Origin of the sequence: Austwickia sp. TVS 96-490-7B (genome assembly GCF_019331795.1) — a bacterium.
In the GTDB taxonomy this organism is placed as follows: Bacteria; Actinomycetota; Actinomycetes; order Actinomycetales; family Dermatophilaceae; genus Austwickia.
In genome coordinates this window covers 1-57,671 of the sequence record NZ_JAHPZL010000024.1, presented here as the reverse complement: position 1 = coordinate 57,671, position 57,671 = coordinate 1, and the positions used below count along the sequence as shown (strand labels likewise).

The following is a 57,671-nucleotide window of genomic DNA, read 5'->3' as shown; positions in this document are numbered from 1 at the left end:
GGCGGTACGCGCGGAGTTGCAGAACGTGGGGAACATCGCAAAGGACAGCCCCATCGCAGCGAAGTTGATGCGGTGATGGTAGATCGAGGGGTTTTGCCATTCGAAGTTCATCAGGCGTGGTTCGGCGCCGCTGCTGTGCAAGGTTTGCCAGACGGCCAAGGAGTCGATGACGTCCATGTTGATGACGAGGGTGTCGGCGGCGTCAACGAACTCCAACGGCATCATGGTGAATCCGTTGCCACGCCGAGTCTGTGAGCCGATCAGCACCGGGTCGGGAAACAAGCTCATCAGGCGGCGGACCAACGTGATTCCTGCCGACTGTCCGACGATGTCGCCCCGTTCGTCGATGACGGGTTCGTGGTCGAATGCGCCGTACTTGACTGCGACCTTCATCGTGCGCGCCTCCGAGGCGAGGGGAGGGGTCCCCGTGGATGTTGGTCCATAGGTACACCCGCTGAGCCATCGGAGGTGGGACTTTCGGCCCATGACATGAGCGCGGCGCGTGTGCTCCAGCAAAAGGGGGCCAGTCACTCCCCGTGTGACCACGGATTTAGTGGGTGCGCAACAACTTTCGCGTCCCCCAGAGAGCTGCCGCGACACCGGCGACCGCCACCGGCCACCACCCCGCCCGCAACTGCTCCCCCAACACCACCACGCCAAACGCACTCGGCATCACGGCCGCCATCGCGTAGTTGCCGCCCAACACGGTCACCGACGCCCCCCGCGCCAAGCCCCGCGTCAACGCCCACTGCCCCACCACAATCCCCATCGGCATCAACACTGCCACCGCCCACATCAACCATGACCATCCCCAGAACTGAGCCACCTCAGCCAGCGAAGCTCCCGACCCGACAAGCAGCCGTGCACCGACCGCCCCTGTCCCAAAGGCCGTCCCCGCCAACGCCCCTGCCACCCACGGATGGTGCACCCACGCGATCACTGCCGCGCAGCAGCACACCAACACCCACATCGCCACGACATCTCCAGTCGTGGCGGCTCGAGTTGGACCTGGCACCACCGCCACCGCGATCGCACCGATCCCCGCCACGACCACCGATACGGTGGCAGCTTCCCTGAGCGACAACCGGCGTACCCCGGTCGCATGCTCCAACAACGCCGTCACCGCCAATGCCGCCGCAATCGCCGACTGCACCAGCAGCAACGGCAGTTCAGTGCGAGCCAGCAGCGCCGTCACAAACCCCACTCCCTGCAGACCTGTCCCCACCCACCAGTCCGTCGAGGCCACTGCCCCTTTCTCGTCACGAGACCCCGATGCCAACCGCAGACCAGACCATCCATAGGCGGTCACGGCGGCAACGAGGCAGATCACGGCAAGAAACACGAGCCGACCGTACCCGACCTCAAGCGTGGCACCCCAGTGGCGTCCGTGACTCTCAGGACAAGACGTCCTTACGGCGGAACGACAGATGCGCGGCGACGATGCACACCAAGAAATACAGCACGGCCCACAACACCCCGCGATGGAGATCAGTCCACCCAATATCCACCGTGAAGGACTGATACCACGACCGTGAATACGCCATCGGCAAGGCATGCCGCCAATCGCCCAAGGCATCCACCGTCTGCAAGATCGAGGACACGATGGTGATCAACACCGCGCCACCAGCCGCCGCCAAGGGCGAATCGGTCCGGGTGCCGATCGCAAACGCCAACCCCACCACCTGAAGCAAAGCCACCGCAATCGCTGCGGTCGCCAACCCTAGTCGCGGCACGAAATCTGCCCACTCCAACGTGGCCCCGCCAACAGCGACATAGGGGCCCCAGCCATATGCGATCCCACCGACCAGCAACGACCACGCCACCAGCGCCACGACCGCGACGACAGTGCTGCCTACCGCTACCACCAACTTTGCCGTCAATAACCGCAGCCGTGGCACCGGTGCTGCCAACAGATACCGCAACGACGACCACGACGCCTCCGATGGCAAGGTGTCGCCAGCAAACAATGCCGCGACCACTACCAACAAGAAATCTGCTGCGGCGAACATCGTGAACACCGTGAAATCAGCGCTACCCTGCTGTGCCAGATCGACGAGGCGGGCGCCACTGGCGGCAGGACGGTCGCCGTCCCCGGAACCACCCACTGCGAACGCCGCCACCAACAGCAGCGGCAGGGCCAAGAGCAACCCAAAAGACCACACGGTACGCCGACGACGCACCTGACGGCGTAACTCCACACGCCACGGAAGGGGACGGGTCATCGCGGACGCACCTGCCGTGCTGCCTCGACGTCCTCAGCTGCGATGACCTGCAGGAAAACCTCCTCAAGATGACGACGACCAGTCACCGACGTGATCGCCGTACCGCTCGTCCGGATCACATCAATGACGTGATCACGCGACGCCGTGGACTGCACCGACAACGACCCTGCACCAGTGACCGTCACTGATGTCTGCGGATCCACCTCGGACAAGGCCGTGGTGAGCTGCTCTGCGAGAAGATGGCAGGCCGGTTCGTCAGCGTCGACCTCCACCAAGGTGGTGTCTGCGGACTCCACCAGCTGGTTGACCTCTCCAGACAGGACCACTTTGCCCTGGTTCATCACGACCACATGCGTGCAGGTCATTTCGACCTCAGCAAGCAGGTGACTGGAGACCACCACAGTGCGTCCGGTCGCGGCGTAGCGAGCTAAGACCGGACGCATCGCCGCGATCTGCGGCGGGTCCAAACCGTTGGTCGGCTCGTCCAGCAGCAATACTTCCGGCATCCCCAGCATCGCCTGGGCAATCCCCAACCGTTGCCGCATGCCTTGGCTGTAGGACTTCACAGGCCGATCCACTGCGCCACCTAGCGCGGCCACCTCAAGCGCCTCGTCAAAACAGGCCTCCGAGCGGGGTCGCCCGGTGGCGTCCCAATACGCCTCCAAATTGGCCCGACCCGTCAGATGCGGCAGGAAACCCGGCCCTTCGATCAACGCGCCAATCCCGGCCAACGATGCCGATCCCGCCCGAATCGGTCGGCCATGCACATGGACCTCACCAGAATCCGGACTGATCAACCCCACAATCATGCGGATCGTGGTGGTTTTGCCAGCGCCATTCGGACCCAACAAACCCACCACTTGACCCCGGCGGGCCTGCCAGGACACGTCATTCACGGCCCGGTGGCCGTCAGCATAGGTCTTGACCAGGTGGGAAACACTCAACGGAATGTCGGCCAGGTCGGTCCGGACCCCGTGTGACTCCTCCTGACGTCGCCGCCACCACAGCAGCGTTGCCCCGCCGAGCACCCCGAGAATCAGCACACCCACAGCGATCCACAACCCCTGGATCTCCCGATCAGGAGCTGCTGGCGGTGCGACCACCCCAGGCAGGGTCGGCACGCTCAACGCGTCATCGGCGAGTCGCACCACATACTGCCGTGCATCCGTCGGAGTCGCGAAGGACGCGTCCGTCGCCGACACCAGCATCCGCCACGTCGCGCCTGGCTCCAAGGCATATGTTCCCGCGGGCAGAGCCACCTCCACCGTGGTGGGCACCCCCGGCTGGGTGGCGACCCGCACCGGCGAAACCAGTCGCCGAGGCAACGACGCCGACCCCGATGTCACTTTCCACCAGGAGAAAAACAAGGTGGCGTCCGTGGTCGACGAGGTCACCGTCAACCGCACCCGCGGCGAGCCCACGACCGTGGCCGCCTGGGAAACCGGTGCCACATCAAAAGCGCCGCTCTGCCCCGGCAACGCCGCCAACCGATAGCCTGCACCAGCCAAGATGTCCGTGGTGGCGCCATCCCCGACAGCGGCGGCACCCGGCATCGTCGAGATCGCTGCCGGATCACCCCCCGGCGGCGACCACAAGGTCACCTGACGGTCTTTCTGCGCAAAAGGCAACGTCGTCATCGAGGTACCAGCGCTGGCGGCGACTCCATCACGAGCTGGGAGCCCCGGGTAGCGATCTGTGCTCAACACTGGCGGCTGCTCCCCTCGGCGTACTGCCGGGATCGCATACCCGAAACCAGGCAACGGTGCGGCCGCAGCCCGACGCTCTGACACACTGCCCGGGCCCCGCAGATAGGTGTCAAACCACGGCAGCCACGTCGAAGAGGCCGACGGCATCTCTCCGCCATCATGGCCCCCGTCAAACCACCGCACCGCCACTCGGGCCCCGGCGGCGGTCAATTGCCGAGCAGTCGCGTCTGCTTGATCCAGACCAAACAACGAATCATTCATGCCCTGGACCAGCAAAGTCGGGGCAGTGATCTTTTCTGCCACTGCTGCCGGACTGTGCCGATGCATCATCTGCAACTGCTCTGCTGACGGGCGTCCAGTCTGCGACATCTGCAGGAAGGTTTGACACACCTTCGGATCAAACCGGCCACACAACCGAGCTGTCTCTGACCTGACCGGCTTGGTTGCTCCGGCAGTGCCCCCACCGCGACCGGCTAACGCCATCGTGAACAACTGTGAGGCCCACCGGCGTCGTAGTACTCCTGCATCATCCGGCTCGTCGGGAGAGGTCGGGCGGGCCCAGGCCGCTGGGCTGCCCCCGGCCCCCACCAGCGATGAAGGGAACAGTGCGGTTGCTAAATCGTTCCAGGTGATGGCCGCCGCGACCGCGTCGACCCTGTTGTCCACGCCAGCGCCGATCAAAGCTGCGGCGCCGCCGTACGACGCCCCCATCAGCCCGACTCGAGGGTCATTCGGGCCGTCTGTGAGGACGTCCGGGCGAGTCGCCAACGCATCGATCAGCCGTCGTACGTCGGCGCCCTCCAGATCCGGGTCCATCAGGTGGATCCGACCACCGGAGCGTCCAAAACCTCTCGCCGAATAAGCCATGGCGACATAGCCGTGACCGGCGATTTCTCGGGCTTGGGCGTCGACATCTTCCCGGGAGCCACCGAACCCATGCGTGATCACCACCGCTGGACGACGTTCGCTCCCACCAGGGCTGTAGACGGCCACGTCCAAGGACGTCGCCGACCCATCCGGTTCTGCATCGACGGGCACCGACAGCACCTGCGGGTCACCGGTCATCGGCCCCTCAGCGGGCATCGATGCCGACACCAGCCGTGGAGCTGAACCTCCCGGACCAGAGGGGACAGGGAGCGCGTGAACTGGGCTTAGTGAGGTGACAGCCAGGAGGCTGACCAGCGCCGCCCCCGACAGGACGGACCGACGACGACGGTGCCTACGAGGCCGCGCGGACGGCACTCAGAGCGCCGCGAGCGCCACACACTGCCGCAGCGTGTGGGATTGTCCTGCTGCCACCGTGAGGGCATGTCGTTGCACATTGCCGCTCTCCACACAGATCATGTTGGTCCATTCGTCGTCGCCAAAGTCATTGAGGTGAACAGCTTTGGCGGTCCAGGGATTCCACACGATAGTCGAGGCGGATCCCTCCTTCGTGACGACGATGCGTCGCCCGAGGGTGGGGTCGACGACGGTGACGGTGCTGTCGTGGGCGTAGATGCGGTCGGTTTCTCGGGTGATGCGGATGTCACCGGATTGGGCGTTGACGGCCCGACCGCCGGGGGCTTTGTCGGCGTACCGGCATCCGTCGAGTCCTTCCAGGCTGATCTGGGTGGCGTCGCCGACGCGAAGGTAGGTGTGCAGGGCGTTTTCTAAGGCGAGGTCGGTCTCTCCGGCGGTGATGGTCAGGGCCATGTCGAGGTGGTCGCCGAAACGGACCTGGTAGCTGGCGGTCAGGTCGGCTGGTCCGAGATCGGCGGGGACGGCGTGACCGTCAAGGGTGAGGGTGAGGGTCACCGTGCCGTCGTCGTCGGTGGCGTCGGTGAGTTCCCAGGGGAGAATGCGGAAGAACCCGTGGGCGGGGGTGCGTGAACCGGTGGTGCCAGGGCCAAACCAGGGCGCACACAGGGGTACGCCGCCGCGGATGGCGCTGTCAGGTTGGTAGCGTGCGGCTGCGGAGGTGAAGAGGACGGGTTCGGCGCCGGTGGGGGTCCAAGCGGTCACCGTCGCGCCGTGCAAGTAGACCTCGGCGTGGCATCGGGGTGTGGCGACCTGGATGCAGGGGAGGCCGCCGTTGCCCTCGGTGAGGGTCACTGAGTCCGGGTGTGGCGTGGTCGAGGATGACATAGGCCGACGGTAGCGGGAGGGGCATGACGGTGGGGGTTGCCGCGCCCGCCGCGATCAGATTGTCATCTGAGGGTTTTCGTCGATACGGGGGTGTCAGCGGGTGCGGGGGCGGTGGTGGCACGTTTCGTCATGCCGGGTCGTTCACCTGCCGGGAGGCCTTCTTCCCCGGAGGACTTCACCGCGTAGACTGCTCGCGACGTACCGCCGGCCGCATCAGCGCGGATCGCCGCGCGGCCGCCACCGGCAGAGCCGCCGACCTGTGGAGAACAGATGATCTTGACCGTCACGCCGAACGCGGCGCTCGACATCACCTACGAGATCGATCGTCTGGTTCCAGGTGCTTCGCATCGGGTACGTCGGTTGCGTGCTCGGGCTGGTGGCAAGGGCGTCAACGTCACCTCCGTGTTGATGTCGATGGGCTATGAGACGTTGGCCACGGGCTTTGCCGGTGGCCCGCCAGGGCAGACGATTTTGGCTGATCTCACTGATCGTGGGGTGCCGCACCTGTTCACTGACGTGTTGGGTTCGTCGCGGCGCAACATCAAAGTGCATGACGGGTCTGGTGAAGTCACCCGCTTCAACGAGCCAGGTCCGCCGGTGCCGTGGTCGTCCTGGGAGCAGCTGAGAGCGTCGTTGGAGCCGTTGGTGGCTGGACCGGCGACAGCGTTGGTGTCTTCGGGGAAGCTGCCGGCAGCGTCACCGCCGGACGCGGTGGTGGGGATTTTGGAGTTAGCTCAGGCACATGGGGTGCCATCGGTGGTGGATGCGGCCGGACCTGTGCTGCTGGGAGCGCTCTCGGCGGCACCTGATCTGGTCAAACCGAATCGCGCTGAGCTCGCTGAGGTGTGTCCCGGTTTGGGTGTCGTCGCGGCAGCGCGGGAGTTGCAGCGCCGGGGCGCGAAGGACGTGGCAGTGTCGCTGGGCCGTGACGGTGTGGTGCTGGTGCCAATAGATGGTCCGGTGTTGCGGGCGTTCTTGCCGGTGCGCGTCGAGGGCGACCCGACCGGGTCAGGAGACGCATTGGTCGCAGCCCTGTCCACTGGAGTGGGACGTGACCCCTGGGAAGAGCTGTTACGCCGGGCGGTGTCCTGGTCGGGTGCCGCGGTCCGTCAACCAGTAGCTGGCCTAGTCAACCCCAACGATGTGGCCGAGCTTGAGCCCCTTGTCGTCGTAGAGCCGTTGCGGGGTGAGCTGGACGCGGCCTGACGCCTGGTCGGTTTAGCGGCCGACCAGGCGTAGCACCAGCCCGAGGCCATGCGCCGGTGTGACGGTGCGGGGAAGGAGCAGGGTGCGGATCCCCACCGCGGCGGCCCCGGAGTCGTCACGCCAAGAATCTCCGGCCATCAGCGCTCGCTCTGCTGAGACGTCGAGGAGGTCCAGGGTGTGTCGGAAGATCTGCGGTTCGGGTTTGGCCGAGCCCACCTGGTAGGACATCACGACTGCGTCGACGGCGTCAGCGATGCCGGTGCGTCGTAAAACGGGCGTGAGGTCGATCCCCACATTGGAGAGCACCGCGGTGCGGATTCCGGCGTCACGCAGCGACTGCAGGGTTGGGAGGGTGTCCTCGTAGGGCAGCCACTGGTCGAGCATGCTGGCGTAGAGGGCGTCGAACAGCTCTGGGTCGCCGTGGGGTTGGGCGGTCATGGTGGCGTTCCACACCGCCCGGTGAGTGGTGGTGTCGCGGTCGCGGTGGTTGTCCGGGTCGTGGGTGTGGCTGTGTTCCCACACCCGGTGCAGATAGGCGGTGAGTTCGCGGTGCGCGTGGGGGCCAAGCCCGCCCTGGTCGAGGGGGTCGCTCGGGTGGTTGGTGCGTCCCGTGCGGCGCCACGCGTCAGCAAGCCATTGGCTGGCGTCCCCTTGATCAACGAGGGTGGAGTGGAAATCGAAGAGCACGGCGTCGATGGGCTGACCGGCGTCGATGGTCGTCATGAGGGCCTTTCGCGGGGTGTCTGTGTCAGCGCAGGGTGCCGTCGAGGTGGGTGGCGATGGTGTCCCAGATGTGCGGGGACATGGCGACCAGGAGCCCGCTCGGGTGGTAGTGGCGGGTCAGGTAGCGGCTGCGGTCGGGGCGGCGGATGACACCGCCGAGTTCTTCGACAAACAGTGATCCGGGGCCGTGGTCCCACGGGTAGCTGTTGGTGTACATCACGGCGTGCGCGACGCCGGTGATCAGCCAGGGGTAGTCGACGCCACAGCACCAGGCGGTCGGGCCGACCGCGAGGTCGCCGTACGTCCCTTCGCTGGCGGGTCGGCTGGTCAGGACGCGCAGGTCCGTGAGGCCATAGTCCTGGTCAGCGGGGCAGGGCGGGTGGAGACGTTGACCGTCGCGGTAGGCACCTGCGCCACGTTCCACGACGTACGCCGATCCGAGTTCCGGTTGCCAGATCCAGCCGCGGACCACTTCGCCGTGGCGGAGTTCGCTGACCATGACGGCATGTTCGGCCCGGCCGTGGACGAAGTTTTTGGTGCCGTCGACGGGATCGACGGTGTAGGCGTGGTCGGCGTCGGCCAGCCGGTCCAACAGAGCGCGGTCGGCGCTGGTGGCTTCCTCCCCGACGACCAGCACGGTGGGGTCGTCAGCGGTCAGCGCCTGCGTGAGCAGCACCTCAGCTTCCCGATCAGCGACGGTGACGAGGTCGCCAGGGTTCTTCTCCATCACCTCGCCGCTGGTCAATGACCGGAAGCGGGGCGTGATCACCTGTGCGGCGACGTCTTTCATGAGGTCGAGTACGGCCTGCGTATCCACCTCCTCACCGTCTCACACGGTGGGGGTGAGGTGCATCACCGGCGTACTCGGTGATCACGCTGACTGCGGTGTCTCCTGGACGTCCAGTCCGCACGGCATGACGCAACGTCATTGTCTTTGTTGGTGATTCACCTTCATGTTGCTGCCTGGCGGGTCGATAGGGGCCAGTGGCGGACAGGCAACGACCCCTGGGAGATCGGATGTCAGTAGAGCGGATCGACCTGGACGACGCCTCGACAGGTCGGCATCGACGTACGTTGCGGGTCCGGGACCGGATCGCGTTGACCTTCCTCGCCATTGCGGTGATGGCGGCGTTGGTAGCCGGAGTGTCGATACAGCAGATGCGTGAGTTGTCCGCAGTCCGTGACAACGACGTCAACCGCAGCGTCCGCTACGTGGCGACCCTGCAAGACGCCGCCTTGACCGCGAAAGCTGTCGCCAACGACGAACGCGGTTTCCTGCTGACCGGCAAGAAATCCTTCCGGGATGAGGCTGACCAGCGGGCAGCGGTGATCGCCAAAGACCTCGCCGAGGCGGAGTCACACGCGAACCCTGAGCAGAAAGCACAGGTCGCCCAGATCAAGGCGAGCATCGCTGCCTGGTATGACGCCGTCAAAGCGGAGTTCGACCAGTACGCCGACGATCCCAAGGGCGCGACCGCGCTCGCGCTGGGCGCGAACCGTGACCTGCGCAAGAAATACGAAGCTGACTTAGTAAAAAGCATCGACGTGGGATGGGCGACCATCCACGAAGGACGAGACTTCCAGGACGCGCTGAACCGGGCGATCGGGATCGTCACAGCCCTGGTGGCCTTGGCCGTCATCGTCACCGTGGGGTTGATGTGGATGCTCACCCGCAAAGTGTTGCCGCCCATCCAGACCCAAGTTGAGGGGCTGCGGCTCGTGGCCGCCGGAGATCTGCGCTACGAGGCGCCCGTGACCAGCCAGGACGAATTCGGTCAGATGGCGATCGCCCTCAACGAGGCGACCCGTCACCTGCGGGACGCCTTCCGCGAGGTCTCCCAGCGTGCCGGCCGGGTCGCAGATGCCGCCGACGGGTTGCAGATCACTGCCCGAGACGGATCACAGTCCGCGCATCAATCCGCACAGGAAGCCGATGACGCCACCCAAGAGATCGACGTGGTGGCGCGGACCGTGCAGACCGTCGCAGCAGGCACCGAAGAGATGACCGCGTCGATCCGGGAGATCTCCAAGAACGCCTCAGATGCGGCGGGCGTCGCCGCGTCAGCAGTGTCCGTCGCGGAGGTCACCAATGCCACCGTGGCCAAACTGGGGGAGTCCAGCATCGAGATCGGCAATGTCATCAAGACCATCACCTCCATCGCGGAGCAGACCAACCTGTTGGCGCTGAACGCCACCATCGAAGCAGCTCGCGCCGGAGAAGCAGGCAAAGGCTTCGCGGTGGTCGCGAACGAGGTGAAGGAATTAGCCCAAGAAACCTCGAAAGCCACCGAAGACATCGCCCAGCGGGTCGAAGCGATCCAAGCCGACACTCAAGCAGCGGTCGCTGCCATCGCCCAAATCGCGGGGATCATCGCGCAAATCAATGACACCCAATCCACCATCGCCTCAGCAGTCGAAGAACAAACCGCCACCACCAATGAAATGAGCCGCAGCGTCGACGGAATCTCCAGCAGCACAGCCACCGTCGTGACCAGGCTCGGCACCATCACCGGAGTAGTGCGTGCCTCAGCGGAGTCCAGCAGCGCCACGACCGGCGCCGCCGGTCAGATGAAAGTCGAAGCCGAAGGGCTCCGGGACATCGTCACCAGATTCCAGGTCTAACCAGGAAAGGGGGGAGGCGCGGCGGGACGGGCTGGCCCGCCGCGCGCAACCACCCCCTCACACCTGGCCGAGATAGGCCCGGGCTAACTCCCGATAACGGGCAGCACCAGCTTCTCCGCGAGTCGCCTGCTCCTCGGTGAGTTGACGCACCACCTTGCCTGGGGTGCCCATCACCATCGACCGGGGCGGAATCATCGTGCCCTCAGTGACCAAGGCCCCCGCAGCGATGATGCTGCGCTCGCCGATGACGGCCCCATTGAGAATGCGAGCGCCAATCCCGACCAACACGCCGTCCTCAATGGTGCAGCCATGCAGGACAGCACTGTGACCGACGGTGACATCCCGGCCGATGCGCAGATGGAGCCCAGGGTCGGTGTGCAAGATGCTGCCATCCTGCACGTTGGATCCGGCGCCAACGGTGATGGTGTCCAGGTCACCGCGAGCGACGACGCCGTACCAAATGCTTGCGCGTTCCTGGACGACCACTGCACCGATCAACGTGGCCGTACCAGCGACGAACGCCGTCTCATGGACAGACGGCATACGGTCGAACATGGGCAACAACATGATGGTGACCTTAACCGGGAGATGGCCTAGCGACGCAGTTGTCATCGACGGATGGAAAGACGATGCGACCGGCAGTTTTAACACCCGCCACATATCGGGAAATGAAATACCCTGCACGACAGGATTCTTCCGTCTAGCGTCAAGGGCATGGACAGTAACCTTCGTCGGACCGATGCCCGCCACCGCAGCCATGCCCTGGCAGTGACCACCTACGACGTCGCCGTCGACCTGTCCACATGCCTTGACCCCACCCAACTCACCTACCCCACCAGCACCACCGTGGTGTTCGCCTCCGCCGACGCCGACACCTTCATGGACTTCCTCGGCGAAAACGTCCACCACGTCGACATCAACGGACAAGCCCACCCCGTCGACTACGACGGCGCCCGCATCCACCTGCACGGCCTCACCACCAGCACCGACCCACACGCCGCCGACGCCCCCACCAACACCGTCACCATCCGCGGCGCCGCCCGATACAGCCGCAGCGGCGAAGGCCTCCACCGGTACGTCGACCCCGCCGACGGCCACACCTACCTCTACACCCAATACGAACCCTCCGACGCACGAAGAGTCTTCGCGAACTTTGAACAGCCCGACCTCAAAGCGCAATTCACCTTCACCATCACCGCCCCCACCGACTGGGAAGTGCTGTCCAACCAACCAGAAACCCACCGCACCGACGCCGGCACCGCCCCCAGCGGACACCACCTCTCCCGCCGTACCTACGCCCCCACACCACCGCTGTCGACGTACCTCACCTGCATCGTCGCCGGACCCTACCGCCGTTGGACCAGCCACTGGGACGGACGCGTCGTCGACCACGGCACCGGCACCACCCACCACCTCGCCATCCCCCTCGGCGTCCTCTGCCGTCAAAGCCTCGCCGACAGCTTCGACCCCGACGAATTCCTCACCATCACCAAGCAAGGACTCGACTACTTCCACGAGCAATTCCGCTACCCCTACCCGTGGGGAAAATACGACCAAGTCCTCGTCCCCGAATACAACCTCGGCGCCATGGAAAACCCCGGCCTCGTCACCTACACCGACGCCGGATACGTCTTCCAATCCGGCGCCACCCGCAGCGACCACGAAGCCCGCGCCAACACCATCCTCCACGAAATGAGCCACATGTGGTTCGGTGACCTCGTCACCCCCCAATGGTGGGACGACCTCTGGCTCAAAGAAAGCTTCGCCGACTACATGGGCACCGCAGCCGCCGCCGAAGCCACCGAATTCACCGACGCCTGGACCTCGTTCTGCGCCCGCCGCAAAGCCTGGGCCTACCGAGCCGACCAACTCCCCACCACCCACCCCATCGTCGCGGACATCCCCGACGTCGAAGCCGCCAGCCAAAACTTCGACGGCATCACCTACGCCAAAGGCGCCTCCGTGGTCCGACAACTCGTCGCCTACGTCGGACGAGACGCCTTCACCGACGGCGTCCGCGCCTACTTCGCCCGCCACGCCTACCGCAACACCACCCTCGACGACCTCCTCATCGAACTCGAAAAAACCAGCGGACGGGACCTGCGCTCCTGGAGCCAGCACTGGTTGCACACCACCGGCATGTCCACCCTCACCGCCACTCTCACCGACCACCCCGCCACTCTCACCCTCACTCAAGACACCCCCGGCGACACCGGACCCCGCCCACACCGCGTCGCCATCGGCTGCTACCACTGGGACCACCACGACAGCACCGACACACCAGTACGGCGACTCCGCCGTACCGACCTGGTTGAAACCGACCTGACCGGCACCGAAAGCACCCTGCCACTCCCCGAAGGACCCCGCCCCGACCTCATCGTCGTCAACGACACCGACCTCACCTACGCCAAAGTCCGCCTCGACCCCACCTCCACCACCGTCGCCCTCGACCACCTGCCCGCCGTCGAAGACTCCCTGACCCGAGCCACCCTCGCCGCCGCCCTCTGGAACGCCTGCCGTGACGGCCACCTCCCCGCCGCCCGCTACCTCCAGCACGCACTCACCTGGGCCCGCCACGAACCTGACGTTGCCCTTGTCAGCTTCGCCCTCAACAACGCGCTCACCACCAGCGGCCGCTACGCCCCCGCCGACCTCCGCGCCGACCTACGCAGCCTCGTCGTCGACGCCGCCTGGGACGCCATCCACGACGGCACCTACGGCGACGGACACCGCCTCGCCTGGGCCAGATGCCTCGCCACCGCATCCCTGACCTGCGACAGCCACCTCACCCACCTCGCCACACTCCTCGACGGCAGCCACACCATCCCCGGCCTGCCCATCGCCCCCGAACTCCGCTGGCAACTTTTGCGAGCACTCACCGCGCACGGCCGCACCGACGTATCCACATTGCACGCCGAACGCGACCACGACCGCACCAGCCTCGCCCCAATCCGCCTAGCCAGAGCCCTTGCCAGCAGGCCAGACCCCACCGTCAAAGCCGACGCCATGACCGCTGTGCTGACCGACCTCACCCTGTCCAACCACATGGTGAGCGCGCTCGCTGACGGCTACGCCACCCCCGGTCAAGAACACCTCCGACGCGCCGACCCCGACCGTTACTATGCCGCCCTCGAAGAGATATGGGCCAGCCGCAGTATCGGGTTAGCCCAACGAGCCGTGGAAGGCCTCTTCCCCGACACCGGTGACCTCCACCCACAGACCCCCATCGACGCCCACGACACCCCCCACGCCGCTCAACAGTGGCTGGACGCCCACCCCGACGCACCGACAGCCCTCCGCCGAGCCATCCTCGAACTGCGCGACGACGCCGTACGAGCCTTGACCGTGCAAGCCTGCCGGTGACCCCCTCGCCCATGGGCGGGTTTGGTCTGGCCGGGTGTCGCCCGTGGGCGGGTTTTGTGGGGTAAACCTGCAGGTCGTGTTTCGTGAAGTGCGCCCGTGGGCGGGTTGTGGGGCTGAATGTCGCCCATGGGCGGGTTTGGTCTGGCCGGGTGTCGCCCATGGGCGGGTTTTGTGGGGTAAACCTGCAGGTCGTGTTTCGTGAATGTCGCCCGTGGGCGGGTTTTGTGGGGTAAACCTGCAGGTCGTGTTTCGTGAATGTCGCCCGTGGGCGGGTTTGGTCTGGCCGGATATCGCCCGTGGGCGGGTTGAGGGGCGGGAGTGAAGTGGGGCTGGAGCAAGCGCTGAGCGGCGCAGATCAGGCCCTCAGCGAGGCTCACCAGGCCGGGGCAGACCGCGACCCGTTGACGTCAGCACGGGGATCGTCACTGACGCTGACATTGCGGGCACCAGAAGAGGTTTCGTTGCGCCACCACGGCGGTGCGCACCGGCGTACCGCAGACATGACACGCTTGACCGGCCCGCCGATAGACATAGACTTCCCCGCCGTGCCGGTCGTGTCGCGGCTCCCGGCCGGTCGCCGCCGGGGTGTGTGCCTCCCGGACAGTGTCGATCCGACCATGTTGTACGGCGTACGTCATCAGTGTCACCAGATCAGCCCACAGCGCATCACATTCGTCCCTAGTCAGTGACGATCCCGGCCGCATCGGATCCATCGCGGCACGGTAAAGCACCTCGGCGCGGAAAATGTTGCCCACCCCGGCAAAGATCTTCTGGTCCATCAACAGCTCAGCGGTCGACCGGCGAGACCGTCGAAGGCGATCCCACGCCCGCTCCGGATCAGCGTCTGCCCGCAACGGGTCCGGTCCGAGACGGGCGAGCACCTTGTGGCGGGCCGTCTCGTCGATCAGTTCACAGATCGCCGGTCCCCGCAGGTCACACCACGACTGATCGTTTTCTAACCGCCATCGCACTGCACCCACGACCGGTCGATCACCATCGGTGACGTCGGCGTGCTGCAGAGTCGTCTTGCCCGCCATGCCCAAATGGACGTGCACGATATCCGCGCCGAAATGGCAAAACAGGTGTTTCCCGTACGCTTCCGCGACGTCCAATGGGCGGCCAGTGATCAGCGCAGCTGACGCCGCGAAACGGCCCTGCGGGCTGCTGCTGTACGTCGTCCGGTCAGCAAAAACCTCCGTGTACGACGTAGCCAACCGGTGAATCACATGTCCCTCAGGCATCAGCAGCTCCCACCCTTTCCCACATCACAAGCGAGCATGCAGCACCGTACGCCCCACCGGCGAATCCACACCTCCCACCCATCAATCCGCGCCCTCGCCCAGGAACGCAGATCACCCGAACGGATGATGTCGCCCGGTCGCCGCCCACACACCGCCGTCCCTACCGTCGACACCATGACGTCATCCACCCCTGGCAACCCGGCACCTCCTCACGGGCAGTTCCGCCTCCAGCGACTGTTCATCCGCCGTACGTCGTGGTGGATCCTGCTCGGATTCGCACTCATCCTGACCGTCGCCAGCGCGACCCTGCGCACCGCCACCATCCCCCCACGTGGCGAAGCAATCCCCGCCAACGCCGAATCAGCTCGGGTCGCAGCCGAACTGAAATCACGACCCGGCTCCGACATCGGCACAGCACTGCTGGTGACCACCCGCACCGACCAGGCACCCTTGACTCCCCAAGATCGGCACGACATCGCCCAGCTCACCGCTGACGTCACCCCCACTGACCTCCAAGGAAAAAACGCTCCCGCCGCGGGACCGCCCCGACCGGTGATCTCCGAAGACGGCCACGCCGCCATCACCACCGTCCCGCTGCGCATCGGAACCAGCAACGCTGAGACCGCCACCACCATCAGCGAACTCCGCGACCGCATCGACCACCACCGCCCCACCGCACTGCACATTGACGTCACCGGCGGACCCGCCTTCGGCGCCGACATCGCTGGGGCCTTCGCCGGAGCCGACTTCACCCTCCTCACCGTCACCATCGTCGTCGTCGCCGTCCTCCTCCTGCTCACATACCGCTCACCCACCCTGTGGCTCGTCCCCCTCACCGTCGTCGCGCTCGCTGACCAACTCGCCGCCACCGTCACCAAAGGCGCAGGCCAAGCCAGTGGGCTCACCTTCGACGCCGGGATCGTCAGTGTCCTCGTCTTCGGCGCCGGAACGAACTACGCGATGCTGCTCATCTCCCGCTACCGCGAAGAACTCCACATCCACCCCGACCACCGTGACGCCCTCGCCACCGCATGGCGCGCCGTCCTCCCTGCCATCCTCGCCAGCAACCTCACCGTGGTCCTGGCACTCAGCTCACTTCTCGCCGCGATCGTGCCCGGCACTCGCGGCCTCGGATTAGCTGGCGCTGTCGGCCTGCTCATCGCTGCCGCCGCTGCCCTCCTTCCCCTACCAGCAGCGCTCTTGCTCCTCGGACGCCGGGTTTTCTGGCCGTTTGTCCCGCACCCCACTGACCCCACCGACCCCGCCGCTCACACCCAGTACGACACCGCCTGGCACCGATTGGGCACCGCAGTCACTGCGCGACCCGTCGCTGTCGTCCTCATCGCCCTCACGACCCTGGGGATCCTCGCCACCGGGCTGATCGGCACCCGCATCGGTCTGACCCAAAGCGAACAATTCCGCGTCGCTTCTGACTCCCAGCGTGGCCTCGACACCGCTGCCGCGCACTTCCCCGCCGGCACCATCGCCCCCATCACCGTCCTCACCGATACCGACCATCTCGACACTGTCACCGCCGACCTGCGTGACATCCCCCACCTCACCTCGGTGCGGCCCGGCGCCACCGTCGACGGACGCACTGCACTCACCGTCACTGGCGACGCCATCCCCGGCAGCAACACCGCCCACGACCTAGTCACCACCATTCGGGACCGACTCGCCACCCACCCCGAAACTCACTCCCTGGTCGGAGGAGCACCCGCCGTCCAAGTCGATGCCCGCAGCGCCGCCCAACGCGACCTGACCGTCATCGCCCCCATCATCCTCACCCTCACCGCGCTCATCCTCATGGTGCTCCTGCGCGCCGTACTCATCCCCCTCGTCCTGCTCGCCGTCAACGCCCTCAGCTCCCTGGCCACCATCGGCGCCGGAGCCTGGATCGGCCGCACCTTCCTCGGATTCCCCGCCCTCGACGTGCAAGTCCCCCTGATCGCGTTCCTGTTCCTCGTCGCTCTCGGCGTCGACTACACCATCTTCCTGGTCCACCGCGCCCACCAAGAAATGCCACTCCACGGCACCCGCGCTGGCATGGCCCGCGCTGTCGGCGCCACCGGAGCCGTCATCACTAGCGCCGGAATCGTCCTCGCCGCCGTCTTCGCCGCCCTCGGCGTACTCCCCCTCGTCGTCCTCGGACAACTCGGCCTGATCGTCGGACTCGGCGTCATCATCGACACCTTCGTCGTACGAACCCTGCTGGTCCCCGGCCTCGTCACCGTGCTACGACGCGCACCCGCACCACCCACCCCACCAGGGGCGACCCGCGTAGCGTGACCATCATGAACCAGGCCGCCGGCCGCACCAGACAGGTCATCGCCGCCGTCGCAGCACTCGACCATATCGTCACCGCCACCTTGCTGACCGTCGCTGTCATCCAAAGCTGGCGCACCCACACCCCCGCCCTGCCCCTCCTTCTCGCTGCTGCCGCCTTCACCAGCTGGTACGTCGGCGGGCCTCGACGTGGCAGCACCACCTGGTTTGTCATCCTGGCCGGACTATGGGGCGCCCTGACCGTGGTCTCCCCAGCGTTCGTGTGGGTCGCTTTTGGCTTGTGGCTGCACGCCGCACGTCTCCTTCCCTTGGCCACCGCCGCGACCTACACCGCCACCACCTTGGCCGTAGTCCTCCTCATCCCCGCCATCGACAGCGGCAGCTGGACCGTCAGCAAAATCGTCGGACCCAGCGTCGGAGCCCTCGTCGCCGTCGCCCTGGCCCGCGGGCAAGTCCTCCTCGCCCGGGAATCACTCACTCGCGCACAACTCCTCGAGTCACTGCTACAAGCCCAGGAAGAAAGCGCCGTCCTGCACGACCAACTCGCCGCCGCACACCGGCACGCCGGAGCGCTCGCCGAACGTACCCGACTGTCCCGCGACATCCACGACACTCTCGCTCAAGGGTTCTCCTCCATCGTGTTGCTCGCCCGCAGCGCTGACTCCGCCCCCGACGATGCCGCCCGACGCGACCTGCTGGCCCGCATCGAAGCCACCGCCGTAGACAACCTCCACGAAGCACGACGTGTCGTCGGTGCGCTCACCCCCACCGCGTTGGAGCATCACAGCCTGACCGCAGCCCTGCAACGACTCCTCGACGACCTGCACCGCGACACCGGCATCACCACCGAACTCCGCGTGAGCGACGACCCACCTCAGCTACGCACCACCGACGAAGTGGTCCTGCTCCGCACCGTGCAAGGCGCCCTCGCCAACGTCCGCACCCACGCGCACGCCCACCAAGTGATCATCTCCGTGGACAGCACCGCCCACGAGGTCCTCCTCGACATCGTCGACGACGGCATCGGCTTCGACCCGTCCCGACATGACCGGCCACCTGACGTTGCGGGCATCGACGTCACCCGAGGCGGCTACGGCCTCACCTCCACCCGCGCCCGCTTGAAAGAACTCGGCGGGATGCTCACCATCGAATCCGCCCCCGGACACGGCACCGCCGTCTGCGCACACCTGCCGCTGCGCCCACCAGCTTCCGATGACCCCCCCGAGGAGCGCACATGACCACGACCGTGCTCATCGTCGACGACCACCCCGTCGTACGGGCCGGTCTGCGAATGCTCCTCGACGCCGACCCCACCATCACCGTCGTCGGCGAAGCAGCGGACGGCCAAACCGCCGTGGACGCTGCCCGCGCGCTCACCCCCGACGTGGTCTTGTGCGATCTGCGGCTCGGTGACGGCCTCGATGGGGTCGGCGTGGTGCGCTCGCTGGTGACTGATTCCCCTGGCGCGCCCGCCTGCCCCCCTGCCGTGGTCATCCTCACCACCTATGACCACGACCGTGACATTGTGCGTGCCGTCGAAGCTGGCGCTTCCGGCTATCTCCTCAAGGACGCCGACCCCCGAGACATCATCACTGCCGTACGACGAGCTGCGGCTGGCGAAACTGTCCTGTCTGCCGCTCAGGAAGCCAGAGTGGTCACCACGATGCGTGCCGGGCATCGCACCCTCAGCGCGAGGGAATTGGACGTGCTGCGCCTGCTCGCTGATGGGCTCGCCAATCGGCAGATCGCTGGTCGGCTCAGCGTCAGTGAAGCGACCGTCAAAACGCACCTGGCCCATATTTACGACAAGCTCGGCGCCACCAGCCGCACCGCCGCCGTCCACGCTGCACAGGCCCACGGTGTGCTTTGAGGTGCGGCTGCGGTTTTCCTCAGGCAGCGGCCAGTTCGCTGTGGAGCCGTGCCGGATGCTGTCGGGGGCTCCGGCGGTGAGTGCGGTTTCGAGGACCCGGTAGAGGTCCCTAGCTGTTCACCGATCCGCTTGGTCACCCCGACCCGCACCTCCGGGTCGCGACGGGTCTCGACCGATAGTCGCGTGGCTCGATGCTCCTTGGACTCCATGCGGGGCTTCTTCGGTGTCGACATGACGCTCGTCATTTTTCCAGGAAGCAGGACCTCTACCGAACCCGGGCAATAGGGCCAGGGTTTGTTGGCTCGGTCGCTGCATCCAAGTCGCCGGTACAGGGTGACATCGATGCATACGTGAAAGAGCATTCGGTTATTCCAGCAGCAAACGCTGGTACTGCTTCTATGAGCACTCAGACTACCGTGGCCGAATGCTCCAGTTCTCGGATTGCGAATACACCCCCTTCAACTACCGGGATAGCCTGGCCAGCTGGGGTTTTGGAAACCAGGCGTCGTCCTGGGTGAACATTAAGTACTTGGGCAGGGTCACGGTGGAAAGCTCGCCCGGAAACGTACTTTGGGTCATGGCGCCCAACAGTCTGAGCGCCTACGTCGGGAGTGGCCATAATGACAGGGCCAACAATTTTGCCTGTCAGCTCTGATGGCTTTTCTCGTCCTCGCCTGGTTTGAACCAACTCGCTTCGGTCATGAAGCGGGTTGGTTCAAGCTGCTCCAGTATCACGAGGCGGAACTCCCTCACCTTTGCTTGCGATACAGCGCCAAGATGTACCGCAAGCCCAGCGGCTCCTCGGCGCTTCAGTCAGCCGTGATCAATTGAAACTTGAGTTAATCGTGGTATCAACCGAAACATGTGTAGCTGACCACGGCGGGAGTGGTGACATTGAGTTTCCCGGCCGAACCGGTCAGCATGTCCTCGACAGCCAAAAGACTGCCGGATCCCGCATCGAATATAAGTGTCGTGCGAGTGGGGAGACCGCCATGCTGATGGTCGAGGCTGAACGCGTACCCCTTGCGGCCAAGTCGATCAACTGCTTGCCCCGCATAGTCTAAGTGCCCATGCCGACGCAAGACTGCCACGACTGCCGCCTTCTGGTCTCCGTCCAGAGGCCATTCGCGGTGCAAGTCGCGCACGCTTGATAGCAACTCTGGAGCGCCCTGCTCAGCAATGGGATGGGCATTTTTCAAGTACGACATCAACTCGTCAGCGTTGATTGGCGGGGAAGCTTGAAAAACCTGGTTCTGGCTGCTGATTAGCTCGTCGCTAATCAAATCCCCCGGATGGGCATCAACCACTGCGCTGTGAGCGGGATCGTCGACCCAAGGCTGCCCCCACCGCACAATTACATGCGCCGTACCGTCTGCATTGCGTGTCAATTCTGTGGCCTTGGGCGCTGTCGCCACGCTTGACTGACCGCCGCCGACTCGGGCCCAAAGGCTCCATTCTGTCACTTTATGCGGCCCACCCTCTGGTGATTTTGGCGCCGCGTGTGCAGCTCTCGCAAGTGAGTCAAAGGCCTGCGCTGTGTTCATGGTGGTCTTCTCTATTCTTAAGAGGGGTGGCGTTGCGGCAGAGGCTGGAGCGGGTGGGCGTAGCAGCATATGTGAGGAGACAAGCAAAAAAGTGGCAAGCACAGTAAAAGCCACACCCCGGCAGATTGTAAGCGGTATCCATTCCCTTTGGGGCTTTCTAGTGTTGGTCTGCGAGTAGCTAGCATGCGACGAAGTCTCGCTGCTGCGCCCTAGTTCAATAGAGAGAATCCGCTTCAGGTCTGCAGCGGCTCGTGCATCCAGCCCGGATTCTATGCTTGGTGGCCTGACTGGATTAAGAGATGCCAGTCGAGATTCTATGCGCATCGTTGAGCCCCTTCCTGCACTGCATGTCTTCCTGTGCGTGAGGTCCTTGGAGGCTGTTCCAGCAGCGCCTCAGTCTATTCTTTGCACGATGTAGGCGCACTCTTGCAGATCCTGTACTACATCCTAGAACTATGCCTATCTGGGTGGGTGACAAGTCCTCCCATGAGGCGAGTCTCAGTAATTCCTGGTCGTCATGTGAGAGTCGGCTTAAAGCCTCGTAAAGGCAACTCATGTCGGAATCATGTGTGGCGACGCATTGGACCTGCAGGTGGTCTTTCAGTCGAGTTTCTAGCTGGACTCGCTTTGCTGCAGCGCGGGATTCATTAGCCAGCAGATTTTTGGCGACCGAATACAGCCATGGCAGTTTCTCTTCGGGTGAATCGGCCCAGCGGCGCCAGAGCACGGTAAAAGTCTCCGCTGTCACATCTCGGGCAGTCTGCTCGTCTACACGACGCTGGCAGTAGCGTAGGACGAGGGGATAGTAGGCAACGTAGTCTGATGTAAAGGCCGAGGTTTGCTCGGACGGTCCAGCTCTGCTCACACCCTGTATGTGTCCGTCCACCCACTGAAAGTTACACCCAGCATTGTTGCGGGGACAGGAAATTGTTGACGCGGTGGAGCACTGATACGGGCAGGTTGCTTCCGGCGACATCTCGACGATCGTCGTGGCCTTACCAGATGGACAATCGTTCGGCGGTACCTGAGGAGCACGCTTTTCCTGATGCGGATGTCGCTGGCGACCCGTGGCACCGATATCGCTCTCGACGGTCAGGGCGCATCGATCGCGCGCTACAGCAGGTCAGTACCGATCCCGATCGTCTTGGGCCACAGCGCGTAAGAGAACAACCCGCGGTCGGCGATGAGCCGCATCCCCGGGACCAGTCGGCCCACAACACGATCGGCAAGCAAAATCCCTACGTATCATCAATGCTGATCGGTTGAGCAACCCGCTCGAACAGCACCACCAACAGCGCCACACCCCACCATGCCCGAGCCTAGAAGATCACAGACTTGCTCAGCGCGCGATACCTCTGGCTCCAACCCAAGACCCACGACAACCCGTCAATCAACTACACCAACACGTCCTCATAGGGCCCCGGGATATAAAGCCATCCCAATAGAGAAATAAGCCATCACACGAGCCGACAACGACTGACACCGCAGAAGTTATTTGCGAGCGGTTGAATGTATAGCGACTTATTCATCGAAAGTGCTCGTAAACTACAGGTAACCTGATTTTCAGCAAAGAGGAAAGTCTCGTATGGATAATGCTTTTAGGGAGACCGTCATTCCACATAATGCTGTTATCTATGTCACTCAAAGAATGGTGGAAAAATATTATGTTTAGAAAAAATGAGCAACTGAGAACTGTCCGCTTCTTTCATGATTATGGGGCGCCTTGGCCCTTATGGGAAAATGGTAGTGATAAGTACTCAATGAGCCCAATGGATTACAATCTTTCCGCCAACCTTACAGCTACCCTGCGAGAGTGCGGGGAGCTGTTTGAGAAAGAAAATAAACCAGTCGACGGCTGGTCCTCTCGGGACCATGAGCTGCGCTACCTCGATCTCATGCGTGAGGCTGCTAGTCAACTACGCTTAGAATTGTCCGGAGTTGCAAATATAAGTATTGAGGTCCCCGGTCTGCGTTAACCTTACGTGCCAGCATAAATGGTGCGCGAGGAGTTAAGATTCATTGTGGTTTTTTCGCCCGCGGCCGCCTTTGGTGGTGAGAAGTACGAGTGTGGCGGTGACGGTGGGTCCGATTCGTCAGGGGCATAGGGTGATGCGATGTAGGGGTTTAAAGGAGGATTTGATGAGGGCGTTGGCGCGTTCGGCGGGGGGACGTTAGGCGTGGAGGAGTTGGTTGCGGCAGGTGGGTCGGGGTCTGGTTTTGAGCCTTTGGCGGGGGCGTGGTTGCTGATGCTGGCGCTGGTGTATCCCTTGTCTGTCAGGAGTGGGTAGACTGGCGGGGTAGAGCTTGACCGTGCAACCCATTCTCCCAAGCCGGTCCAAAAGGAATGACCTCATGGCATTGACCCATCACATTCCTCCTGAGCTGAATAACTCGCCAGTGTTCTCACAAGGAGTCGAGTCAACTGGTGGACTGCTATTCGTCGGGGGTCAGAACGGTGTCACCGGCGACGGATTGATGGCTTCTGGTTTCGAGGGGCAGACGGTGCAGGCCTACCGCAATCTCCTCGCTGTCCTCGCGGATGCCGGTTGTCGGCAGGAGGATGTCCTGAAGCTGACGATCTACATCGTCGGTGATCAAGACGTCCGCGACGGACTGGTCGCAGCCCAGCGGGTCTGGGGGACTCATCCCACCGCTATCACGGTGCTCCGCGTCAGCGGCTTGGCACGGCCTGAGGCACTCATCGAAGTGGAGGCCGTCGCGCAGGTCCCGGCCGAGTGAAGCCAAGAACGAACCACTTAGACCAGCGCGGCTCCCACTTGCCAAGGACATTTCACTGGCCCACCGTGAACCACGAGGTCCACGTCGGCGTGAAGTAGATCTGCGCTCGGGGCGCAGGCTAGAAGCCTTGCCGTAGGTGTGAGGGCATCGACTGTTGTCGCCCCACAGGTTCTAGCTCCTTAGGAGCCACACCTGCTGACGGGCAGGCCGTCGCTACGCATCCGTCCGTGAGCGTGGTGAAGCAAGTTGTACCGGTGCTGCTTCCCCCTAGGCTTCAAGGTCGTCGAGAAACCCTCAGCGACGTGGTTGGTTGCGGGTATTCAGTCGTGGCTGTAGCGCCGCGGAACTGACCGTGTCGCCCTGGTCGCTTTCTTCCACTCTGACCGTTGCGCAGCCATCTTTCTAGGATCATGGCGGCGCTCCTGGTATGCCTGTTCGCGCCTGATAGCGCGCCAGGAGTCGATACGGCGTTCGTCGATCTTGCCGAGGTCGATTGCCGCCTGGATAGCGCAACCCGGTTCGCCATTGTGCTGACAGTCCGAGAAACGACATTTGCGCGCGATTGTGGTGATCTCAGCGAAAATCTCATCCACTGCCTGAGCTGATGCTGACAAGTCAAGTGAACGTATGCCAGGGAGGTCGAGCAACACACCGCCAGAGGTGAGCTGATAGAGCCTTCGAGTTGTCGTCGAGTGGCGGCCGTCACCGCTCCGGCGGACCTCGCGGGTGAACTCCGTGCGATCGTCGAGAGCGTTCAACAGACTAGTTTTGCCGGCTCCCGATGCGCCGAGCATGGTCGCAGTGACTCCCCGGCCAAGCCGTGCCCTGAGATCAGAGATGCCCCTTCCATCAACAGAACTCGTGAGGAGAGTCTCCACCCCGGGAGCTGCCATCTGTGCCTGATCAAGGGCCTCCGCAGTGTCGGTGGCAGCGTCAGACTTCGTCAAAATGAGCATGGGTGCCGCGCCGCTGTCCCAGGCCATCACAGACAGTCGTTCAAGCAACTTCAAGTTGAGGCTGCGATCGATGGGGAGCACGATGAAAACCAGGTCGATGTTCGCCGCCAGAACCTGTGTTCCGCGCCCACCAGCCTGAGGCCGTGTGAGGACTGTTCGACGCTCCATCACGCCATTGATCTGGCCGTCGCGCATCGTAATCCAGTCCCCAGCTACAGGGGTGACCTGCAGCTGACGACGTAGCTCAACTCGTGCCTCGACAGCTTCATGATGCGGAAACCACATAATTTCTGCGCTCGCTCCGTGCACTGCAACGACGCGTCCGGGGCGTTCGTCGCTAGCCCAGTAGGGATCACTTTCTAGGCGCCCCAGAGGCTCAAGTAATGATGGGTTCATGCGAGCGAGAGTAGGACCCAGGGCGTCTACAGAACAAGCAATTTTTGCCACGGGGAGATGAGTGCTAGCGGCTCTGGTGCCGACCTGGGATGTTGAAAAAATATCGATGATTTCCACCTCGAGTCAGGCCCCAGAATTAAGTTACGATGACGAATTAATGACGCGGCGGCCGATTTTGGTCTGGTTGTTGCTCGGGTGGCACCGAGTTGATGGCTCGAGCGGCCAAGACGGATACCACGATGAGTGTGCCCCCGATGACCTGAACTGGACTGAGGCTTTCATTGCCGATGGAAATCGCAGATATTCCGGCGAAGATGGGTTCAGTCGCGAGAAGAAGACCTACCGTGGTAGGTGACATTTTAGGTGCCACCCATAACTGCACAAGGAACGCGGCGGCCGTGCAGCATACTCCGAGATAGACGATCCAAGCTGCGGTGGGGCGTGAAATTCCAGTGACGGTCGCATGGAGACGACCCAGATCAAACCCGCCAACGATAAGGGCTAGAAGGACAACGGTCCACATTTGCACGACAGTTATACGCAGCGGAGACGGTGGAGTTTTCTGCTTGATGCGCGCATAGAGGACTGTTTGAAGAGCCCGGAGCAGCGCGGCCCCCATGATGAGCAGGTCACCACTCCTTATTTGCATGTCCCCGGAGAGCGACGTCAGTGCGGTTCCTATCAGGGCAAGGAGTAGACAGGGGATTATGAGCTTGTGGATCCGCATTCGGAACAAGAGTCGATCAAGCATTGGAACGAGGATGACACTAAGCGAAATGAGGAATCCTGCGTTCGCTGCGGTAGAGCTGTGGACACCAATGGTTTCCATCCCTAGGATCACGAACAGCAGGACGCCGTACGTCAGGCCGAGTAGTGTCTCGGCGCGGGTGATCGACCTCAGCCGAGGCAGGGTTAATAGTGTCAGTAAGATGGCAGCTGACGCGAAACGGAGAACGATGAAGTCGGCGGTTTCCACCGTGCTGGTGACATTCTTCATCGCCACATACGACGTACCCCAGGCGACGGCAACCATAAGCACAGCAAATTCCGCGGTCCGTAACGATCGTGACGTTCTCATGCGGTGACCTGATACTCGGCGTTGTACCTCACTCTGAGGTGTCCTTTCTGATGTTTCACCCCTCGAAGGCTGAAACTATTGATGTGGGGAGATGGCCTCGATGGGCGACTCGCTGGGAAATGGTTACTCGCTCGATGGGTGACGCATCCGCTGATGCAGAACTGCGTCAGTGAGGTGTCCGGCGGTCTGCGCAGCCGTAGGGCGGAGTCTGGTTCTCTTGATCAAGAGGGTGCCGAACTCGCTGGACGCCTGGGGGAACCCCCATCTCGGGATCAATATAATGACCGTAAGTGATAGTAGAATGACCCCTATGGCTTTGACAACCCTGGCGCAGATCGTGGGTGTGAACGTTCGAACCGCCCGTGCTCAACGTGGACTCACCGTGGCTGAACTCGCGACCCGATCCGGGGTCTCCAAGGGAACCCTCGTGGGCGTGGAATCTGGCCGGTCTAACCCCACGATTGAGACACTCAACGCCTTAGCCGACGCTCTGGCTGTGCCCCTCACGGATCTGATCTCTGCCCCTGCAACCTCTTCGCCTGTCGTCCGTCGAGGTGCGCCAGTCCGTCGCCCTGTAGATCAGCAGCGAGCTGCCCGGATGTCGCACAGTCTCCTCACGGAGGTGTGGCACTTGCGTTTGGCGGCTGGTCAGGGTGTGGAGCGGGAAGCTCATGCGGCGAGCACTACCGAAGTTGTTCTCGTCCATGCGGGGACGCTTCGCTGCGGACCGATCGATGATCCGGCCGTCCTGAACGTCGGTGACTCCATCACCTTCGACGCAAGCTGCCGCCATTGCTATCAATCTGCAGGGGATGGGGATGTCGATGCCACGGTGGTGATGCTCACGACGCCGCAGGGGGCGCGGCCGCTGTAGAACCCAAAAGTGCAGAGCGTGACGCGCAAGGCGGGGGAGAGGAATACCTGCCGACCTGCGACGATGGCTGAAAAGTCAGGTTACGTCGCCGCACCGGGAACAAATGGGTGCACCAATGAATTGACCACGATGCACATCGCGACGGTCTCGCGGGGCACTGACTACCCCTCGACGCACGCCCAGCCCGCGCACTCAAGGAGTTAGACCATGACCCAATACCGCACCGAAAACCCCACCACAGGAGAGGTCGTCCGCACCTGGGACTCCCTCAGCTCAGACGCCGTCACGGAAGCCGTCGCTGCAGCTCACGAAGCATATGGCAGCTGGCGTCGTACCAATGTGGCCGCGCGTGCAGCTGTCTTGCGTGAAGCGGCACGGCTCTTCGATGCGAAAGCCGACGCGCTCGCCACACTGGCCGCGACTGAGATGGGCAAGCCACTGGAGCAGGGCCTCAGCGAAATCCAGCTGTCCGCCCAAATTTTCCAGTACTACGCCGACCACGCGGAGGAGTTGCTTGCTGACGATGTCCTGCCCGCCCAAGGTGCCCTGTCCAGCCGTGTCGAGAAGGAACCGATCGGCGTACTCCTCGGCGTCATGCCCTGGAACTTCCCCTTCTATCAACTTGTCCGGTTCATCGCCCCCAACTTGCTGCTCGGCAACACGCTGCTGTTGAAGCCTGCGTCGATCTGCGCAGCGTCAGCGTTGACCGTGGAGGAGCTGCTGCTGGAAGCCGGGCTTCCCGCAAACGTCTACCGCACCGTCCTGATTGATAGTGGCACCGTCCAGGACGTCATCGCTGACGCGCGCGTGCAGGGAATCTCCCTCACCGGTAGTGAAGGTGCAGGGGCGTCCGTCGCTGAAGCCGCCGGGAAGCACCTGAAAAAGACAGTCCTGGAGCTCGGCGGTTCGGATCCGTTCGTCGTGCTCGGCGGTGATGTGGACGCTATCGCGTCATACGCCGCCCAGGCCCGACTGGCCAACGCAGGCCAGGCGTGCAACTCCCCGAAGCGGATGATTGTGCTCACCGAGCATTACGACGCTTTCGTGGAAAAACTCACCGCAGGATTTGCTGCTGCTGTCGTCGGCGACCCCACTGACCCGGCCACCCACGTGGGTCCGATGTCGAGCGCGGACGCCCGCGACGATCTGATCGAAATCGTCGAAGATGCCGTGGCCAAGGGTGCCACCGTGCGCGTCGGCGGTCACGCCGCGACCGGCAACGGCGTTTTTATGCAGCCCACCGTCCTCACCGACGTCACCCGCGACATGCGCGCCTGGTCCGAGGAGCTTTTCGGGCCGGTCGCGGTGGTCTACCGGGCGGGCGACGTGGATGAGGCGGTGCAGATCGCCAATGACACCGACTTCGGGCTCAGCGGCTCGGTGTGGAGCGACGACTTAGAACTCGCCGCCGCCACCGCCCGCCGCCTCAACGTCGGCATGGCTCTGGTCAACGAACACGGCACCAGCCTGGCCGGTTTGCCTTTCGGAGGAGTCGGCCGTTCCGGTTTCGGTCGAGAGCTGGGCCCGTACGGCGTTGACGAGTTCGTCAACAAACGCCTCGTCCGCGTCGCTGCCGCTAGCACCGGTACGTCGAACGACGCTCCCGTCACCGTGGCGTGACCTGATGAGCAGTCCCAGACCTAGCGCACTGACTGCGCCGGAGGCCGTGATGCCACCTGCGTTAGACGACCAGTTGTGCTTCGCGCTGTACGCCGCGTCGCGGGCGACCACCCAGGCTTACCGGCCTGGGCTCGCCCGCCTTGGCCTCACCTATCCGCAGTTCATCACTCTGCTTGCTCTGTGCCAGCACGACGGTCTGGGCGTCGCAGAACTCGCTCAACGGCTGCATCTCGATGCCAGCACACTGTCTCCGCTGCTCAAACGGATGGAGACGATGGGTCTGGTTGAGCGGCGACGCTCGACGCGTGACGAACGACGGGTGACGATTCACCTCACGGCGGCGGGTAGGGACCTCGCTGGCTCGGCCGCGCAGGTCCGCCAAGAGGTGGCGCAACGTTTCGACCTCACCGCTGAAGAGGCCGAACAGATGCGCATCCTCGCCCTACGACTCATCCACACCCTTGAACCCGACGACGCCGGGTGACCGGCCCGTCAGCATTACCAACCCCGACACAACCGTCCCGGAAGGACATCCCTTATGTCTCGCATCCTCATGGTCCTCACCTCTCACGACGAGCTCGGTGACACCGGCCGCAAGACCGGTTTTTGGCTCGAAGAGTTCGCTGCGCCGTACTACGTTTTCGTCGACGCCGGCCAGGACGTGACGATCGCATCACCGAAGGGTGGTCAGCCACCGATCGACCCGACGAGCGCCCTCCCGCAGATGCAGACGGATTCCACCCGTCGCTTCGACGCCGACGATCAGGCCAAAGCTGCCCTCGCCGCGAGCGTGCCGCTAGCTGACATTGACGTCTCGCAGTTCGACGCCGTGTTCTACCCGGGCGGTCACGGCCCGCTGTGGGATCTGGTTGCGGACGCTCACTCCCACCGCATCATTCGGGACAGTGACGCGGTCGGTCGCCCGCTCGGGCTGGTGTGCCACGCCCCAGGCGTTCTGCACACGGTGCTCACTGAGGCTGGTACGCCGCTCGTTGCTGGTCGTCAGGTCACCGGTTTCACCAACGGTGAGGAAGAAGCTGCTCAACTCACTGACGTGGTTCCGTTCCTCGTGGAGGACGCTTTGCAGCAGGTCGGCGCGGATTACCGCAAGGGCCCCGACGGTGAGAGCTTCGTCGTCACCGATGGCACTCTCGTGACTGGCCAGAACCCCGCCTCATCTGCGGCCGCTGCGCAAGAGCTGCTCACGCTGCTCGCGCGCTGACCTCGGTATCACTCGGTATAGCTGGGCCAGACATGGCCTGTCCGAGCGCTGCCCGCGGGTGGGGTCGACCAGGTGATGAGTCACCTCGCCGGCCCCACCCGCGTCTGGTCAGGTCAGGCTGCGTCGGGGTTCTGCGCCCACAGGTCGGGGCCAAAGACCTCATACCGGATGTGGTCCGCAGGGATGCCACGGTCCAGGAGAGTACGACGAGCTTCCCGCATAAACGGCAGCGGGCCGCACATGTAGACGCGAACGTCAGCGGGGACCTCCACGACAGACAAGTCCATGAACCCAGTGTGGGCACCGCGAGCACTGGCTGATTCGTCAGCCTGCTCGTACCAGCAGTGAGCGGCAACGGAATCCATGGACGCTGCAGTGGCGGACATCGAGTCGTGCAGGGGATGGCTGGCAGCGGACCGGTCGGCGTGGGCGAGGATCACCGGGCGGTGCGGTGCCCGCTGGGCCAGGTCCTCCAGGATCGCAGCCATCGGAGTGACACCGACACCAGCGGACACCAACATCACTGGGCTGTCCGAGTCGTCGACGTACACGTCACCGCAGGGGATCGAAACCTGCAGGATCGTGCCAACCGGAGTGTCGTCATGCAGCAGGTTGCTGATCATCCCGGCGGGGGTGTCAGCGGTGCCGCGCACTCGCCGGATCGTCACCTGCATCGTGTCCGGGCGGGCCGCGCCAGACAGGGTGTATTGACGGGGCTGGGTCGACCCGTCGGACAGAGCCGCATTGATCGTCACATACTGTCCAGCGCGGTGCTGCGGGACCGGCTGCCCATCGACGGGGGCAAGCACCAGGGTGATGACTTCGCCGGGGACCTCGTCGCGTCGTTCGGCGACGCGGTAGTCACGCCACGGCTGGGCGGGGTCCACGCCACCCAGGGCGTAGAGGCGGGCCTCGGCGGCGGCGAGTTGCATGGCCAGCAGCCAGTACACCTCGTCCCAGGCCGCGGCGACCTCCGGCGTGACGGCGTCACCGAGGACTTCACCGATCGCGGCCATCAAGTGACGACCCACGATGGTGTACTGCTCGGCGCGGATGCCCAGGGAGACATGTTTGTGGGCGATGCGGTCCAGGACCGGTTCGAACGACGGGGCGTCCGGATCGATCAGTTGGACAGCGTAGGCGACAACTGACGCAGCCAATGCTTGGGCCTGCTCACCAACGGCCTGGTCAGCACGGTTGAAGACGTTGAGCAGGTCGGGGCGGTCAGCGAACATGCGGGGGTAGAAGTGCGAGGTGATCTTCACCATGTTTTCGGCCACAACGCCGGCGGTGGCGCGCACGACTTCCTGCGAGGCCGGGGACAGCAAGGACTGCATCGAAGACTCCCTGATTTCGAGGACGTTAGTCCTTAAAATACCGGGTGGGTCGTGGTGAAGTCATCATGGGGGTCCTTCGACACCTGGCACGGTCGTTACTCGCCAGCAACAAAAGCGGCTCTCACCAGGAAGAATCCCCCGCCAGGGAGGTGCCACCATAGGCACCCCCCTGACGCAGAGGGGGAAAACACCACGCACCCTCCCGCGTGGCACACCCCCCGACAAACCACGGCCATGCCGCACGCCTATCGGAAGGCACCCTGCCCGACGCGCACGTCGTCCAGGAGACCGGTCATCGCCAGCACCTAGGCTGCGACGAAATCATGAGGGCCGGTCAGCTCCACCAAGAGACTCAGGCCCGAGTCCCTCGAATCCGCGAGGTCACCGGCGCATCCTCGTACGCCGAACGCACCTGCGCTCGCGTCACCCGACCGCCAGCGACATGCGCCCGTGCCGAGAACTGCGACCCCGCTGCCCGGCGGCGACCCGCCTGCGGGGCATACGTTCCGACCGACCGAGACACATAGACGTCTTGACTGCGCGCCCACACCGGACCCACCTGGTCCAGGTCTTGACGTGTCACGCAGGCGCGCTCCGCCAGCACCACAGCCTGATGCCAACGCACCCCTTCGTCCCATGACGATTCGCTGTCGTCGTACGCCGCCACCTCGTCGTAGGGCTGGATCGTGGACGACGGCACCGGGCCTTGCGGGGTGTACCCGCCTGGGATGAGCGTCAACTGGGGGCGGCCACCCGTGACCGTCGTGACGACCGGACGCGCCGACCGACGTGCCACCATCCATGACATCGCAGCCCAGGCCAGCCCACCGGCGGTCAATGCGGTCACAGCCACCGAATACCACTGCGGGGCACCTGGCAACAGACATACCGCGTTGCCCACAACCAAGGCGGTCGCGATGACCACAGCCACCTGACGCACCCGCTGCGAGTCGCTATTGAGACCAATCAGGCCGCCACCGGCCACAGTCGCCGCCAACACGGCGCATGACAACGCCAAAAGAGCAAGATGAACGGACATTCCGAAGAATCCTTCCCCCACCGTCTCATCCCCATGAAACGGTCCCCATGTTTTCCGCCCGGTGGATCATTTCCCCTCACCACAGGACAGTCCCGTACGTCGGAACGACGCTGCTTTCCCCAGCAGCGTCAGGACGAACGTTCAACACGATCGTACAAGAAGGAAGCATCATGTCTGGCAATGACACGGCACACTGAGCGACAACAGCTCGGGGCCTCAGCCAAAAAGTTACTCCTCGAAGCGGAGACATAAAAAAGCCGGCCCTGACCACCCGAAGGTGTCACGGCCGGCGATGCGGATCCGCAGATCCACGTGACGACATCTCAGATCAGGGTGCGTCACTCGTCCGTGCCGCACGACCAGGCAATTCACCATTCGGGATCGGTGGAACCACACCGGCCTCTTCCGCCTCCCGGCGCAACTGGCGAGCTTGCGCCACCGTTTCTTCCCGCTGCTCCAGCTTTTTCTCGCTGGCCGCGGTGTCCTTCGGTGGCAGTTGCAAGGTCCGCTCCGCTTTGACCCCCGAACGCAACTGGCGGGTGCGCTCCAACTCTGAATCCACTTCAGCACCAAAGAGCAAGGACACATTGGTCAGCCACAGCCACAGCAAAAACACCACCACACCGGCGAGCGCGCCGTACGTCTTGTTGTAACTGCCAAAGTTGCTGACGTAGAAACCCAATCCGACTGATGAGGCGATCCAGGTGAGGACGGCGACGGCCGCGCCCACCGAAATCCAGCGGAACTTCGGTTGGCGGACATTAGGTGTCACGTAATACAGCAGCGCCACGATAAACAGCACGATGATCAGGATCACCGGGAGTTTGGCGATGTCCCACACCCGTGCGGCGGTGTCACCCCAGCCGATGAGGTCGCCCACGGTGCGGGCCACCGGCCCGGAGATCACCATGGCGACCATCACCAGAGACACGGCCACCAGGATGACAGCGGTCAACGCCAACTGTTGGGGCCGTAGCTTCCACAACGGGCGGCCTTCGTCGATCTCGTAGACCCGGTTCATGGCCCGACCGAAGGCTCCGACATATCCCGATGCGGACCACAGTGCACCTAATAGACCGAATGCCAATGCGAATCCGGCTGCGCGAGTCTCCACCATCTGCTCGATCACGGGTTGGACTTGCTGGAGCACCTCTGCTGGAGCGAAGCGCGCCATCATGTCCATCGTGGAGTGGACGGTGCGTTGTCCGTCGCCAAACAGGCCGACCAGCGACACTAACGCCAACAGTCCGGGGAAGAGCGCGAGCACGGAGTAGTACGTCAATGCGGCGGCCTGGTCGGTGCACTGGTCGTCCAGGAACGCTTGGAACGCTTTCTTGGCAGTGAAGTGCCAAGACGGGCGGGTCAATTCGTGTGGTGAACCGACCTTGTGGGGATCGTCGGGGTCCGGAGCGGACTCAGCTTTTTCCACACTGGTGCCCTCGTTGTCGTCCATCTCGCTCCTCGCCTCCGACACGGCTGTGGTCGAGGTGACCGTACCCGCATGTCGGGCGGACCACACGTCGTCTAGGCCGACAGTGTGCCGACAGGTCACACCTACCGGGCGACCGGGCCGGACATGGGAGCGGTTCATCGGTGCACGATGCGGGCGGCAGGCCCGCGGATCAGCGGTTTCCGGCGTACGAGGAGCTTGTTGTGCTGCGTGACGGCCCAGTGACTTCTCATGTCCGCACAGCGACGGACGCGGACCACGAGTTGTTTCCCGCCCTGGACGCACGGACCTGTTCATGCCAGCCGCCTGCACGCTGAACGCCACCCCCGACGAGTCGAACTCGCGGGCATCCTGCCCTGTGTCACGGTGGTTCCTTCCCCCGTCATGACCCCGGGAAGATCCCCCCGGACACCACGTTGAATCGGCGGGTTGGTTAACAGGTTGAGGACAGCTGTCCCGTCAACGCCATACGACGATGTCCTCATTGCGCGAAGCCGCTATGTTGGCGGACATGGCCCGACCGCATATTGCCGCCGTACTCGAAGATGCCTGGCATGGCCAACTGAACGGCGTCCTGCAAGCTCGCGGGTGGATTCCCCGGGTGATTGCCCACACGGGATACGGGTCGTCGACGTTCGTGCGGGTCCTCGCCCGGGTGGTCTTGTCCCGGCACACCCTTGATAGCGATGAGACTCGCGCCGATGACACCACCCGTACTGTCCTCGCCCCTCCTCGGGAACGGCGAGGATGGCGCGCGTTTATCACCGCTCAGGCCACCGGTGTGGACGTGGAGGTCACCATCGATGGGGTCACCCACCGCACTCACACTGACCGCAGTGGGTACGTCGATCTGACCGTGGTCGATCATGGCCTTGCGCCCGGATGGCACGAAGTGACTGTCACCCCCAGTGGTGGCCGCCCGCAGGATGTGGCGGTCGTCATCATCGGTGACGAGGTGCGACACGGCATTGTCAGCGACATCGACGACACCGTCATGATCACGGTGCTGCCGCGCATGTTTATCGCCGCGTGGAACACCTTTGTTCGCCACGAACAGGCGCGCCATATCGTCCCTGGGATGGCGCCGCTCTACCGGGATTTGTTGTCCTCGCATCCGGGTGCGCCGATCTTCTACTTGTCCACGGGGGCGTGGAACACCGCTCCTACGCTCACGCGCTTCCTATCCCGGCACGGTTATCCGTTGGGGCCGCTGCTGCTCACGGACTGGGGTCCGACCAACACTGGTTGGTTCCGTTCCGGGCAGGAACACAAACGGGAAAACCTGCACCGCCTCGCCCGTGAGTTCCCTGACATCCAGTGGATCCTCGTCGGTGACGACGGCCAACACGATCCGAAGATCTATGGGTCGTTCGCACAAGACCGACCTGATGTGGTCCGGGCCATCGCGATCCGGGAGCTCACGCCGGCCGAGCAGGTCCTCAGCCACGGTTTGCCGGTCAGCAATGAGGAGTTCGGGCCGCGCGTCGTCCACGGTGAGGTCCCGGTGGTCCGGGCCGGTGATGGCTACGGTTTGCAACTCAAATTGGATCGGATCTTGTCCCGTCACGGCGGTGAATGATCCGGCGCCACCCGCTTCTGCCGTCGTATCGGTGTTTCTAGGGTGATCACTAGAGAGGTGAAGAGAACGCTCGACATCGTGGCTGTCGCTGACACGCGGCCATAGCCCCTGGAAAAAGGCCGTCTGAACAGGCAAGATATAGAGATGAACGTCACCGCGGACATGAACCCCACCGTGCCCACCGTCACCCACCACGACCTTCCCGACAACGCCGTTCTCATCGACGTCCGAGAACACGACGAATGGGACCGCGGCCACGCCCCCCACGCCCTGCACATCCCGCTCGGCGATCTTCACGCCCGGCTTGACGACCTCCCCGACCAGCGGCCGTTGGTCATCGTCTGCCGCAGCGGCCACCGCTCTGCCCGGGCTGTCGCCTACCTCAATGACAACGGGTACGACGCCGTCAACCTCGCCGACGGCATGATCGGGTGGCACCAAGGCAACCGGCCCCTCGTCCACGACGGACCAGGCACTCCCTGCATCCACTGACCTGCCCCACCGCACCCGGAACGTCCAGCTCCGCCACGAAAGCCACCAGAGGTTCCGTCGGTCGACACGCATCCGCCACCCCCACGTAGCCTCCCCTTGATGGGGTGACCCTCATGCGTTATCTCCCCATCGCCGTCGCCGCCCTCACCCTCGCCGCGACCGCACCCTGCCACGCCGACACCGCCGCTCACGCCGACACCGCCGCTCACGCCGACACGCCACGCCCCACCCGGGCCAGTGCTGGCGAGGTCGACGGCCAGTTCCGCGACCCGGACACCTACGACCTGGCCATCGCGCACTTCACTGACACCCAGTACCTCTCCCAATGCGCGGCGTCTGCCGCGACCTCAGGACAACGTGACCGCTGTCAGCAGATCTACGACGGCATCTCCCAGTGGATCGTCAACAACGCCGACAGCCGCAAAATCGCCTACACCAGCCACACCGGCGACATCATCGACAGCTACAACTCGTGGAACCCTCTCGCCGCCCGGGCCGAATTCCCGCACGCCTCCCAAGCGCAGCAGATCCTCGACGACGCTGGCATGCCCAACGGAGTCCTCCCCGGCAACCACGACAACCGGCGCGGCAAAGACCCATCGCTCTACAACCAGCACTTCGGTCCGCAGCGCTACCGCCAAGCCAGTGACAACGCCACCCAGCCTTACTACGACGGCCCCTGGAAAGACGGCGACAACACCAACCACGTCGACACCTTCACCGCCGGCGGAGCCGACTTCGCCGTGATCAACCTCGGCTACGGCGTCACCGACGCCGCCGTGCAATGGGCCAACCGAGAAATCGAGAAGCGCCCACACCACAACGTCATCATCGCCACCCACGCCTACCTCAAGCCCGGCCCGGCACCGAGCGGCGAAGGTGCAGCCCTGTCCGACGACGGGCACATCCTGCGCGACCGAGTCGTTGACCCGCACCGCAACGTCTTCCTCGTGCTTTCCGGCCACGAACACGGCGTTGGCCGCAACGTCCGCACCGACGCAGGCAGCCCCGGACATCAGGTCGTCGAACTCGTCGCCGACTACCAGGACTACACCGCCGGAGACGACGGTAAAGGCCATGCAGGTTTCCTCCGGCTCCTCCAACTCGACGTACGCCGAGGAGAACTCACCGTCGACACCTACTCCCCGTCGCTGAACTCCTTCCGTAGCCGCGACTACGACACCAAACCTGGTCGGCATTACGACGGCACTGAAGACGAATTCACGGTGCCCGTGCACCTCATCACGAGTTGATCGACACCACCGCCACGAGCTGGCGTCGGCCCGGAATGTGCGGGTCGGCGCCAGCTCACGTCATCACCCCGTCTGGATGTCTCTGCGTGTCTCTGAATGTCTCTGCGTGTCTCTGTATTTGGCGCTAGAAAGGCGAATAAGGTCCTCACGTGGATCCGATTCGCAATCCGTACGCCCCCGGAGCGGGCCAACGGCCCCCGGAACTCGCCGGCCGCGATGAACAACTCCGCACCTTCGACGTCGTCATCGAACGCATCGCCAAAGGCCGCCCCGAACGATCAGTGGTCCTCACCGGACTCCGAGGGGTCGGCAAAACCGTGCTGCTCAACGCGTTACGCGGGTCCGCTGTCCGAGCCAGCTGGGGGACCGGCAAATTCGAGGCCCGCCCCGATCAGACCTTACGTCGCCCCCTCAGCGCCGCCCTCCACGTCGCCGTACGAGAACTTGCTCACCCCAGCGGAAGCGATGTCGACCACGTCCTCGGCGTCCTCAAAACGTTTGCGCTGCGTGACACCCCCGCCACCGCAAAACTCCGCGACCGCTGGCAACCCGGCATTGACGTCCCCGCCGTCACCGGCCGCGCCGACTCCGGCGACATCGAAATCGACCTTGTCGAACTCCTCACCGACGTCGGAGGACTCGCCCAAGACGTCGGCCGCGGCGTCGCTCTGTTCATCGACGAAATGCAAGACCTCCAACCCGACGACGTATCCGCGCTCTGTGCCGCCTTCCACGAAATCTCTCAAAACGGGCTACCCGTCGTCGTGGTCGGAGCCGGACTACCCCACCTGCCCGCTGTCCTCTCCGCATCAAAGTCCTACTCCGAGAGGCTGTTCCGCTACTCCCGGATTGACCGACTCGACCGCAGCTCCGCCGAAGCAGCCCTCCAAGTCCCCGCCCGCGAAGAAGGCGCAGCCTTCACCGACGACGCCCTCGACGCGCTCTACCGTGCCACTGGCGGCTACCCCTACTTCATCCAGGCCTACGGCAAAGTCGCCTGGGACGCCGCGCCCACCTCACCCATCACCGCCGCCGACGTCGCCGTCGCCTCACCCGAAGCCGAACAAGAACTCGCCGTCGGATTCTTCGGCTCCCGCTACGAACGCGCCACCCCAGGAGAACGCGAATACCTGCGCGCCATCGCCGACGTCGCCGACACCATGCGCGCCGCAGGTGAAGAACTCGACGACACCGCCGCCGTCCCTACCGCCCGCGTCGCCGACCACCTCGGCCGCAAACCCCAATCGCTGTCACCAGCACGAGACGGACTGATGAAAAAAGGCTTGATCTACTCCGGAGAACGTGGCCGCATCGCGTTCACGGTGCCGCATTTCGGGAAATATCTCCTCGCGACGACCTGAGACGATTTTGTGTCAGCTGTCAACGGCTCGCGAGGAGATCAACGCAAACTCTCCGCTGCAAGCTGCCCATATCGACGCCGTGGGTGGCTCACCGAGCGGTCCCGCGCGCCGACGGCCACTACCTACGCACGTGGCTTGTAGACCAGTGGGCGTACGCCTACCCCAAGAAGAACGTGCAGGTCAGCATTCGCCACCGCACCATCGAGTCATTCGACAGGGCTGGCTGCTGCCGACACGCCGAAGGCAGCGGGGGGGGTGCTGTGGACGGCGGCGGATGGCCAGCGACGTCGACCTCGTCGTCCTCACCGACGAAGCCCAAGCGCACCTGCGATCGCCCGACTTCATCGCCGCGACCTGCCCGGACGGGCGCCTCGTTCGCAGCGAGCAGTGGGGACCAATGAACGAACGCAGAGTCCGGCTGCCCAGCGGGCTCTACGTCGAGTGTTGCCAGGGCACATCTCGGCAGCTGCTCTGCCCAGACGTCGGTCTCAGTATGTGTAGCCCCTGCCATCCTTTGCAGCGCCGGAGGCCGCGGGCATGGTCGGGTCGTCATGACGTGCACGCGCTCTGCGCCTTAGCTGGCGGTATCGCCGCAGTTTTGAGGTCTATTCCGTACCATTGAGACAAAATTCGGTATCAAATTGTAGGTGAGTGCCATGCTGATCCGGTTCGAGGTCGAGAACTTCCGTTCCATCCGCGAGCCTGTGGAGTTGTCCATGGTCGCGGTGGACGACCGTGGGACTGTGCGTGAGAAGCCGACGATGGGTGTCTCGCTCCTCCCCGTGGCAGCGATTTATGGGCCCAACGCGTCGGGAAAGTCCAACATGCTGCGGGCCTTGCAGTGGCTTTGCCATGCAGTCCATAACTCCCTGCGTGCGTGGGAGGATGACATCCCGGTCGAGCCCTTCGCCTTCGGGGCGATAGCCGGATCCGACTCGTCCTTCGCGCTGGAGATGGAAATTGACGGCGTGCGGTTCGAGTACCTTCTCGACGTCGGGCGCCAGAAAGTGACCTACGAAGCCCTCTATCACTACCCCACAGGGCGGCGCCGGAAGATCTTCGAGCGGGACGGACACGAACTCTCGCTCCAGCGGGGGCTCGGTGAGCTGTCGGGCACGAGAGCGATGCTGACGGAGCGGTCGTTGGCGCTGTCCATCATGCGACGGTTCAACGAGCCCCTGACTGGGACCTTCGCCGCCGCCGTCATCAACATGGTCACGCTCGGACGGCCTTTGCGTGCCAGTCGGATGCGCGACATCATTCCGTGGACGACGATGCGGCTGTTCGAGGCCGGGGTTTACGACGATCAACCCCATCTCGACCCTGAGTACGAACAGCAGTCGATCGCGCAGATGCGTAGGGATCGTGCTATATCGCTACTCCGCCTCGCTGATCTGGGTATCGCTGACGTCGAGATCGAGACCGAACAGAGTCCGCAGGACGACTTGGCATCTACACGCACTCCGTGGCTGCGGAAGTCGGTGTATCTCTTGCACGAGGCGGACGGGCAGATGATGCCCCTGGACTTCATGGAAGAGTCGGCCGGAACGCAGACCTGGTTCCAACTCATCGGCCCTGTACTGCGAGCGCTTGACACAGGGTCGGTGGTCCTCATCGACGAACTCGACGCCAGCCTCCATCCGATACTGACGGCGAAAGTGGTTGAGCTTTTCCAAGGCCAGGGGTCCAATCCGCACGGCGCCCAACTCATCTTCACCACGCACGACACCAACCTGCTCAACGATCTCAAACGTGATGAGGTGTGGCTCGCGCAGAAGGACGCGAGTGGTGCGACCAAGTTCGGGCCTCTTTCGGATTTTGCGGGCGGTCTCGTGCGGCAGTCGAGAAACCTTGAAAACAGCTACCTCAGTGGGCGCTTCGGAGGGCTGCCGGACGTCTCCCGTCCCGAGGTGCTTCGGGCTCTGGGGATCCTCTGATGACGGCCAAAGAGCGACGGGGGCGGCCCAAGAAGCTCAAACGGGCCACAGGAGTGCGTCCAGTCAAGAGGACGTTTCGCATCTACGCCGAAGGAGAGGCAACTGAGCCTGAGTACATTGATCTCATCCGTCGGCTGCCCGAGGTTGAGGCGTCGACCTCGGTTGCGATCTCCGTTGAGGAGCGAGGGGCCACGCCTCTGACGCTCGTCACCTCGGCCTGTGACGACAAACGCCGCTCCAACCTCGACATCGACGAGTATTGGTGCGTGTTCGACGTCGAGAATCCGAAGCCGCATCCGCATCTTGCGGACGCCTGTGTCAAGGCGCGAGACAACGGCGTCCACATCGCCGTCAGCAACCCTTGCTTCGAGCTGTGGCTCATCCTGCATCTCAGGGATTGCGCGAAATCCCTGTCGACGGAGGAGGCCATCCGCCTGCGGCGGGATCTGGACGGAAGCGACCTCAAGCACCTTGACGCCGAGAAGTACCGGCCGCATATCGATGACGCCGTGCGCCGAGCGCGCAAACTCCGAGACAAGCACATCAAAGACGGGTCGGGGTTCCCGCATGACAACCCCTCCTCGTCGTTCGATCTCTTCGTCGGCGACCTCATGAAGGCCGCGCAGCCACTCGCGGACCAGAACGTCACCACGAGGTGACCCACCCGAGGCCACCTCAACGCCATCGGCGGGGAAGGCCATTCACCGGGATAGACGTTGCAGAAACGACCCTGGTGTCCAGCAACGAACATCCGGTCCAGGACTGGTGCGACTTCGCCACTTTGCGCTTGCATCGTGGGCCCATTTCAGGTCGCTGCTTTCTTGACGTGGGAGAAGAAAACAACATAGCTGACTCCCTCGCTCTGGACTGAGCACTGACGCTTGGGCTGCAGGTCCGGTACGTCACGCCCGAGGGCTATGGCCTCAGCGATAAGATCGTGGGAAAGGCTGATGAGTAAGTCCAGGTGTCCTGTGATGAGACGATCATCGTGATCATGGATTTCACCTCAAAGCGTGAAAACTTTGTTGATTCCTGCCGACGCTTTCCCATCGAGATGTGGGTCCTTGTCGTCGCGCGCACAGTAAATAGAATTGGTGCATTCACCCTGCCGTTTCTCGCCGTTGTGCTGACCGACAACTTCGGGGCGTCAATGAACGCCGCTGGGCTAGTGGTGGCGCTTTTCGGAGCGGCGACCATACCTTCCCGAATTGTTGGCGGCTACGTGACTGACATGATCGGACATCGCAACACGATTGTTGTTGGTCTCATCCTCAGGGCTGCCTTTCAGCTGGTGCTCGCCGCGGCAGATAGCTTCTCTGCTGCGGCCATTGCAGCGGTTCTCATGGGATTCTCATTTATGAGTCACCATCTCAAGCGATGATGGCAGACCTGGTGCACGCCGATAAGGACCGAGTCGTGGCTTATGGGCTGTACTCAGCGGCTATTTCCGCCGCGAGCGTGTTAGCTGGCCTGCTCGCTGCAGTCGTGGGCGGGATCGACCTGCTGCTACTCTTCGTCATTGACGCCGTACCTCTTCTCACCACGGGGCCTGCCGCGCGCCTTGATCCCTTCCGGGCTATGGCGCTTGGCTTTGTGCTCTTGGGTGCCGGCTTCGCATTTAACGGATTGGCCGACTCCTTATCAGGGTTTATTTTGGCTACGGTGGTGTGGAGCCTCGGCGATATCTTACTGCTGGGTCGGGCCCACGCGCTCATCGCTGCAATCGGTCCAGCTCCCGCCCGCGGGCGGTATATGGCGGCCTACGGTGTCACCTGGGGGATCGCCGCCGTAGTGAGCCCGCCGCTCGGCACTCAACTCATCAGCAGCATTGGCGTCACCTGCACGTGGGCTTCTTTTTCAGTCGCCGCTTTGCTCCTAGGAGTAGCTCACCTCATCGTCGGCAAGCTGACATTCACCCAGAGTCGCATAGGGCTGAATAGCCAACCACTCGGGGCGTGATCGTCGTCGGCGTACAGAATCCTAGATACGCACATGTAGCCACCATGCCATATGAAAACATTAAAATCCCTGGTGAGCTGGGCCGAGCTATCCTCACGTCTTCGGGAGAATCAGACGCAGCAGCGTGTCCGCACGCGCTGCTGGCACAGAGTGCGTAATCTTCGATGGGACTGCAGCCTGAATGAAGGGAAACAGCTGACATCCCATGGGTCTGACCATCACCTCAGTCAGCCACAGTTTTCGTGGCAGGGAGGCTCTCCATGAAGTGAGTGCCTCCTTGCCCCGTGGCATGGTGGGGTTACTCGGACCCAATGGGGCAGGCAAAAGCACTCTGATCAAGGTCATCGCGGGCGCGCTGTCAGCAGATCAGGGAACGGTGCTTTATGGAGATGAGCCAACTGCTGGTCGGGTGGGCTACGTCCCTCAACATAGGGCGCTGATCATGCATATGTCAGCTCGTGACTTCGTGGCTTACGCCGGGTGGCTCAAGGGAATGTCGTCACGCGCGGCGCGATGTCATGCGGACGAATGTTTGAAACAGGTCAGATTGGAGCATCGGGCCGATTCCCGGATGAGTCAGCTATCTGGCGGGATGCAACGCAGGGTGAGCATTGCGGCCGCGCTGTCCGGGGATCCTCCGCTGCTGCTCCTCGATGAGCCCACTACCGGTTTGGACATGGAAGAACGCGACGAGTTTCAGAGCCTCCTGACCCGAATCGCCTGTGACAAAGACATCCTGTTGAGCAGCCACCTCGCTGAAGACCTCGTCCGCACCTGCCCCTACGTCGTCGTGCTCGAGCAGGGACAGGTGCGGTTCACCGGCGAGATGACTGTTTTGTGTGATGGTGAACCCACAACGGAAAAACTGCTTCTGGGGTATCGAAGTGTCCTGAAATCGGCGCAGGAAAGGTGAGCGCAATGATCGCCGTACCGTTCGCTCCCCGAACGCTCAGGGTGATCCCCCTCGCAGGTACGGCGATGCTATGGCCCCTCGCCATCAACCCCGCTCCCGACATTCTGGGGCGACCCAATTCGACGGCATTGCGCGTGCATGTCACTACCGCCCTAGTCATCGGTTTAGCCGCCACTGCACTGAGCGCGTGGGAAGCGGCACGCAGCTCACGCGAAGGTGTCAGCGAGTTGGAGCGGGCTTCTTCACGGTCTGCTGCCGCCATCGTTCTGCGGTCAGTGTGGCCTGTTCTGGCGGTGACGTGGTTGACGACGTTGGTGCTGTTTGCGGCGGCTGCTTGCCGCAGTTATCTCACATATCCTTCGCTGCCTAGCCCGTGGCTGGTGTTTCTCACTTTGGGCTTGCAGGTGATGCAGGTGGCGTTGGGGGCAGCCTGTGGCTTACTTTTCGGGGGCGTCCTCGGGGCGACATGTGCGGTGATCGTGTTTTACGCCGCCGCTTTTGCTGGTTTCTATACCGGAATTCCCTGGTGTGCACGCCTGGTTCCGGTGATCCAGGAGACCTGGGACCCGGTGTTGGCGCCTCATGTCACGCATTTAGCGGTCGCGACCGGGTGGTGTCTGCTCTGCTCTGTGGCCGTGATCTGCATGGTCGCTCATCGGCGTACCCCGTGGTGGGTGCGCATGGTGTCGGTGTTGGCGGCATTCGCTGTCGGGGCGGCTGCTGCGGCTCCTCGTGCTGCCGGTGAACTGGATTTCGCCCGACCGAAAGGATCCAGCGACCCCCACCGCTGTGTGCGGCTCGAAACGGGTGGATCGGTCTGTGTCTACGCGGAGGATGACGCCGCTCTGCCCCCACTGACCGAGGTGTATCGACAGGCACAGTCCGCGGTAGGAGATGCTGCGCCATTCCCGCCGATCCTCGCTGAATCTGGACTGGCCACGCAGAAGGACGCATATCAGTTCACCATGCTGGGTCGACAAGTCAACCAAGCCGACATCTTTGACCAGCTCATCAGGTCTGCTCTGGTGCGTTACGCCGACGACTGCATCATCCTGCCGTCGATAAAAGACCCCCAAGGTGCGGAGGCGCCTTGGGAAGAGATCGTGATCGCCGTGGCAGCGCAACGCTCCGCACGTCAGATGCCGCTGCCAGCAGCTGATCATCCCGTCACGCACTATTTACGGCGGCAATCCACTGCTGATGTGAACACGTGGCTGAAGGTGGCCGCTGATCGTTTGTCGACATGTGCTGCACCACCCCTGCCCAAAGGGTACGGCGCAGCATGATCCTGTTTGCCAAAGCACGCCGTCTAGGTCTGGGGGCAGTCCTCACCCTGATCATCCTGATGGTGCTGGCATCACCCTTGGGTGCTTTATGGGTGGGACTCGGCGCCGTTGACGTCCCTGAGAACCGGGTACCTTTCCGGGTGCTCGGCGTTTCTTGTTTCGCAGTCCCTTACCTCGTGATGGCCGCCAGGCCGGCTCGGGATATTGAAGTGACCTCCCCGATGATCGGGAAGTACGACTTCTCGCTTCTGGTCGTGACGGCGGTGCTGATCTCAACGAGTGTCGGAATAGTGGGTTCCTCAGTTGGTGGCGACGGTGGAATCCTGGCACGCAACGCGTTGCTTGCCTGCGCGTTAAGCCTCATCTTCTTCCCCGAACTGGGGCCCTTAAGTTGGATTGTGCCAATTGTCTATTCGGCGTTCTGCCTGCTTTTCGGTGGGTCATCGCTTGCCGACGTTGCATTATGGGCGTTGCCCTTGCAGCCAGCCAGCCCAGCGAACGTCGGTGTCGTCCTGGCGCTGGCTCTGTGGGGAGTCGAGCGACATCGTCGTCAACGACAGGAATATCTGGACTGAATAGCAAGCTAGTTTCATCTTCCACGAAGTGCTGATGCGGATGACATCTTCCTCGCTTTTGTAGCTCTGAAATTAATGGCAGTTTTATGCCGAGTAATGGGGTGGTTCCATCCACGCCGGCGGCGGTCCTGAACGACCTGCATGACCTCATCCGCACAGCGGACACCGGGTTCGATCCCGCCGAGTGGTTCATGACCATCGACGAACACGGCGAGTTCGTCGTGGTACTACCCCAGACTTACCCGCACTAACCAAGCTCAGGCACCCTCTACATGCATGGCTGTGCTTCCTCACCGGCGCGGGCAAGGACTTGGGCGCCGCCCTTCACCGTTTCGGCATCCATGAGGCTCGGCGCGCGCGGCGAGCTGATCTATCGAGGATCGACTGGCTCCCAGGGCCGGCACCTGCTGGCCGTCTTTGAGTGCAGCGGGTACCCAGGTCGCCTGGCTGCCCCTGCGTGCATGCGCTGTCGATCCCGGAGGTGTCTCTATGGTCCTCGTCAAGCCGCTGCGGCTGTGAGAATTCGCTAGATGGTGCCGTCGCGGAGCGATAATCGGCCTGAGGGCCGGATCGTTCGTTTTGTTCGTTTTAAGGTAGGATGGCTGCATGGCTCGCACCTCTGCATCGGCGGACTCTCGCACCTACTTGCCTGATCAAGAGCATGAGGCTGAGATTGTTGATTTTGTGGCCGCTCTCGAGCGCGCTGGAGGTCAGATCCCTGAACGTCGCCCTGCCATCATCTCTGCCGACGGGACACAGCATGAGTTACCGGAGGCTATGGTGGACGTCCTGCGTCACGTGGCCAGCGCTCTCAGCGCGGGCAGGGCTGTCAACGTTGCACCCCTCAATGCGATGCTGACCACCCAGGAAGCCGCAGGCTTCCTGGGAGTTTCGCGTCCCACGCTGGTGCGCATTTTGGAGCGTGGAGAGATCCCCATGGAGCAGCCTGGTCGTCACCGTTACGTGCGCCTCAGTGACCTACTCGAGTACCAGCAACGTTCCCGGACTGAGCGGCGCCACGCTTTGCAAAACATGGTTGAGGCGAGCGAAGAGGTCGGCCTGTATGAAGCCACGGACGGGATTCCCCCGGTGCTGCGGTGACTCATGTCTTTTCCAGTTTTCTTCGACACCTGTGCTCTCTATCCAGCAACTCTCGCGGACCTTATTCTCAGGATCGCTGAGCAAGAAGCCTTCCGACTTCACTGGAGCGCCCACGTTCTTGACGAGCTGGAACGCAATCTTGCGAAGCTCCCGAATGTCGGCGATGTGGGAGCTATGCGGCGTGTTCAAGCCATGACCCGCGCATTTCCTGAGGCAAGGGTTACTGGCTATGAGTCCCTGATTGACGGAATGGCGTGCGACCAGAAAGATCGCCATGTTCTGGCTGCGGCAGTCCACTCTGATTGTCAACTCATCGTAACTTTCAACCTGCGTGATTTTCCTCGCGCCAGCGTCGAACCGCACCACATCACGGCAGTTCTGCCGGATGACTTCCTGCTGGATCAGCTAGACCTTTGCCCCAACATCGTTTTCTCAGCGCTGCGCAATCAGGCTGCCGATTTGCGTCGACCCAAGCTCACTCCGCTTGGGCTTCTCGCCTCCCTGGAGAGATCAGGAGCTTCCCGATTTGCTACCGAAGTCAGACGGAAAACTGATATTTCTCAGTGGTAAGAGTGCGTGATTGATGACGTGCGTTGGTGCATGCTTTGCGGGTGCGGCTGACCGACCTCAAAATCGCGTGCAAAATAATCACTGAGGTTGGCCCCGTCATAGATGGCATCAGTCTGGTGGATCGACAAGTTGGGTGTGTCGCCTCACCAGGATCTGCTGGAAGATATCGATGACCCGTAAGGGGTGCCGCCGAGGGAGTGTTCCTCAGGGTGCTGTGGTGTGTGCCCCTCAATTGATGTGGTGGCTACCCCGGTGTGGATCTGGCGGGTGTGGGTCGTTGGTGATGACCTGTGGGGCCTCGCCTCACTCACCCCAAAGTAGTAAGGTAAGCCTTACCTAATGTTACGTCGGGGTGGCGATGGGGGTGTCACCGCCGACAGCCCCCACAGGTCTCCACTGTCAGCGCCGTACGTCGTCCATTCCTGCCCTGGTCGGGTCAGGTGAAGTCGCGTCCTGGCTGCGCCACACCCCGACGTGACCGACCCTCGGAAAGGACCCTCAATGGCCTCGATGTCATCTCATACGCAGTCCCTGGTCCGCGCCCAACTCGCCGCCGAACTGCCTGTCGTCCCCGCTTCCACCACCTCTCGGGTCTTGCTGCACAACGACTGTCTGCGGGTCGTGCAGTTCACCTTCGATGCAGGGCAGCAACTTACTGAGCACAGCTCTCCGCGCGCCGTGATCTGCGAACTTGTCGAAGGGCTCATGAGATTCACCGTTGATGGCGTTGAGTATCGCCTTGATCCCGGCGACATTGTCTACCTTGCACCCCACGCCCCACACAGCGTGATCGCAGATGCGCCTTCACGGCTCACCCTGACCATGGTTGACGTCCCAGCTGTCGACACCGCACGCGCTGCCATCACTGACATCCGTGGAGACCGCGATGAGTGAAGCTCGCACCGACCCGGCTGCCACCACGACAAATGATGCGGCTGCCGCACCGGCGACAGATCAGTCTGGTCCAGATAGCCCCCGTAGTGCTCCACCAGAGCGCACCATGCAAGGTCACTGGTTGTTGGCCAGCCTCGGCAAACGGGTCCTGCGACCGGGTGGTCTCGCGTTGACGCGTCATCTTCTCCAGCAGGCTGCACCTCACCGTGATGACCGCATCGTGGAGTTCGGCCCTGGAGTGGGCAAGACCGCTGCGCTGCTGCTCGCCGTCACCCCCACGTCGTACGTCGGTGTCGACCCCAACCCGGAAGGTCAAGAAGCGCTTCGCGCTGTCCTGGACCGTCATCCGCAGGCCCGATGCGAAGTAGCTGACGCCGCCGCGACCGGATTACCCGATGGGCAAACGGATCTGGTCGTCGGGGAAGCGATGCTGACCATGCACAGCCCTGATGGCAAAGCTGCGATCGTGGCTGAAGCGGCCCGTCTCCTCGCGCCCGGCGGCCGTTACGCCATTCACGAGTTGCTGCGTGTCGGTGATGAGGCGACTCTCGCCTGCCATGGCGATGGCGGTCCATCTGACCCGGTCAGCAAAGAGATTTCGCGCACCATCAAAGTTGGGGCCCGACCACTGACTCTCGACGGTTGGACCGGGCTGCTCACTGATGCAGGGCTCACCGTGGAGTGGACTGAGCAGGCCCCGATGCGGTTGCTGGAGCCGAGCCGAGTCGTCGCGGACGAAGGGCTCGTCGGCGCAGCACGTTTCATGGCCAATGTGCTGCGCAATAAAGCGGCGCGGGAGCGGATCGCGCAGATGCGCACCAGTTTCCGGGACAACAAGGACAGCTTGGCTGCGATCGCCATCGTCGCACGCAAGCCAGTCTGACCGGTCCAGGTGTCGGGATTCCTTGATCTGTCAAAGAATTTGCTAGGTTAGGTTTGCCTAACCTATGTTTCCCTGTTGTTGTCGACCCCCCCAGCGAGGATCACCTTGTCGCCACGGCTGACCCTGCTCGCCCTCAACCCGACCGATTCAGTCACCCACGGATTCCTCCCCGCCGCCGCCGCTCTCGGGCTCACCGTGACCCTCCTCACCGACCAACCTGACGCACACCTCGTTACCGACGGCGATGTCACCGTCGTCGGCTGCGATGTCCGTGACCATCGCGCCGTCATCGACGCCCTCGTCGACGCGCCCACCCCCGACGCGATCTTCACCAACAGCGACCATTTGCAGACCTCAGCCGCGCTCGCCGCCCACTATGTCGGGTTGCCCGGCAAAGACTGGCGGGCCACCTTGCGGTGCAAAAACAAATCGTTGATGCGTCGCCACCTGGCTGCGCACCGCATCGACACGGTCCGCAGCCTCGACGTCTCCGCGACCGAGGACCTGCGCACTCTCGACGTCCCGGTGCCGTGCGTGATCAAACCCCGTGAGGGCGTTGCTAGTGAGGACGTCGTCCTGGCGGAGAGCATCGACCAGGCGCGCCGACTGTGTCAGGAGATCCGGGAGCGTCGCCCTGGTGTGCCATTGGTGGTGGAGGAATATCTGCCGGGGGAGTTGCACACTATGGAAACTCTCGGTGATGGCGTGACCCGTCACGTTCTGGGCGGTTTCCACACGGAGCTGTCACCGCTGCCGTACTTCATTGAAGAGCGGATGGCGTTCACACCGCACCCTGACCCTGACATCACCGGTCAGGTGCTTGCCCAGCTTGATTCGTTAGGTGTGCATTTTGGTGCTTGTCACACGGAGTACGTCGTCGACGAAGGCCGGGCACGGTTGGTGGAAGTCAACTATCGGGCGATAGGCGACCAGTGTGATCTGCTGCTCGCGCAGCTCCTCGACATCCCGTATTTCGAACACACCTTGCGGCTGCATCTCGGCGAGAAGCTGCCGGTGGATCTGCAGACCCGGCGAGATCGGGCAGCGCGGATCGACTATCCATGCGCAGACCGTGCCGGCACTCTCCGCAGCGCACCTGCAGCGACGGACCTGTCCGTCAGCGACGTCACTCTCAGCTACCGGCCGTTGCGTGACATCGGGGAGACCCATCCGCTTCACCACACCAACCGTGACTATCTCGGCGTGATCCGCGCCGTCGGACCCAACCAAGACACGGTGGACCGGGCGGTTGCGGAATTTCGCGCTGCGCACCGTTGGGAGATCACCGCGTGAGCACCGGGCACACCGTCGAGGCCGACCTCGTCCTGCGAGTGCTTTCCGCGCTGGTGCGCGAAGACGTGGTGGGTTTGCGCAGCGACTCCGAGGTCGTCGAACGCCCCGACGGGCTGTGGCTGCAGCTTTCAGTAAGCGACCCGGAGCGACACCTGCTCGTCCCGGTCCGCCCGGATGGGTTCCAGAGTTGGTACGACGCGCGGTTACCGCTGCTCCGGGTGGAACCTGCCGGTGAGGAATTGCGGACCTGCCAGGAGATCCTCACCGTCCTTGCTGACTTGGCGGCCCCAGCGGACCGGCCTGGCTTTGCCATGTTCGTCACCGAATGCGACCAGACCGTGGCGACGATGCAGTTCCACGCCGACACTCACGATGCCGTCCACGCCGATCTTGTCGAGCGGCAGGGCGCTGACGTGGCTCAATGGCGAGGCTGGACTGCCAGCCTGGGCTTCGATGCACTGGCAGCCCGTCTGGACCATCCGGTCTATCCGACAGCTCGTGGCCGGTCTGGACTGTCTCTGGACGACCTGCAGCGGTACGCCCCGGAGAGCGCTGCACCGTTTGAGTTGCGCTGGTTAGCTGTGCCCCGTGAGGCCCTGAGCGGCCCCGCTGTCGACCTGGTCACCGGGCCTGACCGGCCCGAATGGTGGCCAGCCGCGGGCACACCTCCCCACGCTGGCGAGTACGTCGCCGTACCGGTCCATCCGCTCACTGTCGGCGCAGCCCTAGATGAGGCGTTGCAGGCTACCGGCCTGACCGGACGGGCTCACCTGATCGATGCCACCGCCACGAACGTCGCTCCCACCTTGTCCATGCGGACCGTGTCGGTCAGCGCCAACCCACAGGTGCACCTGAAACTGCCCTTGGCCACCGCCACCCTCGGCGCTCGCAACCGTCGGACCATCAGCCCGGGCACGCTGGTGGACGGTGCGATGGGGCAACGTCTCCTTGAGGCGGTCATCGCTCGCACACCCCGCTTCCAGGGGGTCATCGTCCATGCCGACGAGCAGTGCTATCTGCATGCAGGTCATGAGCTGATCGGCGCGTTGATTCGTCAATGGCCTGACGGTCTCGATGACGCTGTCGTGGTCCCGTTGGCAGCACTGCTCGCGGAATCGCCTGACGGGCGGCTGGTCCTTGACGCGCTCGCTGATCATTTCACTGGTGGTGACCCTGTCGATCTTCTCGACCGATTGTGGCAGGTGCTCTTCGACTGGCAGGCCACGCTTTTTGCGTATGGCATCGCATTGGAATCGCATCAGCAAAACATTTCGGTGGCGTTGGATCATCACCCGGACGGCGCTGTCCGGGTCAGGTTGCTGTTCAAGGACGACGACGGGTTGCGGGTGCACACATCTCGGCTGCTCGCCACTCTCGGCGCCGATGCGGTCGATCTGTGTGCTTTTGACGACTCGCGGATCTGCGGCGCAGATGACACCGCATTGACCGACCTGTTTACCACCATCACGGTGCATTTGTGCGCCGGTGCTTACGCTTTCGGCCTGACCCAACATGGTCGGGTCGCCCCTGGTGTGCTGCAGACAATGATCCGCGACCGGCTGCGAGAAGCCTGCGACCGGATCGGGTCAGCTCCTGGTGAGCCAGGCGCAGTTCTACGCACTCACGTCTTGGACCGGGTGACGCTGCCGGTGAAAGCGATGATCAGTGCCGGGACACTGCTCACGAAGGAACGTTCTGGAGCTGCCGACATCAACAAGCATTACACCGTCGGTCCGAACTATCTGCAGGTCAGACGATGAAGTCAGCGTCATCGGCGGATGTCGACCGCGCACCCCGTAGCGCGTCTCACACCACAGATGCAGCCCAGGCGGCGGGGGCATCGCCGCACACGACCGCGCACATCGGGATCATTGCCGGCTCCTACTTCGTGGCGTCGTTCGCGGCGCTCGGGTTGCCGCCGTATCTCACGGTGATCCTCCCCGGCCTGGGCGATGACACTGGTCGATGGGCGGGGATCTTGTACGTCGTCCCCACCGTGTTTTCTGCGGTCGGTGCGCCTCTGTGGGGGCGTTTGGCGGACACCTTCGGGCGCAAACGCTTGCTGTTGCGAGCGCAACTCGGCCTGACGGTGGCTTTCCTTCTCGCTGGGTGGGCTGATTCGATTGGCACCTTCGCGGTGGCTTTGATCCTGCAGGGCATCCTTGGTGGGACTTTCGCTGCCTCCAATGGGTATCTCGCAGCGACTCTGGACGGGCGGGCCCTGTCCCAAGCGTTGTCGGTCATGCAAGGTGCAGCACGAGCTGCGTTGGTGTTTGCGCCGATTGTCGTCGGTGGGTTGTCGCCGTGGATTTCACCGCACCGGCAGTACGCCGTTTTGGCGGTGCTGCCACTCAGCGCGGCGCTGATCATCATGTTTCTTCCCGAATCCCGCCACGGCGATCAAACACGGCCTGAGCGGCGCGAAGCGGGTACGCCGCTGGGGGAGCCGCTTCCCGATGCGGTGGCACCAGCTGCGCAGACTCAGGGCCCGTCGACGCCAGCCCCCGCGAATCAGCAGGTCACGGGCCTGGCTGCGCCACCCCTGTGGAGTCTTTACGCGCTGGAATGCCTGTTTGTCTTTTCCACCGTCATCTCGTTTCCTTATCTGGTTTCCCTCGTGGGCCAGCGCCTTCCCGGGATTTCTCCGCTGATGTCCGGGGTGCTGTTTGCCCTGCCTCACCTGTGTTATCTCCTCACCGCGATGAGTCTGCACGGGATCTGTCACCGGCACCCTCGGCCAGGACTCACCATCGGTTTTGCTGTCCTCATCCTTGGTTTAGGTGCGCATAGTGTCGCCACGGGCCTAGCTGCTTTCGTGGTCGCCCGTCTACTCCTCGGCATCGGCTTGACCCTGGGGTTGTTGTGCCTCGCCGAACTTGCTTCTCGGTGCGCTCGCGGACGAGCCGCTGGCGGGCTCTTCGGATCCCTCGAATTCTTTTCCAAAAGCGGAGCGGTCCTCGCTGGAGTGGCCGCCGCCCTCACCAACGCCTACATCGGTCCGGCCGCGCCTCTGCTGGTCGGAGCTGCTGCCGCGACGTTCACTGTCGCTGCTCTCATCGTGCTACCCCCGCTGGTGCGACGTTCACCTACCCGCCCATCCCGTCTGCGCTGGAGTCGCTGATGTCCCTGACCGCCGCCCCCACCCGTCCCGCCACGACCCCTGACCGGCTGCCCACCGCGCACGACGTGGTCTGCCACACCCTGCTCAACACCCTGCTCCGTGAAGTGATCCAGCCGGAGGGGCACGCCGACATCATCGGCGACCACCTGCTCATCCGCCTGGTGCACACCGCCACTGTGCTGCGCATCCCCCTGCGGCGTACCTCGGTCTTTGGTGCGCACCGTTTTCACGGGTTGGTCGAAGAGCAACAAGCCACCATGTGGAGCCCGATCGGCTGGGAACGACTCGCCGAAGCTATCCACGCTGAACTGAGTGCCCGCACCGGCGTCGACAACGACGAATTCCTCGATCAGGTCCGTTCCAGCTACGACGCGATCGCTGCGACCCTCGCCGCTGAGCCCACCACACAGCCGGACGCCACCCGCAGCCCCTACCTGCAATCCGAACAGTCCTTGCTGTTTGGGCACCGCTTCCATCCCACTCCCAAAGCACGCACTGGCGCACCCACCTCCTGGGCGTCGTACGCCCCGGAAATGGGGGCCGCGTTCCCCCTGCATTACCTCGCCGTCCGTGACCACCTCGTCATTCAAGAAACAGCCCACCACCACGAAGCAGGCATCGCCACCGTCGACGCCCTCGATCACGGCCGTGACGACGTCCCGGACGGTTACCGACTGCTGCCCGTCCACCCTTGGCAGCGGGAACTCCTCGCTGACCACCCGCCGCTGCACCAGGCCCTCGCCGCGGGCGACATCATCGACCTCGGACCCGGCGACCACGATTACGCCGCCACCGCTTCGGTGCGCACCCTCTACGACGGCACTGACTTCTTAAAGTTCAGCTTGGACGTGCGCATCACCAACTGTGTCCGCAAAAACGCCAGCTACGAACTCACCGGCGCCGTCGCCATGACCCGCGAACTCACACCGATCTTCACCAGCCTCGAAGAGCGCTACCCCGGCTTCCGCATGCTCCGTGAACCGGCCTATCGCAGCATCGCCCTTCCCGGCCCTGATGGACAGCCCGACCGGACTCTCCTCGAAGGGTTTGGAGTCATCGTTCGGGAAGGATTCGACCACCACCTCAGCCCCGGGGTCACCCCTCTACTTGCTGGAGCTATCGCTGACGAATACCCCACTGGGCCAGCACACCTATCTCATCTGCTCGCTCACGCCGACATCACTGGCATCCGCCGCTGGTGGGACACCTACCTGCGGCTGCTCGTCCCCCCAGTGCTCAGCGCCTACCTCGACTATGGGCTCGTCTTCGAACCCCACCTGCAAAACGTCGTCGTCGGCGTTGACCCTCACGGCAGGCCCACTCACATGATCTTCCGCGACCTTGAAGGCACCAAGCTCCTTCCCGAACATCACCACGACCTCCTCCGCCGGCTCCCCGCCGACGTCGCCGACGCGATGACATACGACGCCGACCGCGGCTGGGACCGCGTCACCTACTGCCTGTTCGTGAACCACCTCAGCGAAGTCCTCTCCGCACTCGCTGATCTCGCACCTGATGTGGAAGAGACACTGTGGGCGGACCTGCGAGAGGTGCTGGTCGACTACGCCGATGCTCATCAGCATCCCCAGCGGGTGATGGATCTCCTTGACGGCGCGCCGCTGCCAGCGAAAACGAATCTGTTGACCAGGTGGGCTCGGAAAGCTGACCGGCACGCAGGGTATGTCCGGATGCCATCGCCGCTGGCTGCAGCTCGTTACCAGCAGGGAGACATGTGATGACCGCGCCATCTGATCATGTCCTTGACGTCGTCCAGGCCTTGCCTGGCACCGCGCTGCCCGCCTACGTATACGACCTGGACGTGTTGAGTCGCCATGTCAGCGCCGTACGGGCTGCTCTTCCAGAGCAGGTCGAGCTGTATTACGCCGCCAAAGCGAACCCTGACCCGCGGATCCTCACCGCGGTCCGTCCCTACGTTGATGGCTACGAGGTGTCTTCGGGCGGCGAACTCGCCCACGTCGCCGACACCGTCCCCGGAGACGCTGTGGCTTTTGGCGGTCCAGGAAAAACTCGCGACGAAGTCATCGAGGCGTTGCGTCGTGCCGTGCAGATATTCCACGTGGAGAGCCTGCACGAACTGCATATGCTCGACCTGCTGGCGGCGCAGCACGCTCCAGGACGGACCGTGCCCATCCTGTTGCGTCTCAATATCCCTGTCGCTGATGGGACCCTCGACGAGGGGAACCTGGCGATGGGTGGCAGCGCGACCCCGTTCGGTATGGATCCGTGTGACGCCGACCGGGCGATGGGCGCGCTCGTTGCGGGACAGTTCACTCATCTGGATGTGCGGGGCGTCCACGCGCACCTGGCCAGCGGGCTCGACGCGTCCGCCCAGTTGGCGGTCGCCGCCAGTGTCGTGTCCTGGGCAGTGGATCTGGCTGCCCGACACCGGTGTTCGTTCACGCAGGTCACCGTCGGAGGTGGCATGGTGGTGGATTATCGTCGCCCCGATTCAGTCTTTGATTGGGCGGCGTACGGCGAGGGGATGCGCGCCCTCGCTGAGCAGCACCCGCAGCTGCGATTGCGCATCGAACCGGGGCGATCTCTGACTGCTGGTTGCGGTTACTACGTGACTGAGGTTCTCGATGTGAAGCACAGCCATGGTGAGGATTTCGCTGTGGTGCGCGGCGGCACACATCATTTGCGGACTCCAGCGACGAAGGGGCATGACCAGCCATGCGTGGTGTTGCCCGTCGAGGACTGGCCCTATCCGTGGCCGCGCAGCGTCTCCACCATGGAGAGCTGCACTGTCGTGGGTCAGCTGTGCACTCCTAAGGATGTGCTGGCCCGCGGGGTGGTTGTTCCCGCGGGTGGGCTACGGGCGGGGGATCGGGTGGTCTTTAGCCATGCCGGGGCGTACGCGTGGAACATCTCGCATCACGACTTCCTCATGCACCCGGCACCGACCTTCCATTACCTCGACCAGCGAGCCACTGGCTGAGTCTGGTCAAACATCTCGTCGAGGTTGTCGGCAACCTCTTCCAGAGTTGTCGCTGGGGTCCCGAACGGCAGGTAGACGTTCTGGGGAGGGTCGTTCCGCAGATCCAAGAGCAGCGCACCCCAGGCGTCGATGTCGACTGGAAAGATCCGGCCTTCTAGAGGGTGGTCATGTTCGGAGCACACCCACACTGGTTGATGGAAGCCGGGCAGGGTCTCGTCGATGACAGCGTCGGCGAGATGCCCCAGGTACCACTCGCCCAGTGAGAGGGCTTGGTCGTAGGCCTCGAGGGTGGTCCACGGCGGTGTCCAGGACGGTTCGTGGGTCAGGTTGACGCATTGGGTCCCCAGCGGGCCTTGCAGGATCGCTACGTCGATGAGGACGTCGATCACCACATGGTGTGGCCGCATCGCAGTGGTGGCAAAGATCCCGCCGACATGTTCGGCAATGGCGAATGCTTCGTCGGGTGTGACGACCCGAGCTTGACCGGCGCCGTGGATGTCAGCCAGGGCGATTCGGGCGTCAGGGACATCTGCTTGCCGATGGAGGTGTATCCGGATGTCTGTCGTGTCGTCGGCGCCGATCACCATGCTTGCGGGCAGGTCGGCGGCAGTGCTGACCATCGCCAGATGACGGCCGCTGCGGGCGTGAGTGATCGAGTGCAGGGGGTGACAGCGAGAGCCCTGAAAGATGTGGAGGTCGGCGGTGCCGTGACCTGCCATCATGCGTTCGGCGAGTCGTTGCCCCAGCGCGACGTCGGGGCGGTGGTCAGCAGATTCCATCTGGAAGCCTCCTTAGGTAAGCCTAACCTAACTCACTGCGGGGAGGGTGTCACCCTCTGCACGTGCTCAGCCAGAAGGGATACAACAGGCGATTTTCGCGACGAAAACGCCCCAAACGTGACACGCATGAGCTTGGATGACTGCTAAGGGGTGCTTGCTTCAGGCAAGCGCTCCAGAGCAGGATGCGAATCAAGCCAAGGACGGCACCACATGACATTGACGTCGAGCAACCACCATCGCCCCTGGGAGGAAAACCCCAACCCACCGCCACGGGCGCGGACTCTGACCAGTCATTCAGTCCGTTCCCGCAATGGGCCGAGCGACATCACCACCTACGCAGAATGGCTGCATCTCCTCGGTGACCTGAGTATCGGTGTGAGGAACCCGCAGATCATCCCCGTTTTGCCACGGTAGATATCGCCGTACACCATCTTTCCGCCACCTCATTGTCGCAGGTGACAGCGGTGGAAGCCGATCGGTGGCGACCGCAAGTCAGGTTTCACGGGAGGATATGCCGATCAGGTGATAAACACCAGTTCGTCGCCGAATCCGCCGCCATCGTTGCACGCTACGGCAGCTACTCGCCAATGGCGAAAAAACAGCTCAGTGTCATTCCTGGGCTGCCGTATGCCGCCTGGAGAAGCACCATCGCCTCCTCCAGGCCATCCATACCTGCCCGGTCCGCACCCTCTGCGCCGTCGGGCATCACGATGACGCTCCTCTGCTGGAGTTGCCCTACCTTGGTGCGCATTACTTTACTCTCGTTGGCCCTAACTGCCGGAGGGTGCTCAACGGCACCCTCCGCCAGTTCCGTCTCGATCTCCGAAGGGCCGACCTACCTGATTGAACAGCCTCAACGACCTAAGCGCCCCCCTCAGTCATCGAGGACCCTGGATGGCGACTACAGCGGGCCTCCTGAGGCGATGCCAACATTGTTCGATGGCCCGATCAGCATTCAACCCTCTATGTTTAGGGCGTTATTCACGAGGCGTTAGAGGCCCATGTCCCGCACCCCGGGAAACAATCGATACACACCTGTCACCATACACATATATAAAAACATCGGCCGCTTTGAGATCATTGGGTTAGCAGACT

The 57,671-nt window shown here is 63.4% G+C and carries 55 protein-coding genes (1 of these 55 running past the window's edge); 35 read left to right on the top strand and 20 right to left on the bottom strand.

Translation table 11 applies throughout. The features are described 5' to 3' along the window. The 6 genes from KEM60_RS15075 to KEM60_RS15050 form a co-directional block, all read right to left on the bottom strand. On the bottom strand, positions 1-393 hold the 5' end (the start) of the coding sequence (locus KEM60_RS15075; protein ID WP_219108726.1) for a glycosyltransferase family 1 protein. It extends 672 nt beyond the left edge of the window; only the first 393 of its 1,065 coding nucleotides appear in the window; it begins with the start codon at positions 391-393; the stop codon falls past the left edge of the window. A gap of 157 nt (positions 394-550) precedes the next feature. Continuing rightward, on the bottom strand, positions 551-1,342 hold the full coding sequence (locus tag KEM60_RS15070; RefSeq protein ID WP_219108724.1) for a hypothetical protein: 792 nt from the start codon (positions 1,340-1,342) through the stop codon (positions 551-553). 52 nt (positions 1,343-1,394) lie between these two features. Then, positions 1,395-2,222: an ABC transporter permease gene (locus KEM60_RS15065; RefSeq protein ID WP_219108722.1), complete on the bottom strand. Its 828-nt coding sequence runs from the start codon at positions 2,220-2,222 to the stop codon at positions 1,395-1,397. Beyond that, on the bottom strand, positions 2,219-5,023 hold the full coding sequence (locus KEM60_RS15060; protein WP_219108720.1) for an alpha/beta fold hydrolase: 2,805 nt from the start codon (positions 5,021-5,023) through the stop codon (positions 2,219-2,221). Before KEM60_RS15060 ends, KEM60_RS15065 begins: the two co-directional genes overlap by 4 nt. Before the next feature lie 147 nt (positions 5,024-5,170). Then, positions 5,171-6,055: a D-hexose-6-phosphate mutarotase gene (locus tag KEM60_RS15055; protein ID WP_219108718.1), complete on the bottom strand. Its 885-nt coding sequence runs from the start codon at positions 6,053-6,055 to the stop codon at positions 5,171-5,173. A 62-nt stretch (positions 6,056-6,117) separates the two neighbouring features. After that, the gene (locus KEM60_RS15050; RefSeq protein WP_219108716.1) at positions 6,118-6,342 is read right to left on the bottom strand and encodes a hypothetical protein; all 225 of its coding nucleotides are present in this window, start codon (positions 6,340-6,342) and stop codon (positions 6,118-6,120) included. Here KEM60_RS15050 and KEM60_RS15045 point away from each other — a divergent pair. Beyond that, positions 6,326-7,261, top strand: coding sequence for a 1-phosphofructokinase family hexose kinase (locus tag KEM60_RS15045; protein WP_219108714.1), 936 nt, complete (start codon positions 6,326-6,328; stop codon positions 7,259-7,261). The two genes, KEM60_RS15050 and KEM60_RS15045, sit on opposite strands and share 17 nt — an antisense overlap. 12 nt (positions 7,262-7,273) lie before the next feature. Here KEM60_RS15045 and KEM60_RS15040 read toward each other — a convergent pair whose 3' ends face one another. Further along, positions 7,274-7,984: an HAD family hydrolase gene (locus tag KEM60_RS15040; protein ID WP_219108712.1), complete on the bottom strand. Its 711-nt coding sequence runs from the start codon at positions 7,982-7,984 to the stop codon at positions 7,274-7,276. A gap of 25 nt (positions 7,985-8,009) precedes the next feature. After that, on the bottom strand, positions 8,010-8,801 hold the full coding sequence (locus KEM60_RS15035) for an inositol monophosphatase family protein (RefSeq protein WP_219108710.1): 792 nt from the start codon (positions 8,799-8,801) through the stop codon (positions 8,010-8,012). 200 nt (positions 8,802-9,001) lie between these two features. Between KEM60_RS15035 and KEM60_RS15030 the strand changes: the two genes are divergently transcribed. Beyond that, entirely contained in the window at positions 9,002-10,606 is a 1,605-nt protein-coding gene (locus tag KEM60_RS15030; RefSeq protein ID WP_219108708.1) for a methyl-accepting chemotaxis protein, read from the top strand. 57 nt (positions 10,607-10,663) lie between these two features. Here the strand turns inward: KEM60_RS15030 and KEM60_RS15025 are convergent, their stop codons facing one another. After that, on the bottom strand, positions 10,664-11,218 hold the full coding sequence (locus tag KEM60_RS15025; RefSeq protein WP_255574723.1) for a gamma carbonic anhydrase family protein: 555 nt from the start codon (positions 11,216-11,218) through the stop codon (positions 10,664-10,666). Positions 11,219-11,320: 102 nt separating this feature from the next. Between KEM60_RS15025 and pepN the strand changes: the two genes are divergently transcribed. Further along, on the top strand, positions 11,321-13,969 hold the full coding sequence (gene pepN / locus KEM60_RS15020; RefSeq protein ID WP_219108706.1) for an aminopeptidase N: 2,649 nt from the start codon (positions 11,321-11,323) through the stop codon (positions 13,967-13,969). Positions 13,970-14,391: 422 nt separating this feature from the next. Here the strand turns inward: pepN and KEM60_RS15015 are convergent, their stop codons facing one another. Next, positions 14,392-15,210 (bottom strand): Fpg/Nei family DNA glycosylase, encoded by an 819-nt coding sequence (locus KEM60_RS15015; RefSeq protein WP_219108704.1) that lies wholly within the window; start codon positions 15,208-15,210, stop codon positions 14,392-14,394. 174 nt (positions 15,211-15,384) lie between these two features. Between KEM60_RS15015 and KEM60_RS15010 the strand changes: the two genes are divergently transcribed. From KEM60_RS15010 to KEM60_RS14990, 5 genes are all read left to right on the top strand, one after another. Beyond that, on the top strand, positions 15,385-17,499 hold the full coding sequence (locus tag KEM60_RS15010) for an MMPL family transporter (RefSeq protein WP_219108702.1): 2,115 nt from the start codon (positions 15,385-15,387) through the stop codon (positions 17,497-17,499). A 5-nt stretch (positions 17,500-17,504) separates the two neighbouring features. After that, positions 17,505-18,734, top strand: a complete 1,230-nt coding sequence (locus tag KEM60_RS15005; protein ID WP_219108700.1) for a sensor histidine kinase — start codon at positions 17,505-17,507, stop codon at positions 18,732-18,734. Then, complete coding sequence (locus KEM60_RS15000; RefSeq protein ID WP_219108698.1) at positions 18,731-19,366, top strand: response regulator transcription factor; 636 nt, start codon at positions 18,731-18,733, stop codon at positions 19,364-19,366. Before KEM60_RS15005 ends, KEM60_RS15000 begins: the two co-directional genes overlap by 4 nt. 346 nt (positions 19,367-19,712) lie before the next feature. Next, entirely contained in the window at positions 19,713-20,021 is a 309-nt protein-coding gene (locus KEM60_RS17050; protein WP_219108738.1) for a peptidase inhibitor family I36 protein, read from the top strand. Continuing rightward, entirely contained in the window at positions 20,021-20,197 is a 177-nt protein-coding gene (locus KEM60_RS14990) for a hypothetical protein (RefSeq protein WP_219108696.1), read from the top strand. The genes KEM60_RS17050 and KEM60_RS14990 overlap by 1 nt, the downstream gene beginning before the upstream one ends. Positions 20,198-20,217: 20 nt before the next feature. Here the strand turns inward: KEM60_RS14990 and KEM60_RS14985 are convergent, their stop codons facing one another. Further along, a complete protein-coding gene (locus tag KEM60_RS14985) occupies positions 20,218-20,754 on the bottom strand; it encodes a hypothetical protein (RefSeq protein WP_219108694.1) in 537 nt (178 codons plus the stop codon). 448 nt (positions 20,755-21,202) lie between these two features. Continuing rightward, a complete protein-coding gene (locus tag KEM60_RS17045) occupies positions 21,203-21,886 on the bottom strand; it encodes an RNA polymerase sigma factor (RefSeq protein ID WP_370626383.1) in 684 nt (227 codons plus the stop codon). 658 nt (positions 21,887-22,544) lie between these two features. Between KEM60_RS17045 and KEM60_RS14975 the strand changes: the two genes are divergently transcribed. Both KEM60_RS14975 and KEM60_RS14970 read left to right on the top strand, forming a co-directional pair. After that, positions 22,545-22,886 (top strand): hypothetical protein, encoded by a 342-nt coding sequence (locus tag KEM60_RS14975; RefSeq protein ID WP_219108691.1) that lies wholly within the window; start codon positions 22,545-22,547, stop codon positions 22,884-22,886. A 376-nt stretch (positions 22,887-23,262) separates the two neighbouring features. Further along, on the top strand, positions 23,263-23,649 hold the full coding sequence (locus KEM60_RS14970; protein ID WP_219108688.1) for a RidA family protein: 387 nt from the start codon (positions 23,263-23,265) through the stop codon (positions 23,647-23,649). 320 nt (positions 23,650-23,969) lie between these two features. Here the strand turns inward: KEM60_RS14970 and rsgA are convergent, their stop codons facing one another. Together rsgA and KEM60_RS14960 are read right to left on the bottom strand one after the other, a co-directional pair. Further along, a complete protein-coding gene (gene rsgA / locus KEM60_RS14965; RefSeq protein WP_219108685.1) occupies positions 23,970-25,001 on the bottom strand; it encodes a ribosome small subunit-dependent GTPase A in 1,032 nt (343 codons plus the stop codon). 154 nt (positions 25,002-25,155) lie between these two features. Beyond that, on the bottom strand, positions 25,156-26,079 hold the full coding sequence (locus KEM60_RS14960; protein ID WP_255574722.1) for a DMT family transporter: 924 nt from the start codon (positions 26,077-26,079) through the stop codon (positions 25,156-25,158). Between the two features lie 310 nt (positions 26,080-26,389). Here KEM60_RS14960 and KEM60_RS14955 point away from each other — a divergent pair, with 310 nt between their 5' ends. The 4 genes from KEM60_RS14955 (at position 26,390) to KEM60_RS14940 (ending at position 29,795) form a co-directional block, all read left to right on the top strand. Next, positions 26,390-26,953 (top strand): helix-turn-helix domain-containing protein, encoded by a 564-nt coding sequence (locus KEM60_RS14955; protein ID WP_219108680.1) that lies wholly within the window; start codon positions 26,390-26,392, stop codon positions 26,951-26,953. A 207-nt stretch (positions 26,954-27,160) separates the two neighbouring features. Beyond that, positions 27,161-28,573 (top strand): aldehyde dehydrogenase family protein, encoded by a 1,413-nt coding sequence (locus tag KEM60_RS14950; RefSeq protein ID WP_219108677.1) that lies wholly within the window; start codon positions 27,161-27,163, stop codon positions 28,571-28,573. 4 nt (positions 28,574-28,577) lie between these two features. Further along, positions 28,578-29,057 carry a MarR family winged helix-turn-helix transcriptional regulator gene (locus KEM60_RS14945; protein ID WP_255574721.1) on the top strand — a complete coding sequence of 160 codons (480 nt, stop codon included), beginning with the start codon at positions 28,578-28,580 and terminating at the stop codon, positions 29,055-29,057. A gap of 54 nt (positions 29,058-29,111) precedes the next feature. Beyond that, positions 29,112-29,795: a type 1 glutamine amidotransferase domain-containing protein gene (locus KEM60_RS14940; RefSeq protein ID WP_219108674.1), complete on the top strand. Its 684-nt coding sequence runs from the start codon at positions 29,112-29,114 to the stop codon at positions 29,793-29,795. 113 nt (positions 29,796-29,908) lie between these two features. Here the strand turns inward: KEM60_RS14940 and KEM60_RS14935 are convergent, their stop codons facing one another. The 3 genes from KEM60_RS14935 to KEM60_RS14925 all read right to left on the bottom strand — a co-directional run bounded on the left by KEM60_RS14935 (position 29,909) and on the right by KEM60_RS14925 (position 33,624). Further along, a complete protein-coding gene (locus KEM60_RS14935) occupies positions 29,909-31,132 on the bottom strand; it encodes a globin domain-containing protein (RefSeq protein WP_219108671.1) in 1,224 nt (407 codons plus the stop codon). Between the two features lie 352 nt (positions 31,133-31,484). Beyond that, a complete protein-coding gene (locus KEM60_RS14930; protein ID WP_219108668.1) occupies positions 31,485-32,171 on the bottom strand; it encodes a hypothetical protein in 687 nt (228 codons plus the stop codon). A gap of 328 nt (positions 32,172-32,499) precedes the next feature. Further along, positions 32,500-33,624 (bottom strand): YihY/virulence factor BrkB family protein, encoded by a 1,125-nt coding sequence (locus tag KEM60_RS14925; RefSeq protein WP_219108665.1) that lies wholly within the window; start codon positions 33,622-33,624, stop codon positions 32,500-32,502. A gap of 472 nt (positions 33,625-34,096) precedes the next feature. Between KEM60_RS14925 and KEM60_RS14920 the strand changes: the two genes are divergently transcribed. From KEM60_RS14920 to KEM60_RS14905, 4 genes are all read left to right on the top strand, one after another. Next, the gene (locus KEM60_RS14920; RefSeq protein WP_370626382.1) at positions 34,097-35,200 is read left to right on the top strand and encodes an App1 family protein; all 1,104 of its coding nucleotides are present in this window, start codon (positions 34,097-34,099) and stop codon (positions 35,198-35,200) included. 144 nt (positions 35,201-35,344) lie between these two features. Further along, complete coding sequence (locus tag KEM60_RS14915) at positions 35,345-35,692, top strand: rhodanese-like domain-containing protein (protein ID WP_219108661.1); 348 nt, start codon at positions 35,345-35,347, stop codon at positions 35,690-35,692. A gap of 113 nt (positions 35,693-35,805) precedes the next feature. After that, positions 35,806-36,945: a metallophosphoesterase gene (locus KEM60_RS14910; protein WP_370626384.1), complete on the top strand. Its 1,140-nt coding sequence runs from the start codon at positions 35,806-35,808 to the stop codon at positions 36,943-36,945. A gap of 149 nt (positions 36,946-37,094) precedes the next feature. Further along, the gene (locus KEM60_RS14905) at positions 37,095-38,306 is read left to right on the top strand and encodes an ATP-binding protein (protein ID WP_219108656.1); all 1,212 of its coding nucleotides are present in this window, start codon (positions 37,095-37,097) and stop codon (positions 38,304-38,306) included. Between the two features lie 157 nt (positions 38,307-38,463). Here KEM60_RS14905 and KEM60_RS14900 read toward each other — a convergent pair whose 3' ends face one another. Beyond that, a complete protein-coding gene (locus KEM60_RS14900; protein ID WP_219108654.1) occupies positions 38,464-38,817 on the bottom strand; it encodes a hypothetical protein in 354 nt (117 codons plus the stop codon). Positions 38,818-38,962: 145 nt separating this feature from the next. On the opposite strand from KEM60_RS14900, the gene KEM60_RS14895 reads away from it, so the two are divergent. The 17 genes from KEM60_RS14895 (at position 38,963) to KEM60_RS14815 (ending at position 55,797) form a co-directional block, all read left to right on the top strand. Then, positions 38,963-40,243: an ATP/GTP-binding protein gene (locus KEM60_RS14895; RefSeq protein WP_219108735.1), complete on the top strand. Its 1,281-nt coding sequence runs from the start codon at positions 38,963-38,965 to the stop codon at positions 40,241-40,243. Then, positions 40,243-40,902 (top strand): RloB family protein, encoded by a 660-nt coding sequence (locus KEM60_RS14890; RefSeq protein WP_219108651.1) that lies wholly within the window; start codon positions 40,243-40,245, stop codon positions 40,900-40,902. Before KEM60_RS14895 ends, KEM60_RS14890 begins: the two co-directional genes overlap by 1 nt. A 305-nt stretch (positions 40,903-41,207) precedes the next feature. Then, positions 41,208-41,624 carry an MFS transporter gene (locus KEM60_RS14885; RefSeq protein ID WP_219108649.1) on the top strand — a complete coding sequence of 139 codons (417 nt, stop codon included), beginning with the start codon at positions 41,208-41,210 and terminating at the stop codon, positions 41,622-41,624. Then, entirely contained in the window at positions 41,621-42,202 is a 582-nt protein-coding gene (locus KEM60_RS14880; RefSeq protein ID WP_219108647.1) for a hypothetical protein, read from the top strand. Before KEM60_RS14885 ends, KEM60_RS14880 begins: the two co-directional genes overlap by 4 nt. A 265-nt stretch (positions 42,203-42,467) precedes the next feature. Next, entirely contained in the window at positions 42,468-43,115 is a 648-nt protein-coding gene (locus tag KEM60_RS14875) for an ATP-binding cassette domain-containing protein (protein WP_219108645.1), read from the top strand. A gap of 5 nt (positions 43,116-43,120) precedes the next feature. Further along, positions 43,121-44,401, top strand: coding sequence for a hypothetical protein (locus KEM60_RS14870; RefSeq protein WP_219108643.1), 1,281 nt, complete (start codon positions 43,121-43,123; stop codon positions 44,399-44,401). Beyond that, on the top strand, positions 44,398-44,976 hold the full coding sequence (locus KEM60_RS14865) for a hypothetical protein (RefSeq protein WP_219108642.1): 579 nt from the start codon (positions 44,398-44,400) through the stop codon (positions 44,974-44,976). Before KEM60_RS14870 ends, KEM60_RS14865 begins: the two co-directional genes overlap by 4 nt. A 101-nt stretch (positions 44,977-45,077) precedes the next feature. Beyond that, entirely contained in the window at positions 45,078-45,227 is a 150-nt protein-coding gene (locus KEM60_RS14860; RefSeq protein ID WP_219108639.1) for a hypothetical protein, read from the top strand. Positions 45,228-45,582: 355 nt separating this feature from the next. Beyond that, positions 45,583-46,077, top strand: coding sequence for a helix-turn-helix domain-containing protein (locus KEM60_RS14855; protein WP_219108635.1), 495 nt, complete (start codon positions 45,583-45,585; stop codon positions 46,075-46,077). 3 nt (positions 46,078-46,080) lie between these two features. Beyond that, the gene (locus KEM60_RS14850) at positions 46,081-46,647 is read left to right on the top strand and encodes a PIN domain-containing protein (RefSeq protein WP_219108632.1); all 567 of its coding nucleotides are present in this window, start codon (positions 46,081-46,083) and stop codon (positions 46,645-46,647) included. A 510-nt stretch (positions 46,648-47,157) separates the two neighbouring features. Continuing rightward, positions 47,158-47,541 (top strand): cupin domain-containing protein, encoded by a 384-nt coding sequence (locus KEM60_RS14845; RefSeq protein ID WP_255574720.1) that lies wholly within the window; start codon positions 47,158-47,160, stop codon positions 47,539-47,541. Next, positions 47,534-48,424 (top strand): class I SAM-dependent methyltransferase, encoded by an 891-nt coding sequence (locus tag KEM60_RS14840; RefSeq protein ID WP_219108626.1) that lies wholly within the window; start codon positions 47,534-47,536, stop codon positions 48,422-48,424. Before KEM60_RS14845 ends, KEM60_RS14840 begins: the two co-directional genes overlap by 8 nt. 105 nt (positions 48,425-48,529) lie before the next feature. After that, the gene (locus KEM60_RS14835) at positions 48,530-49,717 is read left to right on the top strand and encodes an acetyl-CoA carboxylase biotin carboxylase subunit family protein (RefSeq protein WP_219108623.1); all 1,188 of its coding nucleotides are present in this window, start codon (positions 48,530-48,532) and stop codon (positions 49,715-49,717) included. After that, complete coding sequence (locus KEM60_RS14830; RefSeq protein ID WP_219108620.1) at positions 49,714-51,477, top strand: IucA/IucC family protein; 1,764 nt, start codon at positions 49,714-49,716, stop codon at positions 51,475-51,477. The genes KEM60_RS14835 and KEM60_RS14830 overlap by 4 nt, the downstream gene beginning before the upstream one ends. Further along, positions 51,474-52,838 (top strand): MFS transporter, encoded by a 1,365-nt coding sequence (locus tag KEM60_RS14825; protein WP_219108619.1) that lies wholly within the window; start codon positions 51,474-51,476, stop codon positions 52,836-52,838. Before KEM60_RS14830 ends, KEM60_RS14825 begins: the two co-directional genes overlap by 4 nt. Next, the gene (locus KEM60_RS14820) at positions 52,838-54,574 is read left to right on the top strand and encodes an IucA/IucC family siderophore biosynthesis protein (RefSeq protein WP_219108617.1); all 1,737 of its coding nucleotides are present in this window, start codon (positions 52,838-52,840) and stop codon (positions 54,572-54,574) included. Before KEM60_RS14825 ends, KEM60_RS14820 begins: the two co-directional genes overlap by 1 nt. Then, positions 54,574-55,797 (top strand): type III PLP-dependent enzyme, encoded by a 1,224-nt coding sequence (locus tag KEM60_RS14815; RefSeq protein ID WP_219108615.1) that lies wholly within the window; start codon positions 54,574-54,576, stop codon positions 55,795-55,797. The genes KEM60_RS14820 and KEM60_RS14815 overlap by 1 nt, the downstream gene beginning before the upstream one ends. Here KEM60_RS14815 and KEM60_RS14810 read toward each other — a convergent pair. Next, the gene (locus KEM60_RS14810; RefSeq protein WP_219108613.1) at positions 55,770-56,576 is read right to left on the bottom strand and encodes a hypothetical protein; all 807 of its coding nucleotides are present in this window, start codon (positions 56,574-56,576) and stop codon (positions 55,770-55,772) included. The genes KEM60_RS14815 and KEM60_RS14810 overlap by 28 nt on opposite strands. Before the next feature lie 577 nt (positions 56,577-57,153). After that, complete coding sequence (locus KEM60_RS14805; RefSeq protein ID WP_219108610.1) at positions 57,154-57,327, bottom strand: hypothetical protein; 174 nt, start codon at positions 57,325-57,327, stop codon at positions 57,154-57,156. Positions 57,328-57,671: the final 344 nt, after the last annotated feature.

Coding starts and splice junctions, on each gene's coding strand:
- KEM60_RS14880 (WP_219108647.1), top strand. CDS start 41,621: ATGATGGCAGACCTGGTGCACGCCGATAAGGACCGAGTCGTGGCTTAT.
- KEM60_RS14820 (WP_219108617.1), top strand. CDS start 52,838: ATGTCCCTGACCGCCGCCCCCACCCGTCCCGCCACGACCCCTGACCGG.
- KEM60_RS14890 (WP_219108651.1), top strand. CDS start 40,243: ATGACGGCCAAAGAGCGACGGGGGCGGCCCAAGAAGCTCAAACGGGCC.
- KEM60_RS14915 (WP_219108661.1), top strand. CDS start 35,345: ATGAACGTCACCGCGGACATGAACCCCACCGTGCCCACCGTCACCCAC.
- KEM60_RS14845 (WP_255574720.1), top strand. CDS start 47,158: ATGTCATCTCATACGCAGTCCCTGGTCCGCGCCCAACTCGCCGCCGAA.
- KEM60_RS15040 (WP_219108712.1), bottom strand. CDS start 7,984: ATGACGACCATCGACGCCGGTCAGCCCATCGACGCCGTGCTCTTCGAT.
- KEM60_RS14920 (WP_370626382.1), top strand. CDS start 34,097: ATGTCCTCATTGCGCGAAGCCGCTATGTTGGCGGACATGGCCCGACCG.
- KEM60_RS15065 (WP_219108722.1), bottom strand. CDS start 2,222: ATGACCCGTCCCCTTCCGTGGCGTGTGGAGTTACGCCGTCAGGTGCGT.
- KEM60_RS14815 (WP_219108615.1), top strand. CDS start 54,574: ATGACCGCGCCATCTGATCATGTCCTTGACGTCGTCCAGGCCTTGCCT.
- KEM60_RS15025 (WP_255574723.1), bottom strand. CDS start 11,218: ATGACAACTGCGTCGCTAGGCCATCTCCCGGTTAAGGTCACCATCATG.
- KEM60_RS14910 (WP_370626384.1), top strand. CDS start 35,806: ATGCGTTATCTCCCCATCGCCGTCGCCGCCCTCACCCTCGCCGCGACC.
- KEM60_RS14945 (WP_255574721.1), top strand. CDS start 28,578: ATGAGCAGTCCCAGACCTAGCGCACTGACTGCGCCGGAGGCCGTGATG.
- pepN (WP_219108706.1), top strand. CDS start 11,321: ATGGACAGTAACCTTCGTCGGACCGATGCCCGCCACCGCAGCCATGCC.
- KEM60_RS15055 (WP_219108718.1), bottom strand. CDS start 6,055: ATGTCATCCTCGACCACGCCACACCCGGACTCAGTGACCCTCACCGAG.
- KEM60_RS15015 (WP_219108704.1), bottom strand. CDS start 15,210: ATGCCTGAGGGACATGTGATTCACCGGTTGGCTACGTCGTACACGGAG.
- KEM60_RS14960 (WP_255574722.1), bottom strand. CDS start 26,079: ATGAGAACGTCACGATCGTTACGGACCGCGGAATTTGCTGTGCTTATG.
- KEM60_RS14850 (WP_219108632.1), top strand. CDS start 46,081: ATGTCTTTTCCAGTTTTCTTCGACACCTGTGCTCTCTATCCAGCAACT.
- KEM60_RS14930 (WP_219108668.1), bottom strand. CDS start 32,171: ATGTCCGTTCATCTTGCTCTTTTGGCGTTGTCATGCGCCGTGTTGGCG.
- KEM60_RS14825 (WP_219108619.1), top strand. CDS start 51,474: ATGAAGTCAGCGTCATCGGCGGATGTCGACCGCGCACCCCGTAGCGCG.
- KEM60_RS14975 (WP_219108691.1), top strand. CDS start 22,545: ATGTCACTCAAAGAATGGTGGAAAAATATTATGTTTAGAAAAAATGAG.
- KEM60_RS14865 (WP_219108642.1), top strand. CDS start 44,398: ATGATCCTGTTTGCCAAAGCACGCCGTCTAGGTCTGGGGGCAGTCCTC.
- rsgA (WP_219108685.1), bottom strand. CDS start 25,001: ATGAACCCATCATTACTTGAGCCTCTGGGGCGCCTAGAAAGTGATCCC.
- KEM60_RS15000 (WP_219108698.1), top strand. CDS start 18,731: ATGACCACGACCGTGCTCATCGTCGACGACCACCCCGTCGTACGGGCC.
- KEM60_RS14900 (WP_219108654.1), bottom strand. CDS start 38,817: ATGGCAGGGGCTACACATACTGAGACCGACGTCTGGGCAGAGCAGCTG.
- KEM60_RS14810 (WP_219108613.1), bottom strand. CDS start 56,576: ATGGAATCTGCTGACCACCGCCCCGACGTCGCGCTGGGGCAACGACTC.
- KEM60_RS14970 (WP_219108688.1), top strand. CDS start 23,263: ATGGCATTGACCCATCACATTCCTCCTGAGCTGAATAACTCGCCAGTG.
- KEM60_RS14805 (WP_219108610.1), bottom strand. CDS start 57,327: ATGCGCACCAAGGTAGGGCAACTCCAGCAGAGGAGCGTCATCGTGATG.
- KEM60_RS15005 (WP_219108700.1), top strand. CDS start 17,505: ATGAACCAGGCCGCCGGCCGCACCAGACAGGTCATCGCCGCCGTCGCA.
- KEM60_RS14940 (WP_219108674.1), top strand. CDS start 29,112: ATGTCTCGCATCCTCATGGTCCTCACCTCTCACGACGAGCTCGGTGAC.
- KEM60_RS15010 (WP_219108702.1), top strand. CDS start 15,385: ATGACGTCATCCACCCCTGGCAACCCGGCACCTCCTCACGGGCAGTTC.
- KEM60_RS14855 (WP_219108635.1), top strand. CDS start 45,583: ATGGCTCGCACCTCTGCATCGGCGGACTCTCGCACCTACTTGCCTGAT.
- KEM60_RS17045 (WP_370626383.1), bottom strand. CDS start 21,886: ATGTCGCCGGAAGCAACCTGCCCGTATCAGTGCTCCACCGCGTCAACA.
- KEM60_RS14840 (WP_219108626.1), top strand. CDS start 47,534: ATGAGTGAAGCTCGCACCGACCCGGCTGCCACCACGACAAATGATGCG.
- KEM60_RS14870 (WP_219108643.1), top strand. CDS start 43,121: ATGATCGCCGTACCGTTCGCTCCCCGAACGCTCAGGGTGATCCCCCTC.
- KEM60_RS14935 (WP_219108671.1), bottom strand. CDS start 31,132: ATGCAGTCCTTGCTGTCCCCGGCCTCGCAGGAAGTCGTGCGCGCCACC.
- KEM60_RS14990 (WP_219108696.1), top strand. CDS start 20,021: ATGGCTTTTCTCGTCCTCGCCTGGTTTGAACCAACTCGCTTCGGTCAT.
- KEM60_RS15045 (WP_219108714.1), top strand. CDS start 6,326: ATGATCTTGACCGTCACGCCGAACGCGGCGCTCGACATCACCTACGAG.
- KEM60_RS15030 (WP_219108708.1), top strand. CDS start 9,002: ATGTCAGTAGAGCGGATCGACCTGGACGACGCCTCGACAGGTCGGCAT.
- KEM60_RS14895 (WP_219108735.1), top strand. CDS start 38,963: ATGCTGATCCGGTTCGAGGTCGAGAACTTCCGTTCCATCCGCGAGCCT.
- KEM60_RS14955 (WP_219108680.1), top strand. CDS start 26,390: ATGGCTTTGACAACCCTGGCGCAGATCGTGGGTGTGAACGTTCGAACC.
- KEM60_RS14950 (WP_219108677.1), top strand. CDS start 27,161: ATGACCCAATACCGCACCGAAAACCCCACCACAGGAGAGGTCGTCCGC.
- KEM60_RS14925 (WP_219108665.1), bottom strand. CDS start 33,624: ATGGACGACAACGAGGGCACCAGTGTGGAAAAAGCTGAGTCCGCTCCG.